General features: G+C 70.6%; 47 protein-coding genes, 3 tRNA genes and 4 pseudogenes (2 of these 54 cut by a window edge). 26 read left to right on the top strand and 28 right to left on the bottom strand.

Translation table 11 applies throughout. The features are described 5' to 3' along the window. Positions 1-1,276: the 3' portion of a tetratricopeptide repeat protein gene (locus OHA19_RS25815; protein ID WP_405712920.1), read on the top strand. It extends 83 nt beyond the left edge of the window; only the last 1,276 of its 1,359 coding nucleotides appear in the window; its start codon lies off the left edge, out of view; it ends in the stop codon at positions 1,274-1,276. 12 nt (positions 1,277-1,288) lie between these two features. Here OHA19_RS25815 and OHA19_RS25810 read toward each other — a convergent pair whose 3' ends face one another. Next, entirely contained in the window at positions 1,289-1,885 is a 597-nt protein-coding gene (locus OHA19_RS25810) for a histidine phosphatase family protein (RefSeq protein WP_405712922.1), read from the bottom strand. A gap of 267 nt (positions 1,886-2,152) precedes the next feature. On the opposite strand from OHA19_RS25810, the gene OHA19_RS25805 reads away from it, so the two are divergent. From OHA19_RS25805 to OHA19_RS25775, 7 genes are all read left to right on the top strand, one after another. After that, a complete protein-coding gene (locus tag OHA19_RS25805) occupies positions 2,153-3,133 on the top strand; it encodes a phosphatase PAP2 family protein (RefSeq protein WP_405712923.1) in 981 nt (326 codons plus the stop codon). Then, positions 3,018-4,205 (top strand): hypothetical protein, encoded by a 1,188-nt coding sequence (locus tag OHA19_RS25800; protein WP_405712925.1) that lies wholly within the window; start codon positions 3,018-3,020, stop codon positions 4,203-4,205. Before OHA19_RS25805 ends, OHA19_RS25800 begins: the two co-directional genes overlap by 116 nt. Then, positions 4,196-5,803 carry a hypothetical protein gene (locus tag OHA19_RS25795; RefSeq protein WP_405712927.1) on the top strand — a complete coding sequence of 536 codons (1,608 nt, stop codon included), beginning with the start codon at positions 4,196-4,198 and terminating at the stop codon, positions 5,801-5,803. Before OHA19_RS25800 ends, OHA19_RS25795 begins: the two co-directional genes overlap by 10 nt. After that, complete coding sequence (locus OHA19_RS25790; RefSeq protein ID WP_405712928.1) at positions 5,800-7,137, top strand: AAA domain-containing protein; 1,338 nt, start codon at positions 5,800-5,802, stop codon at positions 7,135-7,137. Before OHA19_RS25795 ends, OHA19_RS25790 begins: the two co-directional genes overlap by 4 nt. 119 nt (positions 7,138-7,256) lie before the next feature. Beyond that, positions 7,257-7,598, top strand: coding sequence for a hypothetical protein (locus tag OHA19_RS25785; protein ID WP_405712930.1), 342 nt, complete (start codon positions 7,257-7,259; stop codon positions 7,596-7,598). A 257-nt stretch (positions 7,599-7,855) separates the two neighbouring features. Then, positions 7,856-8,566 carry a hypothetical protein gene (locus OHA19_RS25780; protein ID WP_405712932.1) on the top strand — a complete coding sequence of 237 codons (711 nt, stop codon included), beginning with the start codon at positions 7,856-7,858 and terminating at the stop codon, positions 8,564-8,566. Next, a tRNA-Lys gene (locus OHA19_RS25775) sits at positions 8,557-8,630 on the top strand. Before OHA19_RS25780 ends, OHA19_RS25775 begins: the two co-directional genes overlap by 10 nt. A 76-nt stretch (positions 8,631-8,706) precedes the next feature. On the opposite strand, the gene OHA19_RS25770 is transcribed toward OHA19_RS25775, so the two are convergent. Then, the gene (locus OHA19_RS25770; RefSeq protein ID WP_405751786.1) at positions 8,707-9,921 is read right to left on the bottom strand and encodes a M6 family metalloprotease domain-containing protein; all 1,215 of its coding nucleotides are present in this window, start codon (positions 9,919-9,921) and stop codon (positions 8,707-8,709) included. 409 nt (positions 9,922-10,330) lie between these two features. On the opposite strand from OHA19_RS25770, the gene OHA19_RS25765 reads away from it, so the two are divergent. Next, positions 10,331-12,223: a putative bifunctional diguanylate cyclase/phosphodiesterase gene (locus tag OHA19_RS25765; protein ID WP_405712935.1), complete on the top strand. Its 1,893-nt coding sequence runs from the start codon at positions 10,331-10,333 to the stop codon at positions 12,221-12,223. 95 nt (positions 12,224-12,318) lie between these two features. Here the strand turns inward: OHA19_RS25765 and OHA19_RS25760 are convergent, their stop codons facing one another. Continuing rightward, a complete protein-coding gene (locus tag OHA19_RS25760; protein ID WP_405751783.1) occupies positions 12,319-13,416 on the bottom strand; it encodes an LLM class flavin-dependent oxidoreductase in 1,098 nt (365 codons plus the stop codon). Positions 13,417-13,537: 121 nt separating this feature from the next. Further along, positions 13,538-14,341, bottom strand: a complete 804-nt coding sequence (locus tag OHA19_RS25755) for a decarboxylase (protein ID WP_405712939.1) — start codon at positions 14,339-14,341, stop codon at positions 13,538-13,540. 234 nt (positions 14,342-14,575) lie between these two features. On the opposite strand from OHA19_RS25755, the gene OHA19_RS25750 reads away from it, so the two are divergent. The 8 genes from OHA19_RS25750 (at position 14,576) to OHA19_RS25715 (ending at position 21,655) form a co-directional block, all read left to right on the top strand. After that, entirely contained in the window at positions 14,576-15,535 is a 960-nt protein-coding gene (locus tag OHA19_RS25750; RefSeq protein WP_405712941.1) for a D-2-hydroxyacid dehydrogenase, read from the top strand. 167 nt (positions 15,536-15,702) lie between these two features. Next, positions 15,703-16,605, top strand: coding sequence for an ectoine/hydroxyectoine ABC transporter substrate-binding protein EhuB (gene ehuB / locus OHA19_RS25745; RefSeq protein WP_405751780.1), 903 nt, complete (start codon positions 15,703-15,705; stop codon positions 16,603-16,605). A gap of 19 nt (positions 16,606-16,624) precedes the next feature. Then, positions 16,625-17,365 carry an ectoine/hydroxyectoine ABC transporter permease subunit EhuC gene (gene ehuC, locus OHA19_RS25740; protein WP_405712945.1) on the top strand — a complete coding sequence of 247 codons (741 nt, stop codon included), beginning with the start codon at positions 16,625-16,627 and terminating at the stop codon, positions 17,363-17,365. Further along, the gene (gene ehuD, locus OHA19_RS25735; RefSeq protein WP_405712947.1) at positions 17,362-18,003 is read left to right on the top strand and encodes an ectoine/hydroxyectoine ABC transporter permease subunit EhuD; all 642 of its coding nucleotides are present in this window, start codon (positions 17,362-17,364) and stop codon (positions 18,001-18,003) included. The genes ehuC and ehuD overlap by 4 nt, the downstream gene beginning before the upstream one ends. Next, entirely contained in the window at positions 17,993-18,841 is an 849-nt protein-coding gene (gene ehuA / locus OHA19_RS25730) for an ectoine/hydroxyectoine ABC transporter ATP-binding protein EhuA (RefSeq protein WP_405751777.1), read from the top strand. The genes ehuD and ehuA overlap by 11 nt, the downstream gene beginning before the upstream one ends. 166 nt (positions 18,842-19,007) lie before the next feature. After that, positions 19,008-19,766 carry an IclR family transcriptional regulator gene (locus tag OHA19_RS25725; RefSeq protein WP_405712951.1) on the top strand — a complete coding sequence of 253 codons (759 nt, stop codon included), beginning with the start codon at positions 19,008-19,010 and terminating at the stop codon, positions 19,764-19,766. A gap of 151 nt (positions 19,767-19,917) precedes the next feature. Beyond that, positions 19,918-19,991: transfer RNA gene (locus OHA19_RS25720), tRNA-Lys, on the top strand. Positions 19,992-20,122: 131 nt separating this feature from the next. After that, on the top strand, positions 20,123-21,655 hold the full coding sequence (locus tag OHA19_RS25715) for an MFS transporter (RefSeq protein ID WP_405712953.1): 1,533 nt from the start codon (positions 20,123-20,125) through the stop codon (positions 21,653-21,655). A gap of 24 nt (positions 21,656-21,679) precedes the next feature. Here the strand turns inward: OHA19_RS25715 and OHA19_RS25710 are convergent, their stop codons facing one another. The 4 genes from OHA19_RS25710 to OHA19_RS25695 all read right to left on the bottom strand — a co-directional run bounded on the left by OHA19_RS25710 (position 21,680) and on the right by OHA19_RS25695 (position 27,047). Then, positions 21,680-23,350 carry an AMP-binding protein gene (locus OHA19_RS25710; protein WP_405751774.1) on the bottom strand — a complete coding sequence of 557 codons (1,671 nt, stop codon included), beginning with the start codon at positions 23,348-23,350 and terminating at the stop codon, positions 21,680-21,682. 26 nt (positions 23,351-23,376) lie between these two features. Then, complete coding sequence (locus OHA19_RS25705; RefSeq protein ID WP_405712957.1) at positions 23,377-23,967, bottom strand: lytic polysaccharide monooxygenase; 591 nt, start codon at positions 23,965-23,967, stop codon at positions 23,377-23,379. Positions 23,968-24,124: 157 nt separating this feature from the next. Continuing rightward, positions 24,125-25,666 (bottom strand): SPFH domain-containing protein, encoded by a 1,542-nt coding sequence (locus OHA19_RS25700; RefSeq protein ID WP_405751771.1) that lies wholly within the window; start codon positions 25,664-25,666, stop codon positions 24,125-24,127. Positions 25,667-25,691: 25 nt separating this feature from the next. Continuing rightward, the gene (locus OHA19_RS25695; protein WP_405712961.1) at positions 25,692-27,047 is read right to left on the bottom strand and encodes a peptidoglycan-binding protein; all 1,356 of its coding nucleotides are present in this window, start codon (positions 27,045-27,047) and stop codon (positions 25,692-25,694) included. Between the two features lie 184 nt (positions 27,048-27,231). Here OHA19_RS25695 and OHA19_RS25690 point away from each other — a divergent pair. Together OHA19_RS25690 and OHA19_RS25685 are read left to right on the top strand one after the other, a co-directional pair. Beyond that, positions 27,232-27,305: transfer RNA gene (locus OHA19_RS25690), tRNA-Lys, on the top strand. A gap of 550 nt (positions 27,306-27,855) precedes the next feature. Then, positions 27,856-28,192 (top strand): annotated as a pseudogene (locus tag OHA19_RS25685) (galactose oxidase); the annotation flags it as partial. A gap of 143 nt (positions 28,193-28,335) precedes the next feature. Here the strand turns inward: OHA19_RS25685 and OHA19_RS25680 are convergent. The 9 genes and pseudogenes from OHA19_RS25680 to OHA19_RS25640 form a co-directional block, all read right to left on the bottom strand. Then, positions 28,336-28,790, bottom strand: a pseudogene (locus tag OHA19_RS25680) (glycoside hydrolase family 6 protein); the annotation flags it as partial. A gap of 52 nt (positions 28,791-28,842) precedes the next feature. Beyond that, on the bottom strand, positions 28,843-29,523 hold the full coding sequence (locus OHA19_RS25675) for a class F sortase (RefSeq protein WP_405712963.1): 681 nt from the start codon (positions 29,521-29,523) through the stop codon (positions 28,843-28,845). Between the two features lies 1 nt (position 29,524). Then, complete coding sequence (locus tag OHA19_RS25670; protein WP_405712965.1) at positions 29,525-30,085, bottom strand: hypothetical protein; 561 nt, start codon at positions 30,083-30,085, stop codon at positions 29,525-29,527. A gap of 128 nt (positions 30,086-30,213) precedes the next feature. Beyond that, on the bottom strand, positions 30,214-31,002 hold the full coding sequence (locus tag OHA19_RS25665) for an HAD-IIA family hydrolase (protein ID WP_404180953.1): 789 nt from the start codon (positions 31,000-31,002) through the stop codon (positions 30,214-30,216). A gap of 284 nt (positions 31,003-31,286) precedes the next feature. Beyond that, positions 31,287-31,652 (bottom strand): annotated as a pseudogene (locus OHA19_RS25660) (2-aminoethylphosphonate ABC transporter substrate-binding protein); the annotation flags it as partial. A 68-nt stretch (positions 31,653-31,720) separates the two neighbouring features. Next, positions 31,721-32,847 (bottom strand): annotated as a pseudogene (locus tag OHA19_RS25655) (TIGR03364 family FAD-dependent oxidoreductase). Positions 32,848-33,006: 159 nt separating this feature from the next. Then, positions 33,007-33,777 (bottom strand): GntR family transcriptional regulator, encoded by a 771-nt coding sequence (locus OHA19_RS25650; protein ID WP_405712967.1) that lies wholly within the window; start codon positions 33,775-33,777, stop codon positions 33,007-33,009. A 305-nt stretch (positions 33,778-34,082) separates the two neighbouring features. Then, positions 34,083-35,390, bottom strand: a complete 1,308-nt coding sequence (locus OHA19_RS25645; RefSeq protein WP_405751768.1) for a hypothetical protein — start codon at positions 35,388-35,390, stop codon at positions 34,083-34,085. Between the two features lie 348 nt (positions 35,391-35,738). Further along, positions 35,739-36,839, bottom strand: coding sequence for an ROK family protein (locus OHA19_RS25640; protein ID WP_405712971.1), 1,101 nt, complete (start codon positions 36,837-36,839; stop codon positions 35,739-35,741). 140 nt (positions 36,840-36,979) lie between these two features. Here OHA19_RS25640 and OHA19_RS25635 point away from each other — a divergent pair, with 140 nt between their 5' ends. Both OHA19_RS25635 and OHA19_RS25630 read left to right on the top strand, forming a co-directional pair. Then, positions 36,980-38,128 (top strand): Gfo/Idh/MocA family oxidoreductase, encoded by a 1,149-nt coding sequence (locus tag OHA19_RS25635; protein ID WP_405721497.1) that lies wholly within the window; start codon positions 36,980-36,982, stop codon positions 38,126-38,128. Beyond that, positions 38,125-38,604 carry a heme-degrading domain-containing protein gene (locus OHA19_RS25630; RefSeq protein WP_405712973.1) on the top strand — a complete coding sequence of 160 codons (480 nt, stop codon included), beginning with the start codon at positions 38,125-38,127 and terminating at the stop codon, positions 38,602-38,604. Before OHA19_RS25635 ends, OHA19_RS25630 begins: the two co-directional genes overlap by 4 nt. Before the next feature lie 129 nt (positions 38,605-38,733). Here OHA19_RS25630 and OHA19_RS25625 read toward each other — a convergent pair whose 3' ends face one another. The 6 genes from OHA19_RS25625 to OHA19_RS25600 all read right to left on the bottom strand — a co-directional run bounded on the left by OHA19_RS25625 (position 38,734) and on the right by OHA19_RS25600 (position 43,648). Beyond that, a complete protein-coding gene (locus OHA19_RS25625) occupies positions 38,734-39,594 on the bottom strand; it encodes a fumarylacetoacetate hydrolase family protein (RefSeq protein WP_405712975.1) in 861 nt (286 codons plus the stop codon). 135 nt (positions 39,595-39,729) lie between these two features. Beyond that, a complete protein-coding gene (locus OHA19_RS25620; protein WP_405712977.1) occupies positions 39,730-40,500 on the bottom strand; it encodes a YidC/Oxa1 family membrane protein insertase in 771 nt (256 codons plus the stop codon). Positions 40,501-40,632: 132 nt separating this feature from the next. Beyond that, the gene (locus tag OHA19_RS25615; protein ID WP_405751765.1) at positions 40,633-40,965 is read right to left on the bottom strand and encodes a DUF6412 domain-containing protein; all 333 of its coding nucleotides are present in this window, start codon (positions 40,963-40,965) and stop codon (positions 40,633-40,635) included. A gap of 130 nt (positions 40,966-41,095) precedes the next feature. Beyond that, a complete protein-coding gene (locus OHA19_RS25610) occupies positions 41,096-42,667 on the bottom strand; it encodes a sodium:solute symporter (protein ID WP_405712980.1) in 1,572 nt (523 codons plus the stop codon). Next, the gene (locus OHA19_RS25605) at positions 42,664-42,822 is read right to left on the bottom strand and encodes a DUF3311 domain-containing protein (protein ID WP_124723383.1); all 159 of its coding nucleotides are present in this window, start codon (positions 42,820-42,822) and stop codon (positions 42,664-42,666) included. The genes OHA19_RS25610 and OHA19_RS25605 overlap by 4 nt, the downstream gene beginning before the upstream one ends. 55 nt (positions 42,823-42,877) lie before the next feature. Continuing rightward, positions 42,878-43,648, bottom strand: a complete 771-nt coding sequence (locus tag OHA19_RS25600) for a class E sortase (RefSeq protein ID WP_405712982.1) — start codon at positions 43,646-43,648, stop codon at positions 42,878-42,880. Positions 43,649-43,734: 86 nt separating this feature from the next. Here OHA19_RS25600 and OHA19_RS25595 point away from each other — a divergent pair, with 86 nt between their 5' ends. Then, positions 43,735-44,742 carry an SEC-C metal-binding domain-containing protein gene (locus OHA19_RS25595; RefSeq protein ID WP_405751762.1) on the top strand — a complete coding sequence of 336 codons (1,008 nt, stop codon included), beginning with the start codon at positions 43,735-43,737 and terminating at the stop codon, positions 44,740-44,742. Positions 44,743-44,888: 146 nt separating this feature from the next. Here the strand turns inward: OHA19_RS25595 and OHA19_RS25590 are convergent, their stop codons facing one another. Together OHA19_RS25590 and OHA19_RS25585 are read right to left on the bottom strand one after the other, a co-directional pair. Then, positions 44,889-45,266 (bottom strand): hypothetical protein, encoded by a 378-nt coding sequence (locus OHA19_RS25590; protein ID WP_405712985.1) that lies wholly within the window; start codon positions 45,264-45,266, stop codon positions 44,889-44,891. A gap of 11 nt (positions 45,267-45,277) precedes the next feature. Beyond that, complete coding sequence (locus OHA19_RS25585) at positions 45,278-48,676, bottom strand: hypothetical protein (protein WP_405751760.1); 3,399 nt, start codon at positions 48,674-48,676, stop codon at positions 45,278-45,280. Between the two features lie 412 nt (positions 48,677-49,088). Between OHA19_RS25585 and OHA19_RS25580 the strand changes: the two genes are divergently transcribed. Continuing rightward, entirely contained in the window at positions 49,089-49,601 is a 513-nt protein-coding gene (locus OHA19_RS25580) for a GNAT family N-acetyltransferase (RefSeq protein ID WP_405751757.1), read from the top strand. An 88-nt stretch (positions 49,602-49,689) separates the two neighbouring features. After that, positions 49,690-52,830 (top strand): DUF3427 domain-containing protein, encoded by a 3,141-nt coding sequence (locus OHA19_RS25575; protein WP_405751754.1) that lies wholly within the window; start codon positions 49,690-49,692, stop codon positions 52,828-52,830. Here the strand turns inward: OHA19_RS25575 and OHA19_RS25570 are convergent. Both OHA19_RS25570 and OHA19_RS25565 read right to left on the bottom strand, forming a co-directional pair. Then, a complete protein-coding gene (locus OHA19_RS25570; RefSeq protein ID WP_405751751.1) occupies positions 52,827-53,816 on the bottom strand; it encodes a YDG/SRA domain-containing protein in 990 nt (329 codons plus the stop codon). The two genes, OHA19_RS25575 and OHA19_RS25570, sit on opposite strands and share 4 nt — an antisense overlap. A 181-nt stretch (positions 53,817-53,997) precedes the next feature. Continuing rightward, entirely contained in the window at positions 53,998-54,627 is a 630-nt protein-coding gene (locus tag OHA19_RS25565) for an ATP-binding protein (RefSeq protein ID WP_405751749.1), read from the bottom strand. 222 nt (positions 54,628-54,849) lie between these two features. On the opposite strand from OHA19_RS25565, the gene OHA19_RS25560 reads away from it, so the two are divergent. Continuing rightward, complete coding sequence (locus OHA19_RS25560; RefSeq protein ID WP_405751747.1) at positions 54,850-55,695, top strand: helix-turn-helix domain-containing protein; 846 nt, start codon at positions 54,850-54,852, stop codon at positions 55,693-55,695. Beyond that, positions 55,695-55,907, top strand: coding sequence for a DUF397 domain-containing protein (locus tag OHA19_RS25555; protein WP_405751744.1), 213 nt, complete (start codon positions 55,695-55,697; stop codon positions 55,905-55,907). Before OHA19_RS25560 ends, OHA19_RS25555 begins: the two co-directional genes overlap by 1 nt. A gap of 132 nt (positions 55,908-56,039) precedes the next feature. Here OHA19_RS25555 and OHA19_RS25550 read toward each other — a convergent pair whose 3' ends face one another. Then, positions 56,040-56,711 carry the 3' portion of a JmjC domain-containing protein gene (locus OHA19_RS25550; protein ID WP_405751742.1) on the bottom strand. It continues 234 nt past the right edge of the window, so the window shows 672 of its 906 coding nt (coding positions 235-906); the start codon falls outside the window, past its right edge — the gene reads right to left on this strand; its stop codon occupies positions 56,040-56,042.

Here is a 56,711-nt window from a genome sequence, read left to right as displayed (position 1 = left end):
ACGCAGGTCCGCCCGCGAGATCGGCGAGCAGGTCGCGTGCGACGCCCGGTACATCGGACGCGTGGAGTCCGGGGAGATCCGCTGCCCGAACTACGCGTACGAACGGGTCTTCCTGCACATGTTCCCCGGGACGACCCTGGCGGACCTGGGCTTCTCGCCGCGCGAAACCGTGCGCGGCCGGGCGGCGCGGACCACTGCCGAAACCCCACCGCCCCCTACGCTCCACAGCGACACCGACGAGGAGAGCGACGTGCTGCGTCGCGTATTCATGACGAGTGGCACCACCACGATGGCGGCCGCGACCCTGGGCCTGGGCCCGGGCGGCGGATCCGCCGCTGCCGCCCCCCTGCCCGGCCCGCGCCGGGTCGGCGAGACCGAGGTCGGCGCCGTCGAGAAGGCGGTGCGCCAGATCCGGCTGCTCGACGACCGGCATGGCGGCGACGGCCTGTACCGCAGGGCGTCCCAGCCGCTGCGGGCGGCGTACGCGCTGCTCGACTCCGGGACGGCCACCAGACGCTCCACCGCCGACCGGCTGCACGCCGGAGCGGGCGAACTGGCCATCTCGGTGGGCTGGCTGGCCCATGACTCGGGCCGGTACGAGGACGCCCGCTCGCACTACGCGGAGGCGCTGGCCACGGCGCGGGTGGCCGGTGACGCGTCGCTGGAGGCGCACGCGTTCTGCAACGCGTCGTTCCTGGCCCGGGACACCGGGCGGCCCCGCGAGTCCGTGCGCGCGGCGGAGGCCGCGCAGCGGGCGGCGCAGCCGCTGGGCTCGCCCCGGCTGCTGGCGCTGCTCGCGCTGCGGGAGGCGGGGGGCCGGGCGGGGCTCGGGGACCGTACCGGCTGCGAGCGGGCGATCGGCCGGGCACACACCGCGTTCGGGCGCGGGCCCCGCGACGCCGATCCGGAATGGATGACGTTCTTCCGGGAGGCGGAGCTGGAGATGCTTCAGGCGCAGTGCTGGTCGGCGCTGGGCGACTGGTCACGGGCGGCCCGGCACGCGCGGCGGGCCACCCGGCTCCAGGACCCGCACTTCACCCGGAACCTGGCGCTGTACCGGGCCGAGCTGACCTGGGACCTCGCGCGGGCGGGTCTGGCCGCGGAGGCGGCGACGGCGGGCCACCGGGTGCTGGACCTGCTGGACCGCGTCCGGTCGACCCGCATCCGGGCAATGCTGGCCCAGGCGGCGGGGGTGCTGGCGCCGCAGCGGCGCGTGGCGGAGGTCCGGGAGTTCCTGGAGCGGTACGCGGAGCTGGCGGAGGCCGGCACCGCGTAGCGCGGACGGGCCTTACCGTTCCAGGTGGCCGGTGTCGTTCCAGCGCTCGATCGCGGGCGCCCCGTACGCCCATCCCAGCACCGACAACGACGTCGGATCGAGCCGGACGCGCGCCGCGAACGACACGTCCTCGCCGAGCCACCGCGCCCCCAGCGCCCGCAGGATGTGGCCGTGGGCGAAGACCAGCACGTCGCGGTCGGCCGAGCGGGCCCACCGGACGATCTCGTCGGCGCGGGCGGACAGCTCGGCCAGGGTCTCCCCCTCCGGCACCCCGTCACGCCAGATGAACCAGTCCGGACGGATCGCCTTGATCTCGGCCGGGGTCATTCCCTCGTACGCCCCGTAGTCCCACTCCATGAGCGCGTCCCACGGCTCGGCCCGGTCCGCGAATCCCGCGATCTCGCAGGTCTCCCTGGCCCGCAGCAGCGGGCTGGTGCGCACTTCCAGGCCCGGCAGGTCCGCCCACGGTCCCCGCCGCAGCCGCTCGCCGAGGAGCCCCGCGCCCACACGGCCGGTGTCGAGCAGCGGGATGTCCGTCCTGCCGGTGTGATTGCCCTTGACGGACCATTCCGTCTGGCCGTGCCGGGCGAGCAGGATACGCGGTGCCATGACGGCTCTCCCTGAACTGAGATCTGAGGCCGGAGATCGGGACGAGGCGGATCATCCGGTTTTCCCATCATCTCGCACGTGATCGCGAGGCAACCTCAGGGGCCCGGGCGACGTCACACTCTGCGCGGAGAAATCTCTGGACCGATCGCCGGTCGGTCCTACGCGCACGGGGCTCCGAAAAAGACCCCCGGAAAACCCCGACCGACCCACGCCGTACGGTTGAACGCCCGCCGTCGGTCGCATGAACACATGATGGAGAGCTTCCGGATGCAGCATGCCAGCACCGCACCCGTGCCGCGCCCGAGGCCCCGTTGGTGGACCGAGCTGCCACTTCTCGCTCTGGTGTACGGAGCCTACTCGGCGGGCCGGCTGGTGGCGCGCGGCGATGTTTCCACCGCGGTCGACCACGGCCTGAGCATCCTGCGCCTGGAGAAGACGCTCCACATCAACCTCGAACATCCGCTCAACCGGCTGCTCACCGCGCACCCTTCGATAGGCATACCCTCCGACTTCGCGTACGCGTCGCTGCACTACCTCGTCACCCCGGCCGTCCTGATCTGGCTCTTCCGCCGCCGCCAGGAGGTGTACCGCCGGGCCCGCACCTGGCTGATGACCTCCACGCTGCTCGGGCTGATCGGCTTCACGCTGCTGCCGACCTGCCCGCCCCGGCTGCTGGAGGCCAAGTACGGCTTCGTCGACACGATGGCCCAGTACAGCTCGTACGGCTGGTGGGGCACGGAGGCCAGCGCCCCGCGCGGCATGGGCGGGATGACCAACCAGTACGCGGCGATGCCGAGCCTGCATGTCGGCTGGGCGATCTGGTGCGGAATCCTGCTGTGGCGCCACAGCAGGAACCCGTACATCCGGGCCGCGGGCGTCGCCTACCCCCTGATCACCACGTTCGTGGTGATGGGCACGGCCAACCACTACCTCCTCGACGCGGTCGCGGGCGCCGCCGTGATGGGCGTCGGAGCCCTGCTGGCCCGGCCCGTGATGCGGCTGGCGGACCGGGTCGGAGCCCGCTTCCCGAAGGTCGCCCCGGTCGCGGAGTCCCCGATTGTCAGTGCCGGATGCAAGACTTCCGCGGGTGAGCGAATCCCTGGCCAGCGGACCACCTCCGCAGACTCCACCGATGCCGCGGCATCGGCCGACGCAGATGCCTCGGCCGGTCGGCCAACCCGGGCCGACACCACCGCCCCCGCAGGAGCGCGAGCCACGGGAGACGACACTCCGGCAGCGGCTCGCTGAGCTGCGCGGACCGGCCGTCCCGCCCCGTCCGCTGGACGCCCGCGCGCTGGCCGCCCTCGCGGCCAACCCCGGCTGCCGGCGCCGCGCCCTGCTGGACGGCGCCGGGGTGGACAAGGCCGCGCTGGCCACGGCGCTCGGTTCGCCGGCCCCCTTCGGGCAGTCGCAGTTCGCCTTCGTCCGGGGCAACGCCTTCGAGGCCAAGGTCAAGGCCGACGGCGGCACGGAGCTGATGCGGCTGCTGCACGAGCGGCTCGGCGGCGGTGGCGAGGCACCCGGCGAGGTCTCGGTGCCCGATCTGACCGCGGCGGGCCCTCAGGGCCGCGCCGCGCGTACGGCGCTGGCACTGCGGGAGGCGACGGAGGCGGGCGGCTGGGCGCTGCTGGACCACCCGATGCTGGCCCTGGAGGTGGCGGGCTCCCCCGCCTATCTGGAGCCGGACGCGGTGGCGGTGCACCCCGACGGCACGTGGACGGTCGTCGAGATCAAGTCCTTCCCCATGATCGACGGCTCGGCCGACGCGGCGAAGGTCGGCGCGGCGGCCCGGCAGTCCGCCGTCTACGTGCTGGCGCTGGAGCGGATCGCGGAGCTGACCGAGGGCGCCGAGGTGGGCCACCGGGTGCTGCTGGTCTGCCCGAAGGACTTCTCCAACCTGCCCACCGCCTCGGTCGTCGACGTACGCAAGCAGCGCGCGGTCACCCGCCGCCAGCTCACCCGGCTGACCCGCATCGAGGACATCGCGGCGGCCCTGCCCGAGGGCACCACCTTCGACCCGCAGTGCCCCCGGCAGCAGCTCGACGCCGCGGTCGAGGCGGTCGGTGCGGCGTACGCCCCGGAGTGCCTGGCCGCCTGCGAGCTGGCCTTCCACTGCCGGGCGAAGGCCCGCGCGGCCGGCGCGGTGGAGGCGCTGGGGCGGAGTGTGCGCGGTGAGCTCGGCGCGCTGACCACGGTGGGCGAGGTGCTGGCGGCGGCCGCGGGCAAGGAGGGCGACCCGGCGGACCCGACGGTCGCGGCCCTGCGGCGCGCGGCGGCCCTGCGCGCCGAGGCGCTGGCGGGCGGTCCGGCATGTCGCTGATCAGCACCCTGGCCCGGCTGGACGCCGTGGAGAGCGGCCGGGCGCAGCCGATGGCCACGGTCCTGCACCGCCATCTCACCGACCGGCCGCTGGTCCTGGTCCCGCTGACCACGGCCGGTGAGGCGGGTGCCCCGCTGGGCGCGCTCGTCGGGACGGACCGGGAGGCGCCCCGGCTGCTGTCGGTCTCGCAGCCGCGCGACCGGGATCTGCGGTTCGCGTTCCTCGCCGAGCTGGCCGAGGCGGTGCTGCCGCACATCGAGGCGTACGAGGACGTCGTCGAGCCGGCCGAGCGCAACGAGACAGACCCGGAGACCGGGAAGAAGGTCAAGGTCGAGGTCGAGCTGTGCGCGGACGCGCCGCAGCTGGTCGTGCCGAGCCGGGCGGGCATCGAGTTCGTACGGCTGCTGGGCCGCTCGATGCGGTTCCGCCGCACGGCCGAGGACGATCCCGACACCCCGTACCCCGCCCCGGCCCGGGTCCCGCTGCTGGGCCGCTGGCTGACGCACTACGGGGAGCGGGCCAGGGTGCCCGGCTCCTCGCTGCTGCTCGCCGCGACCGATCTGCTCAACCGGCACTGGGCGACCGGGCAGAGCAGCCTGGAGGATCAGCACCTGGGTGCGCTGCTGGCCTGGATCGACGCCCCGGCCGGCGAGTCGGGCGCCTCGGCGGCGCTCCGCGCGGAGCTGGAGCGGGACGGCGGCGGGCAGCTGCTGTGCCCGCCGGCCGGCCCGGCCACGGACCCGGCGTTCGACAACCGGCTGCTGGCGCCCGCCATCGAGAAGTACGACCGGGCGCGCACCTCGCTCGCGGCCGCCGAGGACGGCCTGGCGGCCGATGCCCGGCTCGGCGAGCTGACCGCCGCCGAGCGGGAGATCAGGGCGCTGCTGGCCGGTGTGATGCGGCCGACCTGGGACGCGGTGTGGCGCGGGCTCGACCTGCTGCGGGAGCTCCCCGAGGGGGCCCGGTCCGAGGACCGCTGGACCAGGGACCGCTGGTCGTTCACCGGTCACCGGGACCGGGTGCGCTCGGGTGAGCCGCCGCAGCCGCGCCGGGACGACGCGGTGACGGCGGCGCAGAAGCTGGCCTCGCGCGAGACGGCGCAGGCCCAGCTGGAGGCCCAGGAGGCGCTGGACGATCCGCTGGTGCTGGCCGGGCGGCGACTGTCCGGTGAGGCGTTCGTCGGCGAGGTGACGGAGGTGGTGATGGCGTACAGCGAGTCGAAGCGCCCGTCGCCGCGCCCGCTGGTCACGGTCCGCACGGACGAATACCCACATCTCGGCGAGCGCACCAAGGTGTACCGCTCGCTGGACGGCAAGCCGCAGACCGCCGAGTTCGTGGGGTACGCCGAGCCGGCGGACGGGGTCGCACCCCCGCTGGTGTTGCGCATCCTCGACCGGATGGGCCGGAGCAAGGAGCCCGCCCCGGGTTCGGTGCCCGAGCCGGGTGACCGGATCGCCTGGACGCTCTTCGAGCACGATCAGCGCGGCGGCCCGAAGCTGCCGGACCCGGAGGAGACGCCCTGGACGCACGGCGGCCCGCCGGGCTCCGCCGGGCATGCCGAGAGCCCCGATCCCGTGACCGCGGAGGACCTTCTGTGACGGCCGTATTCGACCCGGGCGCCCAGGCCGCGCGGGCGACCGACGCGATCCTCGCCGACACCCTGCGCGGTACGTCGCGCGGCATCGTGGTGGACTCCCCGCCGGGCGCCGGGAAGTCGACGCTCGTGGTGCGCGCCGCGCTCGAACTCGCGTCGGCCGGGCATCCGTTGATGGTGGTCGCGCAGACCAACGCCCAGGTCGACGACCTCGTGGTGCGGCTGGCCGAGAAGGATCCGGGGCTGCCGGTCGGCCGGCTGCACAGCAACGACACGGACCCGTACGACAAGGTGCTGGACGGCCTGGCCAACGTACGGAAGTCGGCGAAGGCATCCGACCTCGCCGGGCTCGACGTGGTCATCTCGACGGCCGCGAAGTGGGCGCACGTGAAGAACGTCGAGCCGTGGGGCCACGCGATCGTCGACGAGGCGTACCAAATGCGTTCGGACGCGCTGCTGGCCGTCGCGGGGCTCTTCGAGCGGGCGCTGTTCGTCGGCGATCCGGGCCAGTTGGACCCGTTCTCGATCGTCGGCGCGGACCAGTGGGCGGGGCTCTCGTACGACCCGTCGGCGAGTGCGGTCTCCACGCTGCTCGCGCACAATCCCCATCTGCCGCAGCACCGGCTTCCGGTGTCGTGGCGGCTGCCCGCGTCCGCCGCGCCGCTGGTCTCGGACGCGTTCTACCCGTACACCCCGTTCCGCAGCGGTACGGACCAGGGCGACCGGCGGCTGTCGTTCGGCGTGGGCTCCGACGGTTCGGCCCCGGACCGGGTGCTGGACGAGGCCGCGGAGTCCGGCTGGGGCCTGCTCGAACTGCCGGCCAGGCACACCCCGCGCACCGACCCGGAGGCGGTACGCGCGGTGGCCCTGGTGGTCCGCCGGCTGCTGGACCGCGGCGGCGCGGCGACGAGCGAGCGCTCCCCCGACCCGGTTCCGGTGACGGCGGACCGGGTCGCGGTCGGCACCGCCCACCGCGACCAGGCCGCGGCGGTGCGGGCGGCGCTCGCGGAGCTGGGCGTGAGCGGCGTCGCGGTGGACACGGCGAACCGGCTCCAGGGCCGCGAGTTCGATGTGACGGTGGTGCTTCACCCGCTCTCCGGCCGCCCGGACGCCACCGCCTTCCACCTGGAGACGGGCCGGCTCTGCGTGCTGGCCTCGCGCCACCGGCACGCCTGCATCGTGGTGTGCCGGGCCGGCGTCACCGAGCTGCTGGACGAGCACCCGTCGACGGAGCCGGTCCAGCTGGGCGTCACGGTGAAGTTCCCGGACGGCTGGGAGGCGAACCACTCGGTGCTGGCGCATCTGGCGGAGCACCGGGTGCGGTGGCCGTCGGGGTGACGGCGGCCGGGGGGACTGCGGCCGGGCGCCGGGGTGACTGCGGGCGGGCGCCGGGCCCTCTTGCGGGACGTTGGACAATGGAGGGTGGCCATCGGGCCGACCCGAGGAGGAAACACCACATGCCACAACCCGAGCGGAACGGGAAGCAGCGGATGCGCCCCGCGCCCCTGCTCTTCGAGCCGTCGGCGGCCGTCGCCGATCCCGAGCACTTCTTCGATCTGGAGTCGATGGACGATCCGGGGGAGCTGCTGTCCCGCGCCACCGAGCTGTCCCTGGCGTTCCGTGCCGCGACCGACCGCGCGGTCGAGTTCCAGGCGATCGCCGCCGCCCAGCTCGCCGATCCGCGCCGGTTCGACCGGCTCACGGCCGCGGACATCGCGCAGCGCGCGCAGTGGACCGAGGACTACGCCAAGAAGATGGTCGAGTTCGGCCGGAGCCTGCTGGGCGGCACCGCGCCCTGACGGCCGTGCGGAACCGGCACCGAACCGGCCGTCGCACGCGGCCGGACCCCGGCCGCCGCACCGGCGACGTCGCTCCCGCGGGGCAGGTGACCGGCCCCGGCCGGCACCCCCGCCGGGCCGCCCGTCCCGCCCGGTCCTGACTCCGGGCAGAACCACTGGCATATGCCCGAGCGCAAGATACTCCCCCTCCCCCCGACCTGTCCCGGTTTCCGGCAACTCTCGGAATCCGCTCGATCACTCCCGGTAGACATGCCCGTATGACCGCATGGCTGCCCGACAACTCGCCCCTGCACCACGGCGACGCCTCCCACCACGGCGCCGACGTATTCGCCGTTCTGCGGAACCAGGCCGCGAACCAGACGGCGCACGTCACGGCGGCCGGTGCCGCCTGGCTGGCCGGCGCCGCCGCGTATCCCCGCTCCACACTCGCCCAGTGGGAGTCCCGTCCCTCCTCGCCCGGGGTACTGCCGTGCGGGTCGGCCTTCGACGTGGTGAACGTGCCCACCCTCTTCGGGCGCCGGATGCTGGAGCACCTGTGGTCGGACGGCCCCGGCTCCGGGCCGGTGGCCACGCACCGCGGACGGATGCTGCTGTTCGCCTCGCCCGGCACCGCCCAGCGGCTCCCCTCGCTGCTCGACTGGGAGGAGTGGGGCGGCGGGCCCGGGCCGCGGGCCGCCATGGGCCCGCGGGGGCACGACGGCGACGGCGACAGCAAGGTGCCGCCACTGCTCTGCCACGGCACCGGGGACGCGGTGACCGTTCCGCCCCTGACCTGCACCTCCACCACGCCCGGCCCCCGCTGGCTGGTCGCCCCCGACACCCGCAACCCCTGGCTGCCGGGCCCCGATGTACTGCTCTGGGCCTGTGTGCGGGTGACCAGGTCGGCGGCCCCGTCGGCGGCCGGGAATTCGATTTTTCCTCCCGCCGATCCGGATGCTAATGTCTACGACGTCAGCAGGCGCCGCTAGCTCAGTTGGTTAGAGCAGCTGACTCTTAATCAGCGGGTCCGGGGTTCGAGTCCCTGGCGGCGCACAGACGGAAGAAGCCCCTCGCGGAAGCGGGGGGCTTCTTCGTGTTCGCTTCTTCGTGTTCGCCGGATGTCGGACGCTTACGTTCCGGTGGTGATCCGGACCGTCCAGGCGCCCGACGGCGTCCGGTCGGCGACCTCGACCTTCGCGTGCGCGTCGGGAATGCTGTACGTCTCGCCGACCCGCAGCGGGGCGTCCGCGAGCGGCGCGTAGACCGAGCGGTCCCAGCAGGCGTCGGTGCGGGGGTGGGTGTCGATGACCTCGACCGGACCGCCGCCGGACGGGGTTCCGTTGCGCACCCGGTAGAGCAGGACACCCTCGGTGCAGGTCGTGCTGTCGTTGCCGGTGGCGCTGCGGGCCTCGATGGCCACGGCGCTGCCCTCACCGGTCCTGATCACCGCGAGCCGGGTGCCGATGGAGGCGCCGGGTACGGGCACGGCGGCCATCGGCTCCAGGGTGATGTCCCGGCTGCTCTGGACGCAGATCACCTGCCGGCGGTCCAGCCAGCCCAGTTTCCACTTGTGCCAGCCGAAGAAGTCCGGCGCGAGTCCGAACTGGCTGCCCATCACGTCCCAGTCGCCGACATAGGTGTCCCAGTCGCCCTTGCCGTCGGACGGCCGGTGGTAGAGGTCCGGCAGGTCGAAGACGTGCCCGGTCTCGTGGGCCAGCACGTTGTGGTCCGGCGGGTGCTGTTCGAAGACGGTGACGACGCGGCGGATGTCCGTGCCGTCGGCGTGCAGCGGCTGGTCGAAGTTGACGACCTTGGTGGCGTCGGAGTCGACGCCCGGGGCGTCCGGGTCGGCGATCAGATAGACGATGTCGTACCGGGAGAAGTCGACCTTCCGATCGGCCGCGGCGACGGCGTCGCGCAGATAGGCGCCGCGCCGCTCGTTGTCCCAGTCCCGCCGTATGCCGTACTGGTCGGACGTTCTGGGCATCTGGATCCACTGCCGCATCGGGTGCGGGCGCAGGGCGAACTTCCCGTACGAGGCGCGCTGGAAGAACTGGCTGGTGGCGGGGAAGTAGTCGGCGGTGAGCTCGGCGGGGCCGGCGGCGGGGTGGTGGTCCGGGAACGAGAGGAAGACCAGGACCGCGTCGAGGGGGTGGTCGGGCCGGGGGTAGGCGCCGTTCCAGTCGCTGACGCCGAGCGAGTGGTGCGCCTCGGTCCGGGGCAGGGCACAGGGCCCCGCCTCTCCGGTGGCGGCCACGGCGGGCCCGGCCACGAGGGAGGTGGCGACGAGCGCCAGGAGGGAGACCGCGGCGGCGGCCAGACCGCGCAGGCTCGGTCTCTCCACTCCCCCGGTCCTGCGCTCACGCGGCACTTCTACCTCCGGGTGCGAACTTCGGTCACCCACTCACCCTGTGATGGTTCGAGGCTTTCGTCCTGTTGAGCTGCCCCAGTCGAGTCAGCTGCCGACCAAGGCCCCCACCCTCACGGACAGTCACAATCGATCACCAAGGCATCGCGAGAGGACACAACCTCTCGGAAACGATCAGTTACGGGCAAATCGGAACCGCGCGCGAATGGCCCATGCGGGGCGTACGCGGGGCATGGAAGGGTCGGGCGCTGGAACGTCCGACGTACCAGCCTCTATGCTTCACCAGGCTTTCCCGCGTGGTTTCCGCCTCCGACCCGGGGGTTCCGCGCGGCGGGCCAGTCCGGCCACACCTGTTCAGGACAGAACTGCACGGCGGGAGCGAACGGTGAGCGGAACCTCCGAAGGGCCCGGGCCCGCGGCGGGCACACCCCGGCATTCCGCAGGCCCGCCGACCACGGAACGTCACACTCCGTGGCCTTCCGCCGGGGGCGACGGGTCCGAGCCGCACGGCTCCGACGGGTCCGAGCCGCACGGCTACCGGGCCGCCTTCCTGGCCGCCACGCTGCCGATGGCGGTGGTCGATCACGAGGGCCTGGTCGTCACCGCCAACGCGGCCCTCGGCGGCCTCCTCGGCCGCTCCGCCGCGGCGCTGACCAACCAGTCCGCCGCCGATCTGCTCGACCTCGCGGCGGACGGCCGCACCTGGCACGCGTACCGCGAGGTGCTGCACGGGCGGCGCTCACGGTTCCGCTGCACCCACCGGCTCAAGCACCCCGACGGGCGCGCCCTGTGGGCCGAGGTCGCCGTCGTGCCGATGCCTGAGCAGGATGCCGGTGCGGGTGACGGCGCCGGGCCCGGCCGGGTGCTGCTCTCCGTCTCGGACGTCAGCGACCGGCGCGAGCTGCAGAAACGACTGCGCCATCTCCAGATGCACGACCCGGTGACCCGGCTGCCCAACCGGACACTGTTCTTCGAGCGGCTCTCGGCCCTCCTGGAGACCCCGCAGTACGACGACGGCTCCTCCGGCCACGGCCGGGTCGGGCTCTGCTACCTGGATCTGGACGGCTTCAAGGCCGTCAACGACACGATGGGCCACCGGATCGGCGACCGGCTGCTCGCCGCGGTGGCCGCGCGGCTCACCGACTGCGCGGCCCAGGACGGCCCGCACCGTGGCGGCGCCCATCTCGTGGCGCGCCTGGGCGGCGACGAGTTCGCGATCCTGGTCGAGGACTCGGCCGGCACGCAGCAGCTCACCGATCTGGCCCGCTCGGTCCTCGCCGCGCTCCAGCAGCCCTTCGACCTGGCCGGGCACCGGCTCTCCGTCTCCGCCTCGATCGGGGTGGTGGAACGGGCCGTGACCGGCACCTCCGCCACCGGTCTGATGCAGGCCGCCGACACCACGCTGTACTGGGCGAAGGCGGACGGCAAGGCCCGCTGGACGGTCTTCGACCCGGAGCGCAACGCCCACCGGATGACCCGTCAGACGCTCTCGTCGACCCTGCGCCCCGCCGTGGAGCGCGGTGAGTTCACCATCGAGTACCAGCCGCTGGTCGGCATGGCCGATGGAGTCGTGCGCGGGGTGGAGGCCCTGGTCCGCTGGAACCATCCCCAGTTCGGCATGCTGTCGCCGAATCGGTTCGTCGCGATCGCCGAGGAGGACGGCTCGATCGTCCAGCTCGGCCGGTGGGTACTGCAGTCCGCCTGCCGCCAGGCGCGGCGCTGGCAGCTGGAGCACCCCGCCGACCCGCCGCTGTTCATCAGCGTCAACGTCGCCGTGCGCCAGGTCTGGGACTCCGACCTGGTCACCGATGTCGCGGAGATCCTCGCCGAGACCGGCCTCGATCCCTCGCTGCTCCAGCTGGAACTGACCGAGTCCGCGGTGATGGGCTCGGCGGGCCAGCCGATCCAGGCCCTCCAGTCGCTCAGCGAAATGGGCGTGCGGATCGCCATCGACGACTTCGGCACCGGCTACTCCAACCTCGCCTATCTGAGCCGACTGCCGGTCTCGGTGCTGAAGCTGGACGGCTCCTTCGTACGCGGTTTCCGCTACGACGACGGCGCCCACCCGTCCCCGGCCGACGAGACGATCGTCGAGGCGATGGTGCAGCTGGCGCACCGGCTGGGCCTGACCGTCACCGCGGAGTGCGTGGAGACGGCCGGCCAGGCGGAACGGCTGCGCAGGATCGGCTGCGACACCGGGCAGGGCTGGCTGTACTCCCGCGCGGTGGCCCCGGAACGGATCGCCGAGCTGATCGGCACCCGCCCGATGCAGGTCTGACCCGGCCCGGCCACCCTCTGCGACGAGGCCGGGGTCAGGCCGCGGGCAGGCCGTACGGCATCCGGTCAGACCGGGGGCAGACCGTACGCGTCCGGTCAGGCCGCGGGCAGGCCGTACGCGTCCGCGATCAGCTCATAGCTGCGCAGCCTCGCCTCGCCGCCGTGGGCGTTGGCGGTGATCATGAGTTCGTCGGCGCCGGTGCGCTTGGCCAGGCCGTCGAGGCCGCTGCGGACCTCGTCCGGAGTGCCGTGGACGATGTTGGTGAGCCAGTTGTCGACGAACTCGCGCTCCATCGGGCTGAAGGCGTACGCCTCCGCCTCCTCGGGCGTCGGGACCAGGCCGGGGCGGCCGGTGCGCAGCCGGACCATGGACAGGGCGCCCGAGAGCACCTGGCGGCGGGCCTCGCGTTCGTCGTCGGCGGCCAGGGCCGACACGCCGATCAGGGCGTACGGGGCGTCGAGCACCGCGGACGGCCGGAACGACTCCCGGTACAGGTCGAGCGCCGGGATCGTGTTCTGGGCCGAGAAGTGGTGGGCGAAGGCGAAGGGCAGTCCGAGCACCCCGGCCAGCCGGGCGCTGAAGCCGGAGGAGCCGAGCAGCCAGACCGGCGGGCGGGCCGGCGACTGGACGCCGCCCTCGGCCGTGGCCTGCACGGGGCCGGGGACCGCGTGGATACGGGCGTAGGGGTGGCCGTCGGGGAAGTCGTCGTCCAGGAACCGGGTCAGCTCGGCGAGCTGTTGCGGGAAATCGTCCGCGCCCTCGTTCAGCTGGTCGGCGCGGCGCAGGGCGGCCGCCGTCGCACCGTCGGTGCCGGGGGCGCGGCCGAGGCCGAGGTCGATGCGGCCGGGGGCCATGGCCTCCAGGGTGCCGAACTGTTCGGCGATGACGAGCGGTGCGTGGTTGGGCAGCATCACGCCGCCGGAGCCGAGCCTGATGCGCTCGGTGTGCGCGGCGAGGTGGGCCAGGATCACGGCGGGCGAGGAGGAGGCGACACCGGGCATGGAGTGGTGTTCGGCGACCCAGTAGCGGTGGAATCCGCGGCGCTCGGCGAGCCGTGCGATCTCCACCGAGGTGCGCAGCGCCTGGGTGGCGGTGCGGCCCTGCCCCACGGTCACCAGGTCCAGTACGGAGAGCGGAACGGTGGCCGCCCCCTCCGCCTTGCCACGGATCTCGTCGCCTCGAATCTCGTCCACGTCCTGGCCTCTCCGGTGATGCGCCTACGTCCGGCTCGTACGTCCGGAAGCACATAACAGGAGGTTGTCTCCGGTTATTCCCGTGCGTCTCCGGGGAGCCGTACCCGTACCTCTCCCGGGGCTACTCCCGTACGTCTCCGGGTCCCGCCCGCCGCCCGCTGTGCGCCCGTTCCCGGCCCTCGCCCCAGGCGGCCACCTGGGCCGGGGGCGCCTCCCGGGCCGCGAAGATCCGGCCCAGTCCCGGGGACCACGCGCGGCGGCCGGCCAGGCGGAGCCCTTCGCGGACCGTGACCTGGTTCCCGGTGAGGACCGGCTTGCCGAGGAGCTCCTCCAGCTCCGACTCGTGCCCGGCGGTGTGCAGCGCGGTGTCGGGCAGCAGCACCGCGTCGGCCTCCGGCCGGTCGGCGGCGACGGCGAGTTCCTTCACCCGGTCCAGGTCCCAGGCGGCGGCCTCGGTGGCCGATCCGAGCGGGACGGCACGGGTGACGGCCACATCGATGCCCGCGGCGTGCAGGAAGTCGGCGAACAGGGCGGTGATGCGCTCGGGATAGGTGGAGGCGACGGCGACCCGGCCGGCGCCCAGCTCCCGTACCGCGTGGGCGAAGCCGAACGAGGTGCTGGAGGCGGGCACGCCGGCCGCCCGGGCCAGGGCGGCGGTCTGTTCGTGGGCACCCTCCCAGCCGTACAGGAAGCTGCCGGCGCCGCTCGCCCAGACGACGGCCTCGACCCCGGCGCGTTGCAGCTCCTCCACCCCGCCGGCCAGGCGCTCGGGCGAGCCGGTCCGGATCAGCGCGTCGATCCGGTAGGCGTCCTCGTCGACCTCGGTGCGGTTCACCACCAGCCGGACGGCGTCGAGCAGAATCTCCATCCGCGGGAAGTCGTCCTCCGCGAAGTGGCCCGGGTAGAGAAATCCGACGGTCGTCATGTCCGGCCTTCCTGCCTGTTCCTGTCCGGTCTTACTGTTCCTGTCCGGCCTTCCTGCCCGTTCCCACCCTGCGGCCGCCCACGACCTTTCACCCCACTCCCTCCAAGTATTCCCCCATATGTCGCGACCTCCGCTCCGACCTGTTGACGGGGGCGGAGGCGGGTGCGAGCGTGGTCGCACCCGCTCCCCCGGCGGGGGCGAAACTCCCCAGACGCAGCGGAGCGACCGTCTCTCATGTCAGAGCCAACCCTGCTCGTCCTGGACACCGACCCGTCGCCACGTCTCGGCCGGCTGACCGGCCGGGCCCGGATCCGGTACACCGACGAGGCCGGACTCGCCGCCCGGCTCCCCTCGGCCGATGTGCTGCTGGTGTGGGACTTCACCTCCGACGCGGTACGGGCCGCCTGGCCCGGCGAGGGGCCGCGCCCGGCCTGGGTGCACACCGCGAGCGCGGGCGTGGACCGGCTGCTCTGCCCCGAACTGACGGCCTCCGACACGGTGGTGACCAACGCCCGGGGCATCTTCGAGCGGCCCATCGCCGAGTACGTGACCGGTCTGGTGCTGGCGTTCGCCAAGGACCTTCCCGGCACGCTGGAGCTCCAGCGACGGCGGCAGTGGCGCCATCGCGAGAGCACCCGGCTCGCGGGCAGCCGGGCGGTGGTCGTCGGCGCGGGCCCGATCGGGCGGGAGATCACCCGGCTGCTGATCGCGCTGGGGGTCCAGGTGGCGCTCGTGGGGCGCACGGCCCGGCGCACCATCCACGGCGCCGAGGACCTGGACCGGCTGACCGCCCTGGCCGACTGGGTGATCTGCGCGGCACCGCTGACCGAGTCGACGCGTGCCATGTTCGACGCCCGGTTCTTCGGGCTGATGCAGCCGTCGGCCCGCTTCATCAATGTGGGGCGCGGACCACTGGTCGTCGAGGACGACCTGGCCGAAGCGCTGCGCAGGCGCTGGATCGCGGGCGCGGCGCTCGACGTGTTCGAGCGGGAGCCCCTGGAGCCGGGGAGCCCGCTGTGGGACGTACCGGATCTGATCGTGTCACCGCACATGAGCGGCGACACGGCGGGCTGGCGGGACCGGCTGGGCGAGCAGTTCGTGGCGATGTACGAACTCTGGGCGGCCGGGCAGCCCCTGCCGAACGTGGTGGACAAGCGGCGCGGTTACGTCCCCGTACGGGAGCCGGGCGGGTGAGCCGTCGCCATCGACGGGCCCGATCCGGTACCGATCACCCGGAACACGGGAAGGTCACACTCCGGCCACTTTTCGGTTGCATACCCTCGCTTCCTGCATAGACGTCCGGGATCGGGCAGGCGCCATCCCTGTCCGGACTGTTCGATCCCTTCAGGAGATTGCGAACCATGGCTGACTTCCCGAACCTGTCCCGCCGGGGCTTTCTGAACCGATCGGCGGCCGTGGGCGGCCTGCTCGTCGTCCCCGGTCTGCTCTCCGCGTGCAGCAAGACCGACGCCGGTTCCGCGGACGGTGCGGGAGCGCTCGAAAAGCTCCGCAAGCAGGGCTTCGTCCGGGTGGCGTACGCCAACGAGGCCCCGTACGGCTATCTGGAGGGCAAGGAGCTCAAGGGCGAGGCGCCCACCCTGCACCGGGAGATCTTCAAGGCGCTCGGAGTCGACGAGCTCAAGCCCACGCTCTCCGAGTGGGACGGGCTGATCCCCGGGCTCCAGGCGGGCAAGTACGACGTGGTCAGCGCCGGAATGGCGATCACGCCGGAGCGCTGCGCCAACGCCCTGTTCTCCGAACCCGAGTTCATCTCGCCGACCGCGCTGATGGTGAAGAAGGGCAACCCGAAGAAGCTCACCGACCTGGCGTCCGCGAAGGCCGCCGGGATCACCGTCGGTGTGATGTCGGGCGCCGTCGAGGGCAAGTACGCCGAGGGCGCCGGCATCACCGGCGACAGGGTCAAGACGCTGCAGAAGCCGCAGGACGGCGCCGACGCGGTCAAGGGCGGCCGGATCGACGCGTTCCTGCTCACCGGCATCTCGCTGCGCTGGCTGGCGAAGACCAACCCGGAGACCGAGGTCACCGAGCCGTTCGTGCCGGAGCTCGACGGCACCAAGCAGTACAGCCCCGGCGGCGCCGTCTTCCGCAAGGGCAACGAGGACCTGCGGGACGCCTTCAACCGCGAGCTGAAGAAGATCGTCTCGGACAAGTCGCGCTATGTCTCGCTGCTCCAGGAGTACGGCTTCTCCGACACCGAGCTCCCGCCGGCCACGCTGAAGACGGCCGATCTGTGCAAGGGCTGACAGGGACGGACCGCACCGCATGAGTGATTTCTTCTCCGCGTTCTTCGACGAACTCCCTCAGGTGCGCTCGGGGTTGTGGGTGACCCTCGAAGCCACCGTGCTGGGCGCGCTGGCCGCGCTCCTGCTGTCGTTCGTCCTCGGTCTGATGTCGATCAGCCGGCTGCTGGTGCTGCGCGGCACCTCGCGCGTGGTCGTGGAGTTCTTCCGCGGCACCTCGCTCTACATCCAGCTGTTCTGGCTCTACTACGCGATGCCGACGCTGACGGGGTACGAACTGGACCCGCTGCTCTGCGGCGTCGTCGCGTTCGGCCTCAACTACGGCGCGTACGGCGCCGAGGTGGTGCGCGGGGCGATCGGTTCCGTGCCGCGCGGCCAGTACGAGGCCGCCGTCGCGCTGAACATGTCGCCGCTGCACCGGATGCGGAAGGTGATCCTTCCGCAGGCCTGGGTGCAGATGATCCCGTCCTTCACCAATCTGCTGATCCAGCTGCTGAAGTGCACCCCGCTGCTGTGGCTGATCTCCGCGGCCGACCTGATGACCGTGGTCCAGCAGCTGCGCGACCGTACCGGTGAGACGCTCACCGCGTACGTGACCCTGCTGGCCGTCTACTTCGTGCTGGCGTACGCGCTGACCCTGCTGATGAACCTGCTGGAACGGGGCGCCAAGCGGCGGCTCGGACTGCCCACCGGCGCGGGTTCGCTGCTGCGCACCCGCAGCGCCACCGAGGCCGTCGCCTCCGTCCAGGGAGGTGCCCGGTGAACGGTTTCGACTGGAACGCGGCCGGGGACGCCCTGCCCCTGCTGCTCGAAGGTTTCCGGGTCACGCTGCTCGCGACGGTGCTCGGCACGCTCGTCGCCGCGGTCCTGGGGCTGGCCGTCGCGGTCGCCGGCCGGGCCCCGACCAGGTTCGTGACGGTGCCCGTGCGGGCCGTGACGGAGTTCGTCCGGTCCACCCCGCTGCTCGTCCAACTGGTCGGCGCGGCGGCCCTGTTCACCTCGGTGGAGCCGCTGACGATCGGCATCGTGGTGCTGGGCGTCCACTACGCCGCCTACACCTCCGAGGTGTACCGCGCGGGGATCGACGGTGTGCCGAAGGGCCAGTGGGAGGCATGCCGGGCGCTCTCGCTCGGCCCCCGGCGGACCTGGCAGGCCGTGATCCTGCCGCAGGCGGTGCGCAATGTGCTGCCCGCCCTCGGCAACTACGCGATCTCGATGTTCAAGGAGACCCCGTTCCTCGCCGTGATCACAGTGCAGGAAATGGTCTTCGAGGCCCGTAAGTACGGCGCCGACCACTTCGCCTACACCGAGGCGTTCACGCTCGCCGGCCTGGTCTTCCTGGTCGCGAGCTACCCCACCTCGCTGCTGATGAGAAAGCTGGAGAAGCGTCTTGGCCACTGAACCCCTCCCCCTGCGCAAGACGACGGGTGCGGCCTCCGCGGCCGCCGCACCGGCCGCCGCGCCGGAGACCGGCCATCCGCTGGTCCGCTTCGACGACGTCGTGAAGCGGTACGGCGACCACGTCGTCCTGGACCGGCTGAACTTCTCGGTGCGGCGCGGCGAGCACGTCACCCTGATCGGGCCCAGCGGCTCGGGCAAGACCACCATCCTGCGGCTGCTGATGACGCTGGAGAAGGTCAGCGACGGCGTCATCTGGGTGGACGGCAGCCCGCTGTCCCACATCAGGACGCCGGGCGGAGCGCTGAAGCCGGCGCCCGAGAAGCATCTGCGCGAGGCCCGGAAGAAGATCGGCATGGTCTTCCAGCAGTTCAACCTCTTCCCCAACATGAAGGTGCTCCAGAACATCACCGAGGCACCGGTCAATGTGCTGGGCAAGGACCGCGAGGAGGCGGAGACCCGGGCCCGGGAGCTGCTGGACCTGGTCGGGCTCTCCGCCAAGATCGACGCCCACCCCTCCCAGCTCTCCGGGGGTCAGCAGCAGCGGGTCGCCATCGCCCGCGCCCTGGCCATGGAGCCGGAGATCCTCTTGCTGGACGAGGTGACGTCGGCTCTCGACCCGGAGCTGGTGGCCGGGGTGCTGGAGCTGCTGGGCGACATCGCCAGGAACACCGACATCACCATGCTCTGCGTGACCCATGAGATGAACTTCGCCCGGGACGTCTCAAAGAAGGTACTGATGTTCGACTCCGGGCGGGTGATCGAATCCGGCCCGCCGGAAAAAATCTTCACCGACCCGGAGCACGAACGTACGCGCGAGTTCCTCGACGCGGTGCTGTGACCTCACCCTTTACCCGACGCCAATGACCCTGGCACATGCCGGACGGATGCGCCCCAGCTCACCGGGGGTGGGGCGCCCCCCGAGTCGCCAACAGCCGCCCCGGAACGGGGCCTTGGCGGCTACCGTGAGGTCAGAGCTTGCGGTCACAACCTGGTAGGGGGAAACCGTGACGTTGAAGCCCGAACCGACCGCACCGTTCCATTCGGTGCAGTACGCCCTTCGTGTTCTCGAAACGGTCTCCAAGCACGGCAACGGCGTGACGGACACCCAGATCTCCCGCGAGACGGGACTGCCCCTCGGTCACCTCACCTCACTGCTGCTGACACTGCGCCGCGAGGGTTACGTGGAACAGGTCACCGACGGCGCGTACGTCATCGGCGCCTCGCTCCTGCTCCTCGGCTCCGGACCGGCCCGCAGACAGGCCCTGGAGTCCAGGCTCCAGCAGATCCTGGCACAGCTGCGCGACTCGGTCGGCGCGGCGGTCTACATCAGCCGGTACGTCGACGGCGAGATCCGGGTCACGCAGTACGCCGACGGCCCGCTCACCCCTGCGGTCAACGAGTGGGTGGACTTCCGGTCGGCGGCGCACGCCTCGGCGGTCGGCAAATGCCTGCTGGCGCAGCTCGACCAGAACGGCCGCCGCGATCACATCTCGCGCCACAAGACGCCGCGGCTCACCTCGCGGACGATCACCAACGAGAAGGTGCTCTTCTCCAAGCTGGACAGCCAGCCGGCGACGGTCCCGGTGCTCGACCTCCAGGAGTACGCGGTCGGCACGGTGTGCGCGGCCGTGCCGCTCACGGCCGGGTCGTCGGCGGGCTGCCTGGCACTGTCGCTGCCGATCGAGGACGCGCACCGGCTGCGCTCGGCGGCGGACACACTGAACCGGCGGGCGGCTCCGGTGCTCCTGTCGCTGGCGCTCTAGGGTCTTTCGTTTGGATCAGGCCGGACCCCGCGAGCCCGGCATGATCCAAACGAGAGGCTCCAGGTCCGTCCGCAGAGGCACCCGACGAGGGCTCCCGGCAGGGGGTGTCATCAGCACCCTTCAGGAGCAGGTATTATTTTCGAGTCAGCAAGCGCCGCTAGCTCAGTTGGTTAGAGCAGCTGACTCTTAATCAGCGGGTCCGGGGTTCGAGTCCCTGGCGGCGCACAGACAACGCACTGGGCGGTTCACGTACACACGTGAACCGCCCAGTGCGTTTTTTGCTGCCCGCAGAGATGTACGAACGTTTTACACGCTCGTACTAGACAACCGTTTTAAACGCTCGTACATTTCCTGGCATGACGAACGCTACGAGCACCACCGCCGAGCGCGGCCACCTCGCCGGCCGCCGGGAATGGACCGCCTTCGTGGTTCTCCTGTTGCCCCTCCTCCTCGTCTCGATGGACATCTCCGTCCTCTTCTTCGCGATCCCGTCCATCGACCGGGACCTCGCCCCCAGCGCCACCCAGCAGCTCTGGATCTTCGATGTGTACGCCTTCGCCCTGGCCGGACTGCTCATCACGATGGGCTCGCTCGGCGACCGGATCGGCCGCCGCAAGCTGCTGCTCATGGGTGCGTTCGCGTTCAGTGCCGCATCCGTCGCCGCCGCGTACGCCGACAGCCCCGAGATGCTGATCGCGGCCCGCGCCCTGCTCGGGGTCGGCGGCGCGACGCTGATGCCGTCGACCATGGGGCTCGTACGGAACATGTTCCGCGACGAGCGGCAGCGCGGCCGGGCCGTGGGGATCTGGTCGGGGGCCATGGCGGGCGGCATCGCGCTGGGCTCGGTGCTCAGCGGGGTCATGCTGGAGCACTTCTGGTGGGGTTCGGTCTTTCTGATCAATGTGCCGGCCATGGTGCTGCTGCTGGTTCTGGTGCCGGTGCTGGTCCCGGAGTTCAAGGACCCGAACCCTGGACGGTTCGACTTCCTGAGCGTGCCGCTGTCGATGGGATCCGTGCTGCCGGTCGTCTACGGCGTCAAGGAGAGCGCCGCCCATGGTCTCGATGTCCGGAACGCGCTGATCATCGCCGCGGGGCTGGTCGTCGGCCTGTTCTTCGTCCGCCGCCAGCGCGGCCGCGGTGACGCGATGATCAGCCGGGAACTCTTCCGCCGCCACGGCTTCGCCGCCGGGATCGGGCTGAACGCGCTGGCCGCGTTCGCCATGATGGGCTCCTCGTTCTTCACCACGCAGTACCTCCAGTCGGTGCTCGGGATGAGCACGATGGAGGCCGCGCTGTGGAGCCTGGCGCCGTCCCTGGCGGTGGGCGCCGCGGCCCCGGCGGCCACCGCGATCGCCCAGCGGACCGACCGCGCCCGGGTCATCTGCGCCGGATTCGTCATCGCCGCCGCCGGCTTCGCCGTCCTCGCCCTGACCGGTACGGACTCCCTGTGGCTGCTGCTCGGCGGCTGCGCCGTGATGAGCTGCGGCATCGTCACCGTGATGGCGCTCGTGTCGGACCTGGCGCTGTCCACGGCCCCGCCGGAGAAGGCGAGTTCGGCGGCCTCGCTGCTGGAGACCGGCCAGGAGTTCGGCGGTGCGATGGGGATGGCCCTGCTGGGCGCGGTGGCCACCGCGATCTACACCGCGGACATGCCGGACTCCGCCCCGGAGGCCGCCCGCAAGACGCTCGCCGGTGCGGTGGCCACGGGTGACGGTTCGCTGATCCGGGTCGGGCGGGAGGCCTTCGTGCACAGCATGCAGTACGCCTCGGTCGCGGGAGCGGTGCTGCTGCTGGCCGGAGCGGTGCTGGCGGCGGTACTGCTGCGGAAGGCCAGGGGAGCCGAGGCCGCGGAGACCGCGGCGCAGGAGCAGCCGGCCCTGGCGAACTGAGACCGCTTCCGATTGCCGGTCGGTCTAAGGGATGTCCGCCGGGCCGGGTACGTCGCGACCGTGCGCCTCGTACTCGGCCAGCAGGGCCGTCAGCCGCTCACCGTCGAGCGGGGCGTACATGGCGTCCGGCCCCCGGCGCCACACGGATCCGTCGCACCGGAACCCCTCCCGGCGCAGTCCCACCCGGTGCACCTTGTTCGTCGCCGTCACCGGCATCGCCGGGACGATCCGTACGAAACCGGGAGCCATCTTCGTACCCAGGTCCGACTGCGCGGCGAGGAACGCGGTGAAGGCGGACGGGTCGAAGGCGACCCCCTCCCGCATGGCGAGGGCCGCCATCACCTGGTCCCCGGCGACCGGGTCGGGCACCGCGTACACCGCCACGGCCGCCGCGTCCTGCCAGCGGGCCAGGATGTTCTCGATCATCGCGGCGGCCAGGTTCTCGCTGTCCACCCGCAGCCGGTCGTCCGTACGGCCCGCGAAGTAGAGGAAGCCGTCGGTGTCCCGGAAGAAGAGGTCCCCGGTCCAGTACCAGCCGCCGTGCACCCGTTGGGCGTCCGCCTCCTCGTTGCGCCAGTAGCCCTCGAAGGGGGTGCGCCCCCGGTTGACCAGTTCCCCGATCGCCTCGGCCCCGTTGATCAGCCGGCCCGCCCCGTCGAAGACGGCGGTGGGCCGCTCCTCGCCGGTCTCCGGGTCCACGACCGCGAGATCGTCACGGGCCGACGCCCTCCCGATCGCCCGCTCCGGGGTGTCCGGGGTCCGCTGGATCGCCGCGCCGCCCTCGGACGAGCCGTAGCCCTCGACCAGCCGTACCCCGAACCGCTCCCGGAACCGGGCCGCGTCCACCGCACCGGCCTCGGTGCCGAAGCCGAGCCGCAGCGGATGCTCCCGGTCGTCCGAGCGCTCGGGGGTGGCCAGCAGGTACTGCACGGCGCGGCCGACATAGGTGAAGTACGTCGCCCCGTGCGCCCGTACGTCGTCGAGGAATCCGGAGGCCGAGAAGCGGCTGCGCAGCGCGACGGCGGCCCCGGCGGCCAGTGCGGGCGCCCAGTCGGCGATCACCGCGTTGCCGTGGAACATCGGCATGCAGATGTAGTGGACGTCCTCGCGCCGGACGCCGAAGTGGTCGACGAGCGACCGTCCGGCCGCCGCAAGCCGTCCCTGGGTGCAGATCGCGGCCTTGGGCGCGCCGGTCGATCCGGAGGTGAAGTAGAGCAGCATCCGGGTTCCGGGCCCGATGTCACTGCGGGCCGTGTCGCCCGGTTCGACTCCGGCGTACGGGGCCAGGAGTTCGGCGTACGCGTCGGTGTCGGTCACCAGCATCCGTACGCCCGGGAGGTCCAGGCCGTCGAGCAGCGGCAGATGGGCGCGTTCGGTGACCAGGACCCGGCAGTCGGTGTGCAGGATGTCGCGGGCCAGTTCGGCGCCGCGCCGGGTCGGGTTGATCCCGGCCACGGCGGCCCCGGCCAGGGCCGCCGCGCTCAACCAGAGTGGGAATTCGGGGGTGTTGTCCAGCAGCACCCCGATGTGCGGTTCGCCGCCCGCCGACAGCAGATCCGCCAGGAGCGCGGCCCGTGCGGCAGCGCCCGAGGCGACCTGGTGGTGACTGAGAACGGTGTCCCGATGTCTCAGTCCGGGCCGGTGGTCGCCCCATTGGCGCTGTACGAGCTCCGCAACGGTGCCTGCGCTCCTCATGGCGCCGCACGGTAACCGACTACACGTCAGAACTGAACATCGGAGCAGGCGTAGAACGCGTTCGCCGTGTCGGCGACGTTCCAGACACTCAGGATGATGTGCTTCCCGCTCTTCTGGGTGGGGATGGTGCCCTGCTGGGTCAGGGTCGCCGGGGGCTGCTTGCCGCCGTACGGCACCGTCATGAAGGGCTGGGATTCCAGATCGGCCCTGGTGAGCGGCTTGGTGGGGTCCCAGCCGTCCCTGGTGATGTAGTACCGGAAGTCCGACGTGGCGTGGCGTGCGGTGAACTGCCAGCGGAAGCTGAAGCCCTGGCCCGCGGTGACATTCGTGGCGGGCCAGTTGCCGCCGCGCGGATCGTCCAGCTGCGCGAACTCGCCATGACCCGCGGAGCAGATCTTGCCGTCGGCCGGACCCGCCGCCGGGAAGCCCTTCGGGCCCTCGACGCTCTGCGGCTCCCACTGGATGTTGCCGCAGCCCGTCACCGTGCCGTTGGCACAGAGCTTCTGGCGGCTGATGGGGTTGTCGGTGTAGCCGTGGCTGCCGGCACTGCTCGTCGCGAACATCGAGACGCCCGCGATGGCCAGGCCGACCACGGCCGCGCTTGCCCTTTTACGCATGTCTGTCGCTCCTCAAGAACGTGGGGGAGGTTCCATGAGCCGTGCTGCGCGCGCGTTCTGCGGTCTAGACCAAGACTTAGATTATTGACGGGATATGAACATGTCCAGACCAATGAGAGTCGGATTCCGCTTGGCCGCACGGCCTCCCCCGAAACCCTCAGGGACCCTCCCCGCCGTTGCGTCCGGTGTAGAAGGCCACCGTCAAGTCCTTGACCAGGGACTTCCGTTCGTAGTCGTCCAGCTCCACGATGCCCCGCGCGGTCAGCCGGTTGACCGTGTCGTCGACCGCGTCGACCACCGAAGTCAGGACGCTGTCCCGGTGCTTGGCGTCGATCGCCGCGATCCGGCGGCGCTGCATCGCCGCGGCGACCTCCGGCGCGTACTCGATCCCGGTCGGCTGCGCCGAGTACACCTCGATGCCGACCGGCTCGCAGTCCGCCTTCAGCATCCGGGTCAGCTCGTCGCCGACCGCCTCGGCGTCGCGCAGGGTGTGCGCGTCCTCGTGGAAGGCGTCGGCGGGCAGCTGCGAGAGGACCCGGGCCATCGCCGCCTCGACCTGCTCGCGCAGGTACTCCTCGTGGTCGGCGACCCCGAGCGCCGCCCGCACGGTGTCCTTGATCCGCCACACCACGAGGACCACGACGCGCAGCGCCGTGCCGTCGGCGTCCACGGCGGGGAGCGGTTCGCTGCGCCAGTGCCGCAGGCGTACGTCGACCCGGCGGCGCAGCAGCAGGGGGCTGATCCACATCAGCCCGGTCCGCCGCACGCTCCCCCGGTACTCGCCGAACAGCGTCAACACCCAGGCGTACCCCACGCGTCCGCGGCTCAGGCCGCCGAGCGCGAAGAGCACCATCGACACCAGCGCGGCGAGCGCCGCCCAGGCACCGAGGCCGATCCCGTCGTACGGGTGCGAGCCAATCCCGAACCGGGCGAGCGCGGCGGCGGGCAGCGCGCCGGCCCGCCAGAGCACCGCGCCACCGGCGGCGACCCCGGCCAGTGCGGCGAGCAGCGCGAGCCGGCCGGGGAGGGCGGGGCCCGGCCGCTCCGCGAGCCGTGGATCACCGACCGGCGCCGGCCGGGTCGAGGGCCATACCTGGGCCTCCCCCGGCACCGGCGGCCGCCGCACCCCCGTCTGCGCCCGTCCACCACCGGCTCCCCGCCGCAGCACACCGGTGGGGAGCGCGGCCGCGTCGGCGCGGTCGGCGTCCTCGCGGAAGAGCAGATGCACGGGGATGGTCGCGGTCCGCTCGTTGGCGATGACCGCGTGGTGCCGCGCGGTTCCCCACCGCGCGTCGCCGGGCTGTTCGGCCCCGTCGCCCCCGGAGACGGGGAGCGAGTCGAAGACGGTGTCGGGGGCCGTGCGGCGCCGGGGAGGTACGTCGGTGCCCGCCCCGTTCCCTCCGGGCACCGGCGCGGGTACGACACCCGTCACCGGGACCGACACCGAGGCCGACGTCGCGCCGAGCACCGGATCCCGGTCCTCGCCCGGCACCAGGTCCAGCACGAGGTCGACCGCGGAGTCCGGCCCGGAGTCCTGCCCTGTACCGGAGTCCGGTCCCGTACCGGCCCCCGGGCCCGGAGCCGGAACCGTCGCCCCCGCGGGCTCCTGCGGGCCGGCCTTCCGGACCGGCTCCCGCCCCTTCTCCCGCCGCCTGCCGTTCTCCGGGGTTCCGGAGCTGTCCGACACCGTGGATCGCATACCCGCCTCCGTCATGTCCGTCGTGTCACCCGAAGAGTCGCCGCCAGGTCTCCGGACCGAGGTAGCCGTCGGCCGCTCCGCCCCGCCAGCCCTGAGCCCGTTGGAAGGCCTCGACGTTCCGCCGGTCCGCCTCGGTCCACCGGGGCCCGGGCCCCGAGGTGTAGTGCTTGCCGAAGCCCCTCTTCACCAACTGCTTGCCGAGTCTGTCGACATGGCTGTTGGACTGACCGGGCCGGAAATAGCCCCGCCCGGGGAACTTCGAATCCGGGTTCGAGTCGCCGTGGCCGGCTCCCGTTCCGCTTCCGCCCCCGCTCCCGTTTCCAGCGCCGGGGATGTCCTGGCCGGTTCCATTCGCCAGGAGCCGCCAGGTGTCGGGGCCGGGAATGCCGTCCGCCTCCTTGCCCTTCCAGCCCTGGGCCTTCTGGAACGCCCGGGTCGCCAGCCGGTCGGCGTCGCCCCAGCCGGGCCCGGGGCCGACCTTGTAGAAGCGCTTGCCGCCCCGCTCCACGAGCATCCGGCCAAGCTGGGTGACGTACGCGTTACTGGCGCCGGGGCCGAACTTCGCGGCGCCCGGGAACCTCGTCACCGACGAACCGCTGCCGGCACTTCCGCCGCTGAGGCCCTTGTAGCGGTAGGCGACGTAGTTGCCGGAGTGGGTCCAGTACGCCATGGGCGTCGTCTTCTTGCGGGTGTGCGGCTTCGTCTGCTCGTACGCCGTGTAGTGGGTGTGCGTGTAGTCGGTCCAGCCGCCGAAGATCGTGACGTGCGAGCCCTTCGAGGGATCGGCCGGGTTGTGGAAGAGCAGGATGTCGCCGGGCTGGAGCTCCTCCCGTGCGATCCGCTTGCCGAACGCGGCGAGGCTGCCGGTCCACTCGTTGCCGGGCAGGTTCCAGGCCATCGAGACGAAGCCGGAGCAGTCCTGCCGGTAACCGTCCGGCCAGTACTTGGTCATGCTGTACGGGACCTTCGCGGACACCCACTTCTTCGCACGGTTGATGATGTCGGCCCGGGTGCTCTTGCGCAGCTTGGGCGTGGTGGTCGTGGACGAGGGCGGTCCCGAGGCGCCACCGCCGCGCAGCGGTCCGGGTCCGCCCTGCGGGCTGTCCCCGTCCGTGTCGACGGGGACTGCGCCGACCGCCCCCGCCGCCCGGTCGCCCGGCGCGCCCGTCGTGCTCGTCGGGCCCGCCGCCTCGGCGACGCCGCTGCCCAGCACCACTCCGGCCGCGGTGACCAGCACCAGGGCGCGGCGGGCGCCGTGCGCGGCCGGATGACCTCCGTCCCGCATGGGCGGTGCACTGGCGGCGGTCCGCCGCTGTGCGGCGCACCCCGCACAGGTGCAGTCGATGGCGGGCACGTACTCCTCGAAAGCCGGCACAGTCATGCGATTCCCCTCCGCACTCGTCAAGATCTTTGGGCGCATCTGCACGGGCGCCAGTGTCTCAACTCTCCTGACATATCGCATTTTGACGGATAGAAGAGAAAAAACGACCATCCGACAGGCCGTGCTGGACGGTAAATGGTCAGGAGCACCCTCCGCCTTCGGGTAGAGTTCTCCAGGTCAGCAGGCGCCGCTAGCTCAGTTGGTTAGAGCAGCTGACTCTTAATCAGCGGGTCCGGGGTTCGAGTCCCTGGCGGCGCACGCAGAGTCAAAACCCCCTCACCACGCGTGAGGGGGTTTTGCTCGTTCGCGAACCTCTCACGCCGAAGCCTCGCGCCGAACCTCCACCCCGTGACGCCGCCCACAGCGCCACCTCCAACCACCACCCGCGCAGGCGCCGCACAGCCTTCGCACAGCTGTCACAGCGTCACCGTCCAGTCACTCAGCGGCGCGAAGTCCGTTCTTATGCACCTCCGCACACCCCCTCTACAAGGGGGCCGCAAATCGTACGTATGACTAGTAACCCACTCGTTTCACCCTTCGGACGGGACCGAGGTCGGACAACCTGTCTATTGGTCATCGGCCCCAACCAGGCCGATGGGCCCTGCAGTTGGGGGCTACAGAGGGCAAAGTTCCGGTTGTCCGCAACGCGGAGTGGGGGCCCCGCTCGGGGGCTGGTGCCGAGGGGGCATCAGAGACGAACCGGAAGGGCGGCATTCCGTGTCCGAGCGGACGGTCGCCCGCCAATCATGTCGTCCGCGGCGACCGACGGGGAATCGCCGCGGCCGAGACGACCGACCGGTCACGCACCGACCATGCGCTGGTCGAGAAGGCCACCAAGGTCTTCGACCGGAGAACGGGGGCTTTCCTGCGCAACGACGCCGGTCTGGGCCGGATCTACGTCGAGGCCGAGAAGTCCGGTGCCCGGTACGCGACGGGCGCCGAGGACAACTACCGGATCGCGGGCCTGACCGGCTCCGACAGCCGCAACGTCCACGGCATCGAAACTCGCCCTCGACAAGAAGGACTTCCAGGGCATCCGGGAGGCCTTCGAGTTCGACCCGGTGGCCGAGAAGCACATCTCCGTCGACCCGATGAACGAGGCGCGCCGGCACCCGACGCTGACCACCCTCGGGGACGGCCGGGTTCCCGTAGTGCGGCCGGGTGCGGGACGGCCGGCGAGCGGGGTGGGGTGCGTTCGGCGATCGGGGGCGGGGTGCCCAATGGCCGGGGTGCGGGCGCGGGCGCGGGGTGCTCGGTGGCCGGGGCGCCCCCGCACCCGCTGCGGCTGCTTCGCCGCCCGTGCCAGGCCCAGCGCGTACTCGGGCCACCAGGCGCCCGTCTTCGGGCCGCCCCTGCAGTCGCCGTCGGACTCGCCGGGCCGCTTAATCCAGAAGTAGGCGTCGACCAGTTCGTCACCCGTGTCGGTCGTCGCCGCGCCCAGCGCCCGGCCGGGCGGGTTGCGCCAGTTCTCCCCGGGGGCGCCGCCCCGGTAGGGGCCGTTGCCGTTGCGGCTGGTGTCGATGACGAACGGCTTGGCGCCGACCTTCGCCGAGAGCCGCTGCCGAACTCCGTACTGGCCTGCCTGGTCTCGAAGTTGGAGACGTTGACGGGGAATCCGTCGGCCGCCCCGATGCCCGCGCGGCGCAGCGGCCGGAAGAGCGCGTCGGGGGTGCGCGAGCCGGCGTTGCCGGCGTCCACGTAGACGCGGACGCCGGGCTGCCGCCCGAGCCGCTCCACCACGCCTCCGATAGCCGACGCCACGTCAGAAATGGTCCACGCCAAGGGCGTTCGCGTCTCAGGCGTGGTCGCCTGCGGGCTTCTCGCCGGTCAAGTAGGCGGAGACGACGACATTCGCGTCGTACGAGTGCGTCGCCCGGTCGAAGGTGCCGCCGCAGGTGATCAGGCGGAGCTCCGCCCGGCCGGCCTTGCGCGGGCCGTACGCCTTGTCGGCGTCGAAGCGCGCCCGGGTGAAGACCTGGACGTCGTCGACGGTGAATTCGGCGACGGTTCCGTCGGCGCGCGTGACCTCGACCTCGGCGCCGGGGCGGGCCGCGCTCAGCCCGTAGAAGACGGCCGGCCTGGTCTCGGTGTCGACGTGGCCGACCAGGAGGGCCGGCCCCTTCGCGCCGGGTTCGGCGCCGCCGTCGTACCAGCCGACGGTCTGGGGCGTGTCGAACGAGGGCGGTTCGATCGCCCCGTCCTTGTCCAGGCCACGGGCGATCACGGGTGCCTCGACGCCGATCGACGGGATCTCGACCCGCTCCGGCACCGCGCCCTCGATCGGGTCGTGCGGCGGGGGCAGCGGAACGCCCAGGGGGCGCCCCACCGCGGCGATGTCGCCGGTGGTCGGGGCGGAGCCGACGCCGGAGCCGTCGGTGATACCGCGGCCCCAGAGCCACAGGCCGAGCAGCAGGACGGCCCAGGCCACTCCTGCGAGCAGCCTGCCGTGACCCGCGGCGCCGTCCGGGGCGGACATGTCAGTCCGAGACCGGACGGCGGCGGCGCGCGCTGCGGAACGCGACGGCGACGGCCGCGACGGCGGCCAGGACCAGTCCGATCACCGTATGGACGGTGCCGGGGCCATCCTGCTCGGCCTCCCGGTCGGTGAACAGGGCGGTGCCGCCGCCGCCCGCGGCGACCGGGGCGAGCGGGGTGGCCCGGCCCCGGTCGATGACGGTGACCGTGCCGGCGGCCTCGGCGCCCTTGTCGTCCTTGCAGTCGATCCGGATCCCGTATTCGCCGGGTGAGGCGTCCGAGCTGATCCGGGCCTCGGCGAAGAGGCCCCCGTCGGCGGCGGGCGAGAAACGCGCCTCGGAGACGAAGACCTCGGACTCGCCCGTGGCCTCGCGGCCCTCGCAGCCCTCCAGCCGCAGATCCGCCTCGCCACCCGGCCCGACGGATGGCGGGGTCACCGTCAGGGTGGTGCGGCCCTTCTCCTGGGCCGGCCCGGAGCCGGATTCGGCCAGTGCGGCGGAGGCCGGCACCAGGGTCGCCGCGACGACCGCGGCGGCACAGAACGTGAGGGTTGTGGAACGCATCGTGAACCTCCTCAGTGCAGGTTCCCGCCTGCGGAGGGATTCCGCATCCGCAGGGGCGCGGGGGACGGGTCCGCGCGCACCGCCCGGAGACCTCCCCCGCCCACCCCGGGGGCCGTGCCCCGCCGGGCTCAGCCCGCGTCGACGAGACCGACCAGGTCGGCGATCGAGTCGACGACCGTGGACGGCCGGAAGGGGTACTTGTCGATGTCGGCCACCGTGGTGAGACCGGTGAGGACCAGGAAGGTCTGCATCCCCGCCTCCAGCCCGGCCAGCACATCGGTGTCCATCCGGTCGCCGATCATGGCACTGGACTCGGAGTGGGCGCCGATCGCGTTGAGCCCGGTGCGCATCATCAGCGGGTTGGGCTTGCCCGCGAAGTAAGGGGCCTTGCCGGTGGCCTTGGTGATGAGGGCGGCGACGGACCCGGTGGCGGGCAGCGGGCCCTCGGCGGACGGGCCGGTCTCGTCGGGGTTGGTGCAGATGAAGCGGGCGCCGCCGTTGATCAGCCGGATCGCCTTGGTGAGCGCCTCGAAGCTGTAGGTGCGGGTCTCGCCGAGGACCACGTAGTCGGGTTCGTGGTCGGTGAGGACGTAGCCGATGTCGTGCAGGGCGGTGGTGAGGCCGGCCTCACCGATGACGTACGCCGTGCCGCCGGGCCGCTGGTCGTCCAGGAACTGGGCGGTGGCCAGGGCGGAGGTCCAGATGTTCTCCACCGGCACGTCCAGGCCCATGCGGCTCAGCCGGGCGTGCAGATCGCGGGCTGTGTAGATGGAGTTGTTGGTGAGGACCAGGAAGGGCAGCCCCGAGTCACGCAGCCGCTTGATGAAGGCATCCGCTCCGGGGATCGGCGTCCCCTCGTGGATCAGGACTCCGTCCATGTCGGTGAGCCAGGACGAGATCGGCTTGCGCTCTGCCATGTGTGGGACTCCTGCCGTACGCCGTGTGCGGGGACGCCGGCGGCACCGCGTTGTGCAGCGCCGACGCCCCCGATTTTAGGCCGTCCGGGAATCGGGGGGTGGCCGCGCCCATGAGAAGGGTGCGGCGGGGCGTGCGGGTGGTCACGGGGTCCTCCGTCGAGGCGTGCGGGCACTCGTTCAACTCCCCGCCCGCCGACGGGGAGTTGAACGAGGGACCAGACCCGTTACCCTTTCGCGATGATCTGCCGGAGGCCCATGCCCCTGCCGTGATTCCTCGGCAACGCTCAGCTGCCGGTGGCCGACTTCCAGGCTTCGACGTAGCTGTCCAGGTTGGTGCCGATGTCGGACCAGTCGGGCTCGAAGACCTCCACCCCGTCCATCAGCTCGGCGAGCTCGATGGCGTTGCCGTCGGTGGCCTCGACGTCCTTGCGGGCGGAGAAGCCGCCGCCGACCGCGCTGACGTCCTTCTGGGCCTGCTCGGAGAGCATGAAGTCGAGCGGCTTCTTGCCGTTGGCGGTGTGCGGGGCCTTGTTCACGAGGCCGGCCGCGTACGGCAGGGCGAAGGTGGTGGACTTGCCGCCCTGCTTCGCGGGGAACCAGATGCCGAGGTTCGGCATGTCCTTGGACTGCGCGAAGTTCATCTGGACGTCGGGGGTCTCGGAGGTCTCGGAGGTCTCAGGGTTCTCGGGGCTCTCGGGGTTCTGCGTGTTCAACTTCTTCACCAGCCCAGTTCGTCGGCGGTCGTTTCGGCGATGGCGGGCGAGCAGGTCATGCCCCGCCCACCCGGCCCGGTGACCAGCCAGACGCCGTCCCGCACCTGCTGGCGGTGGACGACCCGGCTGGTGTCGGTGCACTGGGCGTAGACCCCGGCCCAGCGGTGGCGGATCCTCGGCAGCGGGCGGCCGAGGAAGGACTCGACGACCCCGGTGAGGTGCTCGTACGGCTCCTCGACGGTGTCGAAGGAGAAGGGGTGCTCGTACTCGTCGTGGGTGTCGCCGATGGTCAGTCCGCCGTCCCGGCGCTGCACCATCAGCAGCTGCATCCGGTGCGCCGCCGCGGTGGGCGCCGGCGCCTGCTCGGCGTTGAGGGTGTCCAGCGCCCCGCCCCGGTACGCCGGGTAGTAGCGGAAACTGTCCGCGTCGGCGACGGAGGTGGTGAGCGGCTCGCCGAGCGGGTCGGTCTGCATCATCTGGAGGCGGACGCGGCGGACCGGCAGGTCGGGGCCGGCCAGCTCGCGGACGAGACCGCCGAGCCAGGCACCGGTGGCCAGGATCACCGCGTCGCCGGTGTGCACGTCGCCGTGGTCGTCGCGGACGGAGGCGGTGCCCACCACCTCGCGGACCTCACGGCCGCCGAGGAAGGTGTACCGGCCGGACTTCAACAGCTCCCGCTTCAGCGCGAGTTGTGCGGTGCGCGGCTCGGCCGCGGCGTCCCGCTCGCACCACAGGGCGGCGGTGAAGTCACCGCGCAGCGCGGGGTTGACCGCGCGGGCCTCGTCGGCCGTGAGCAGCTTGTAGCCGCGGGCCGCCGCGTCGGGCCGGGCGACGGCCGCCTCGGCGACGGCGGTCTCCAGCTCGGCCCGGAGCGGGGTGAGTGAGCCGCAGGCCCGGAAGCCGAGGTCCGGGACCCGCGCCCCGATGCCCTCCCACAGCTCACGGCGCGCAGCGCGGTCTCGAGCTCCTCGCCGCCTGCCCGGCCGCTGACCCATATCTGTCCGAAATTGCGGAGCGATGCCCCGCGCGCCTCGCTCTCGCGCTCGATCTGTACGACCTCGTGGCCGCGGTTCACTGCGTGCCAGGCGTGCATGGTTCCCACCACGCCGGCTCCTACGACGATGACTCTCACGACGGCTACGCTCCTCGGGGCGGGTGGCCCGGACGGATCCGTACGGCAACGGGAGGGTGAACCGGGCCCCAAGCTTGGCCTAGACCCGTTACCTTTCCGTTATCTTGATGGGCCGATTCGCGGGGCTGCCGCAGCCGTACGCACGCGCGGGGCGGTTGTTCAGCGGCCGTCCTGCGGGCCCAGATGCGCGGTGAAGGAGAACCTGTCGCCGCGGTAGAGGGTCCGCACGCGCTCCAGCGGCTTCCCGGCGGTGTCGCGCGAGATCCGGTGGATCAGCAGCATGGGCAGTGCGGGCGGCGTGCCGATGAGCAACGCCTCGCGCGGTGTCGCGAGCACCGTCTCGATCCGCTCGTCGGCATCGCCGAAGGGGATCCCGAGCCGGTCGCGGAGGTAGGCGTAGAAGGACGAGTCGGGGTCGAAGTCCGTGTCCAGGTGCGGCAGCCGGGCGACGGAGACGTACGTGCTCTCGAGACCGACCCGGTCGTCGTCGGCGAGCAGCACCCGCTCCAGGTGCCAGACCGGTTCGCCGCGCGCCGCCCCGATCTCGGCGGCGAGTGCCTCGGGGCAGGGGAACCGCTCCAGCCCGATGAGGTGACGGCCCGGCCTGCGGCCCTGACGGCGTACGCCTTCGGTGTAACTCGCCAGCGAGAGCGGCTGTTCCAGCTTGGGGCCCGCGACGACGGTGCCGCGCCCCTGGCGGGCGAGCCGCCCCTCCAGCAGGAGTTCCCGCAGCGCCTGGCGCACCGTCTCGCGCGAGACCTCGTAGCGTTCGGCCAGATCGCGCTCGGTCGGCAGCATGCCGCCCTCGCCCAACTCCTCTATGAGAGCGGAGACATGGGCCTTGACCGCGTAGTACTTGGGAATACGGCCGTGCTCCGGGATGCCGGAACGGATCGGTGCGCCAGGTGCCTGGTCGTGCGGGTAGTCCACGGCCCGATGGTGGCAGACGGACATGAACAGTGGTGAACGTCCGGGCGCGGAAGGGTCTGTTCGGAGGTGGACCGGGAGGGTGGGCCAGGGGCATCGGGCGGCGTGGACGGGGCGGGCCGGGCTAGGGCCTCTCGTTTGGATCATGCCGGGCTCGCGTGCCCCTGTGCCGCACCTCGCCGCGCTGTCGTCGGTCACCGACGCTCCGCGTCGCTTCCCTCCTCCGCCTTGCGACGCACGGCACCGGACCCCGCTCCCTGATCCGGCCTGATCCAAACGAAAGACCCTAGGCGGATCGGGGACGTGGTTCAGGGATGCGTGCGGCGCAGGCGCCGGGCCCGGACCACCATCGCGCCGCCGCCGATCAGGAGCCCGGCGACGGTGAGGCCGGGCGACGGGATGCCACCGGTACCGGTCTCGGCGAGCTCCGGGCGGCCGCTGTCCCGCGGGGTCCGGCCGGGCCCGACGGGCGGCCGGGGGCCGGTGGTGGTGGCGTTGCCGGGCCGGGTCTCGTCCGGCCGGGCTTCGCGTGGGGTTTCACCGGTGCCGCCGATCTCGCTCGTCTCGCCGATCTCGCCTGTCCCGCCGATCTCGCTCGTCTCGCCGATCTCGCCTGTCCCGCCGATCTCGCTCGTCTCGCCGATCTCGCCTGCCCCGCCGATCTCGCCGGTGCCGCCGATCTCGCTCGTCTCGCCTGTCTCGGTCGTCTCGGTCGTCTCGCTCACCTCCTCGCCGTCGTGGTCCTCGACGACGGTGAAGGGGTAGTCCTCGGACTCGCCGACCCAGGCCCCGTCGTCCTTGCCCGGCTTGCCGGCCGTGCCGCTCGCCGCGCGCTGGCGCTGGACAACTGCGGCGTTGGCGGTCATCCGGCCGGGGCGGGTGTCGGAGGTGAACGCCATCCGGACCTGGATGGTGACGGTGCGGCCCGCGGGGACGGTGAAGCCGTCGAAGGAGTCGCCGCCCGCGCCGCCGAAGACGCCGATGTGCTCGTCCCGGTCGGTGGTCTCCCAGGTGACGCGGTGCTCCGTGCCGGGGCGGGCCTGCTCGGAGAACTTCAGCTGGATCTGGTCGGCGGTGAGCTTGCGGTCCTCGTCGGTGAGGACCAGCACGGGGTGGATGGCCCGGCACGACTCGGTCGTGGTGTTGGTCAGGTCCAGGAACCAGGTTCCGTAGCCGCCGCCGGACGCGTACGTGTCCGGGCCGCCGTGGATGCGGGTGCTGATCGGGAACTCCTTCGCCGCCGGATCACCGCAGGCGGGCTGCTGGTCGGCGGTGGTGGAGCCGGGCGACGAGACCGGAGTGGCCGAGGACGCGGCGGTGGCGGGCGCGGCGGATGTGCCGCCGAGGACGACGCTCGCCGCGGCCAGCCCGAGCACGAATCCGTGGCGGGTCCGCCCGGGGGACGGCGGGGGTGAGGGAGGACGCGCGGGGGCGGTGAACACCGGGATGGACGCGACCGTGGTCAGGGGGATGGACGTGGGACTGGAGGTGGGGATGGAGTCGGCGCTGCGGCCGGGCGTCGAACCCGGTACGCGGCCGGGTGCGGCGACGCGGTCCGGGCCGGCCGGCGCGGCGGCCCTGGAAGGCGGCCCGGCCGGGGGCGGTGTGGGGGACATCTGGGGGATCATCCTTCGCTGCTCGCGAAACGGTCGGCTCACCCCGTGCGCCGGAGTTCACCGGTTCTGGGCCGCGACGCTGCCACGCACGCGCGAGGCGGCCCGTTCCGACATGCCGAGGGGCCGCCCGGTCGGCCCCCGGAATCCGCCCGGTCGGCCCAACCGCCCCACCCCGGGCCCACGCCCGCGCACCCCCCGGCCCCACACCCCCACGCCCCCCACACCCACTGACGCCCCACGCCCGCGCGCCCCGGCCCCACGCCTCACGCCCGCTGACGCCCCGCATGCGCCGCCGACCCACCCGCTGACTCCCCGTACGCGCCGCCGGCCCACCCGCTCACGCCCCTGCTACGCGCCGCCGGCCCGCCCGAAGAGCGGGGCCAGGATCAGCTGGGCGGCCCCTTCCGCGACCGGCCGGTCCCCTCCTCCGGCGGCGGTGACCGGCACCGGGGCGTCGAGGCCGCCCAGCCCGGCGCGCTCGTCGATCACGGCCCGCACGCCCCGTATGTAGACGTCGGGATCGGCGGCCACCGTACGGCCGCCGAGCACCACCCGGTCGATGTCGAGCAGCCCGACCAGGTTGGCGGCGCCGGTCCCCAGCACCCGGGCGGCCTCCGCGGCATCCCCCCTGGCGACCGCGGCGAGACAGAGCGCCTCGATGCAGCCCCGCCCCCCGCAGCCGCAGACCGGCCCGTCCAGCTGGACGGTCTGGTGCCCGAACTCACCGGCCGCGGTCCGGGCCCCGCGATGCACCGCCCCGCCGAGCACCAGCCCGGCGCCGAGCCCGGTCCCGAGGTGCAGATACGCGAAGTCGCCGCCGCCCGGCGTCCGCAGGGCGAGCCCGAGGGCGGCGGCGTTGGTGTCCTTGTCGACGACGACGGGCAGCCCGGTCCGTACCGCGAGCGCGTCCCGCAGCGGATAGCCGTCCCACTGCGGAAACCCGGTGACGCGGTGCAGTACCCCACGCCGGTGGTCGAGCGGGCCCGGCACCGCGACGCCGGCCCCGAGCACCTGCCGCTCCCCCGGGCCCCCGCCCCGTACCGCCGCCACCGCGTCCGTCGCCGCCGCGAGCACCTCGTCCGCAGGGGCGCCGAGGTCCAGCGGGGCGGTGCGGCTCGCGGCGACCGTGCCGGACAGGTCGACGAGCACCACCGTCAGCTCGTCGCGGTCCAGGTGCAGGCCGACCGCGTACCCGGCGTCCGGCACCAGCCGCAGCACGGTGCGCGGCTTGCCGCCGGTGGAGGCCCGGTGGCCCGCCTCGGCCGCCAGGCCCTCGGCCCGCAGCCGGGCGGTGATCTTGCTGACGGCCTGTGGCGTGAGCCCCGTGCGCTCGGCGAGTTCGAGCCTGCTGATGCCGCGCTCGCCCGCCACCCGCAGCAGATCCAGCACCAGCGCCGCGTTGTGGCTGCGCAGCGTCGGCAGGTTCGCGCCGCTATTACTCCTGTTCACCGGACCATTGTCGCTGCCGCTTGCACTATGGCAACAGCGTTGCTTAAGTGGCAGACATGACTGGCAACGCGAATCACGAGACGCCCGGACCGTCCGGGGCACCCGGACGGTCCGCAGGCCGCGGGGCGTCCGGGACCCCGCTGCGTGTCGGGCTCGTCGGCTACGGCCTGGCGGGCTCCGTCTTCCACGCCCCGCTGATCGCCGCGACCGACGGTCTCGTCCTCGACACGATCGTCACCTCGAACGAGGAGCGGCGGGCGCAGGCGCGCGCCGAGTTCCCCGGCGTACGGTTCGCCGCGTCGCCGCAGGAGCTGTGGGAGCGTGCGGACGGCCCCGGCGCGCTCGATCTGATCGTGATCGCCTCGCCGAACAGGACCCATGTCCCGATCGCGACCGCCGCGCTGGAGGCCGGTCTGCCGGTCGTCGTGGACAAGCCGGTCGCCGGTACGGCGGCCGAGGCGCGGGGGCTCGCGGCCCTGGCCGAGGAGCGCGGGCTGCTGCTCTCGGTCTTCCAGAACCGCCGCTGGGACAACGACTTCCGCACTCTCGCCCGACTGGTCGCGGACGGCGCGCTGGGCGACGTACAGCGCTTCGAATCCCGCTTCGAGCGGTGGCGCCCGCAGCCGAAGGGCGGCTGGCGCGAGTCGGGCGATCCGCAGGAGATCGGCGGGTTGCTGTACGACCTTGGCAGCCACGTCGTCGACCAGGCGCTCACCCTGTTCGGACCGGCGGCGCTGGTGTACGCGGAGTCCGACGTACGCCGCCCGGGCGCCGCCGCGGACGACGACACGTTCATCGCGATCACCCATGTGAACGGGGTGCGCTCGCATCTGTACGTCAGTGCCACGACGGCCCAGCTCGGCCCGCGCTTCCGGGTGCTCGGCCGGAGTGCCGGCTATGTGAAGTACGGCCTCGACCCGCAGGAGGCGGACCTGCGCGCGGGGCTGCGCCCGGCGGCGGACCGGCCCTGGGGCGAGGAGCCCAAGGAGCTGTGGGGCCGGATCGGATCGGGTGAGTCCCCACTGACGGGAGGCGGCACCCCGGTCCGCACGCTGCCCGGCGACTATCCCGCGTACTACGCGGCGGTCACCGAAGCGCTGCGCCGAACGGGTGAAAATCCGGTGACCGCCCTCCAGGCGGCGGCGGCCCTGGATGTCCTGGAGGCGGCCCGCCGCTCGGCCCGCGAGGGTGTCACCGTGAATCTGCGCGCGACCACGGCCCCGTCCGCCACCGACCCCGCCGGTACGTCCGCCGCCGACCCCGCCGGTACAGAGGAGCAGCCCGCATGAGCCACACCGCTCCGACCGTCTCCGAGCTCATCGCCCAGGAGCGCCGACTGACGCTGCCGCATTTCGGCTACGACGACGCGTACGCGCTCGGCGCCCTGCTCGTCGCGATGGCCCGGGAGAGGCATGCCCCGGTCGCGATCGACATCCGGCGCGGCGCGCAGCAGGTGTTCCACGCCGCGCTGCCGGGTTCGAGCGCGGACAACGACGCCTGGATCGACCGCAAGCGCAGGGTCGTGGAGCGGTACGGCGAGAGTTCGTACCTGGTCGGAACCCGGTTCCGGGCGAAGGGGACGACGTTCGACGAATCCTCGCGCCTGGACCCGGACGTCTATGCCGCGCACGGCGGCTCGTTCCCCATCGCGGTCGAGGGCGCGGGCGTCATCGGCTCGGTCACGGTCTCGGGGCTGCCCCAGGCGGAGGACCACGCCATGGTCGTCGCGGCGCTGGAGCGGTTCACGACAACGCTCGACGCGTGACGGAAGACGTTCGGCGTTCGGCGTTCGGCGCGTGACGCGTGACGGAAGGCGCCCGACGTTCGACGCCTGACGGAAGACGCAGGGGCGGGGCGGCCACCGGACACATCCGGCGACCGCCCCGCGCACCCGCTACGCGTCCTTGAGCTCCTGCCGCTGCCGTCCCAGCCCGGCGATCTCCAGCTCCACGACGTCCCCCGCCCGCAGATACGGCTTGGGCTCGGGCTGACCGAGGGCGACCCCGGCCGGCGTCCCGGTGTTGATCACATCGCCCGGGTACAGCGTCATGAAGTGGCTCAGGTACCGGACCACCTCGCCCACCGGGAAGATCTGGTCGGCCGTGGTGCCGTCCTGCTTCGGCTCGCCGTTGACCCAGAGCTTCAGCGACAGCGCCTGCGGGTCGGCGACCTCGTCGGCCGTCACCAGCCAGGGCCCCAGCGGGTTGAACGTCTCGCAGTTCTTGCCCTTGTCCCAGGTGCCCCCGCGCTCGATCTGGAACTCGCGCTCGGAGACGTCGTGCGAGGTCGCGTACCCGGCGACGTGCGCGAGCCCCTCCTCGGCGGATTCCAGGTAGCGGGCGGTGCGCCCGATGACGACCGCGAGCTCTACCTCCCAGTCGGTCTTCACGCTGCCGCGCGGCACCAGCACCGTGTCGTCGGGCCCGACGACGGTGTCCGGCGCCTTGAAGAACAGGATCGGCTCGGCGGGTATCGCCGCACCGGTCTCGGCGGCATGGCCGTGGTAGTTCAGCCCGATGCACACGATCTTGCCGATCCGGGCGAGCGGCGGCCCGACCCGCAGCCCCTCGGCATCGAGCTCGGGCAGCTCGCCGGGCTCGGCCGCCGCGGCCCGTACCCGGGCGAGCGCCGACTCGTCGGCGAGCAGGGCACTGTCGATGTCGGTGACGATCCCCGACAGGTCGCGCAGGGTGCCGTTCCCATCCAGCAGCGCCGGTCGTTCCGCGCCTGCCGTACCCACACGAAGCAGCTTCAACGGTCTGTCTCCCCTTGTTCGAGATCGGGCCCGTCGGATGGGTGGCGGCCATCGCAGGCTGTCCGATCGTCCAAGACGTCCGATCACTCCGCAAGACCCTGTTCACACACTGGACCGGCGCACCGGCCGCTCCGATCACGCCGCGGTGGCCATGGCGGCCCCGGCGGCCGGCATGTCGCGGTACAGGAAGGCCCGCTCGACCGCGGTCCAGGTGGTGCTGGTGACGACGTACAGCGCGGCGGCGAGCGGCACGACGGACACGGTGAAAAGGGTGGCGAAGGACATCAGCGGCATCAGCTTCGTCATCGCCCCCATGCCGGGCACCGGCTGCCCGTCGGGGCCGGTGGCCGGGGTGACCGGGTTGGCGGCCATCTGCCGCTTCGTCCGCCGGTAGTTGAACGTGGCCACGGCGGCGACGATCGCGAACAGGCCGAGGTAGACGAGGCCCTGCGCGCCGAACAGCCCGCCGTCGGAGAGTGCGTCGTGCCAGCGCTCGCCGAGCGGGGCGTCGAAGAGCTGGTGGCCGAGGAGCTCGTTGGGGTCGCCGCCGATTCGCTGGCTGGAGAAGAGGTGGTAAAGCAGGAAGAAGGCGGGCATCTGCAACAAGCTGGGCAGGCAGCCGGACAGCGGCGAGACCTTCTCCTCCTTGTGCAGTTGCATGAGCGCTTTCTGCATGCGCTCGGGGTTCTTGCCGTGCTTCTTGCGCAGCTCGGCGATCTGCGGCTGGAGCCTGGTGCGGGCCTTCTGCCCCCGCGCCGCGGCCCGCGACAGGGGGTGCACCGCGAGCCGTACGAGTGCGGTGAACAGCACGATGGCGGCGGCGGTGGACGCGGTCTGGAAGAGCGGGTGCAGCGCGTCGGCCAGCGCGCCGACCAGACCGGCGAATGCGGACATGAAGACGGACATGGGTGAGCCCTCCGGGGGTCTCGTCGTGCCGGGAGGAAGAACGGACTCGGCATGACGGACCGCGCGGGCGCCCATGGCGCACCTGCTGGGGGTGGCTGTTGCTGCTCTGCCTGCTACTGCTGCTGCAAGCCCCTACGCGGCCGTCAGAAGGGCACGGCCGGGGGCTCGGGGGCGCCTGCGCCCCTTGGCGTCCGGGTCCCGCTGGGGCAGGAACGCAGTGCGTTTCTCCCGGTCGCGGATGGCGGTACGGACCCGGGTGCGGGGCACCGGAGCGGCACAGCGGGCGCTGATGACGGAGGCGACCGCGAGCGCGGAGCCGGCGGCGGCGGTCGCGGCGAGCGCGACCGCGGCGGAGAGGCTGCCGCCCTCGGCGAGGAGGACTTCGGTGATGAGGAAGAGCAGCAGCCCGGCGGGACGGAGCAGCCGGGCGAGGCCACCGCGCAGACGGTTCGTGTCGCCGGTCATCGGCCCCTCCCCTCTTCCCCTTCGCGGCCGGTCGGCCGGTCCCGCGCCCGTGTCGTTCGCACACGTGCGCGTCCGATGCTCTCAAGCCGTTATACACGATGGGCCGGGCGGACCGGCCCGCCCGGCGGAGTCAGTGGCCTGTTCCCGCGGGCTCGCCGTCCGACTCCGCCTCGCGTTCCGGGTCCGCCTCGCGTTCCGGCTCCGCCTCGCGTTCCGGGTCCCCGATCTCGTCCCGCGCGAGCACCTCGTCGTCCGGCCGCTCGTCGTGCTCACGCGGCCCCGCGTACGTCACGGCGAGCGCGACGCCGAGGTTGGCGCCGAGCGCGACGATGCCCGCGTTCACCCCCCACACCGGATCGTTCTCCGTGAACACGAACCCGCACACCACACCCACACCGACGACCAGCCCGCTCATCGCCCCGAGCAGGGTCAGCCGCCGCCACATCAGCCCCAGCAGCACCATCGGGAGCAGCTGTGCCATTCCCTCGTACGAAATGAGGGAGAGCCGCACCAGGGTGTTCGGGGCGGTGTACGTGAGCAGCAGCGCGAGGCTCCCCGCGACCACGACGACCACCTGCGCCGCTCCCTTCTGCCGCTGCTCCCAGCGCGGTACGAGCGAGAGCACGCTGCGGCCCCACATCGTGCCGATGACCAGCATGAAGACGGCCATCGGCACGATCGAGGACAGCGCCGCCGCCACCCCGATGACGCCGACCGCCCAGGCCGGCAGCGAGTCCACGACGAGCTGGAAGAGCGCCAGGTTGGACTCGGCGCCGACGAGCCCCGGCACGACGAACAGGGCCGCCATGCCGAGCAGCATCGGCACGAAGAGCAGCACGTTGTAGGCGGGCAACAGCATCGCGTTGCGGCGCAGCACGTCGGCGTTCTTCGCGCCGAGGTAGCCGGCGACGGTCGTCGGGAAGATCACCACGGTGAGCGAGTTGAGGAACGAGGTGGTGATGAACCAGGCCTGTCCGAGCCCGCTGTCCCCGTGCCCGGGGAAGGTCAGCCACTCGCTCTTCTCGGTGACGAGCCGGTCGAGGAAGGGCCCGTACCCGTCGAAGTAGTGCGCCGGTACGTAGAAGGCGAGGAACCCGAGCGTGGCGATCACCAGCACGTCCTTCAGCACCGACACCCACGCACTGCCGCGCAGCCCGCTCACCACGACGAATCCGGTGGTGACGGCGAAGGCGATGAAGTAGGCCCAGTTCAGGCCGATGGCGCCGTAGGAGATGGTCGAGACGACCACGCCCATGCCGGTGATCTGGAGCTGGATGTACGGCAGCAGGAACACGGTCGCGAGGACGGCGACGAGCGCGCCGAGCCAGGGCCGGCCGAAGCGGTGCGCCACCATGTCGGTGATCCCGACGAGCCCGTGCTTGCGCGCGTACGCCCAGAGCATCGGTCCGACGACGTAGCCGATGGCGTACCCGCAGGACATGTACGCCACCACGTAGAGCACCGGGGCCCCGTAGTTGTAGCCCCAGCCCGCGGCGCCCAGGTAGCTGAAGCTGGTGTAGCCCTCGCCGGCCATCAGCACCCAGATGAAGACGGTCCCCAGGCTGCGCCCGCCCACGGACCACTCGGCGAGCCCGCCGCCCTCGCCATTCCCCTTCCGTCGCCCGCGCGTCGCGAGCAGCCCGAGGGCGACGGTGGCGACCATGAAGGCCGCGAAGACGGAGGTCGCGACGGTGGCGTTCACCGGCGGTCCCCCCGTCGGGTCAGCCATACGGCGACGGGGGTCAGCAGGGTCGCCCCGAGCAGCCACACGAAGAGGAACGGCAGCCCGAGAATCACCGGGTGGACCCGGTTCACGAGCGGCAGCACCCCCAGGTACAGCACGTAGGGGACCAGCAACCACAACAACTGCGGACGTCGTCTGAGCACGTCAGGGAACCTTAGTGCGAGGCCACTACCGCGACCGGACATCCACGAGTTTTCCCCATACGACAAGCCGGTACCGGGAGGTGAATTCGGGCGTGCAGGTAGTGAGCGTCACATAGGAACCGGCCTCGGTGTACCCGGCGTACGGCTTCACGTTGCTGCGCGGGATCGCGGCGATGACCCCGCCGTCGCGTGGGCTCGTCCGCGCGAGCGTCCGGTCGACGGTGTACGTGTACACGGCGTCCCGGGTCTCGACGGCGATCCGGTCCCCGCGCCGCAGCCGGTTGATGTACCTGAAGGGTTCGCCGTGCGTGTTCCGGTGCCCGGCGAGCGCGAGGTTCCCGGGCCGGCCGGGCTGCGCGGTGCGCGGGTAGTGCCCGACGTACCCCTTGTCGAGGACGCCGCTCTTGCTGATGCCCTGGGCGACGGGCGCGACGAGCCCGAGCCGGGGGATGCGGATGACGGCGTACGCCTGGTCCCACCGGGGCGCGGAGCGGGCGTTGCCGCCCGGGGCCGACCGGCCACCGGGCTCGCGGGAACCGCCCGTGGGGTCACCGTCGTCCCCGGGCACCGCTCCGGCACCCCCGCGCTCCTGCCCCCACTCCCGCTGAAGTGCCCGCACCTGGTGCTCGGCTCCGGAACGGGCCTGCCGGTTGGTCCACCACAGCTGATGAACAACGAGCAACAACAGGACGACGCCGAGGGTCACCACCAACTCGGCAACCGTCCAGAGCCCGCGCGCGGCGACCCTGCGCCCGCGCGAGTTGCGCTGCACCACCACCGGTATCCGCTCCCGCACGGCCGCACGATAGGCCCCCGGCCCGTAACTCTCCAGGCCTGGAACAACCCTCCGCCCCGGAGCCGTACAGCAGTACGGTGTGGTCCATGCGCCCCGACACGCCTGCCGACCACACCACCGAAGCCGAGCGCCTGCTGCGCGCCGCGGCACGGTACCCCGAGGACCGTGAGCCGCTGCTCCTCCAGGCCGCGGCCCATCTGGAACTCGCCGGCGACCGCGCCCGCGCCACCACCCTCTACGACGAGCTCCTCGGCGCCACCGACCTCGATCTCGACCACCCGCACCTGGTCAAGGCCCTCAACGCGGCCAACCTGTGGGAGTACGGCCACGAGGCGGAGGCCCGCGCGATCATCGAAGGCATCCGCGCCGCTGGCCCGCTCGACCCGGGCCCCTGGGAGATCGCGGCCGAGACCCTGGAAGCCCACGACGAGCTCGAAGCGGCCCACGACTACTTCTCGACCGCGCTGACGCTGCTCCTGACGCCGGGCGAGGAGGTCCCGTACGCCACCCAGTCGCTGCTCTTCGGTCGCCACCGGGTGCGCAGGCTGATGGGTGTCGACCACGACGCCTGGGACGAGCTGGCCGACACCCTGCACACCGCCGCCGTCCCGCTGGACGAGCTCCACGACCCGAAGCGCCTGTGGTCGCTGGGCTCCTCGGACCCGGGCGAGCTCCGGGCCGAGATCACCCGCCTCCGCGCCGAGTTGGGCACGTACCGCACCGCGCTGTCCCGCCCGTTCCCGGTCGCGGTGCTGCACTGGCCGGCCACCGAACTCGCCGAACTCCTCACCGCCTACCCGGACCTGTGCGAGGAGTACCCCTCCCACCCCGAGCACCTGGCCCGCCTGGAGGCCGCCCTGCGCGACCTCCACCAGGCCGGTACCCCGAACCTCGGCATCGTGACCGGCACGGTCCCCTCGTACGAGGCGTTCGCCGCCTCGGAGGCCGCGTCCCCGTCCGACCCGGGCCTCCTCCCCCAGTACGCCACCACCCTCGCCGCCCGCGGCCGGGCAGTCCCCTGGCCCCCGGCCCGCAGCGCGGCCTGCTGGTGCGGGTCGGGGCGGGCTTATCGGGAGTGCCACGGGGCGAACTGAACGACGGCGCCACGGGGGTCCGTTCCGGCCTGGACGAGCGGGCCCCCGTACCGCGGCGGGAGACGCGGGACCAACGGGGACTTCGGCGCAGAACCGGGGACGGCCACCTGATGGGCAACCCTCAGGCACGGGACCCGGGAGAGGTGTCACGCAGGTCCTCTGCGCACCTCGTCGAGCGCGCTGCGCAGTTCGACCGCTCGTTCGGCCAACCAGTCGAGGTAGAGCTCCGGCGTCTCCTCCGCCGGGCTACCGAACCAGAGGTCGGCGGAGTGCTCCAGCGTGCGGGCGGCCCAGTCGGGCCGGTCGGCCACGACCCTCTCCACACAGTCGACGACATCGGAAGCCCACCAACCGGCGTTCCTGACCCGGATCTTGAACACGTCCAGGGCTTCGTCGTCGGGCGTCGTGCGCCAGAGGTCGTCGCAGAGCTCCGCGAAGAAGAGAGCGGGATTCTGCTCGCGCCACTCATGGTCCTGCTCGATCTCTCGGAGAATTCGCCAGCCCAGTTCATTGTCGTCGGTCATCGGTCCCCTGCTCAGATCGTCGGCCAAGCGCTATGGACGAACCACCCCTGAGGTGCCGACTTGTCCAGCAGGATGCGGACTTCGGTGCCGCCCGGAGATCCTCTGTCGGCGAGGGGCGGAGATGTGGACGCATTGGCGTCCTGAGGATGGAGCTTTCGATTGGTTGAACCTCCCAGCCATGCGGGAAGCTGGCTCGCGGTAGCAGCATGACTGTCCAAGCGCAGAAAACAGACTCCGGCACCTGCCACAGGAACAACGGTCTGAATTTTACCCTTTTTGAGAATTTCAACCCTGAACGCCATCCAATCCTGCATGACGTCCGAAACTGCGTTCTCTATGCAGGTGCTCGCATCACCGCTTCCGGCGAACGCCCCCGCCATCCCGCCGCTGCACTTGGGAATGTTGGTGGCTGCGCGGTACGCGACCCAGTCCTCACTGACGGTGGAACCGAGTACCGCAGGAGCGACGGCGCTCAAGTCGCGCGGCTGGCCCAGAACATGCCGCCCCGCGATGTGGCCGCGCTGGTGACCTGCGGAATCCTCCCCGGAGGCGCCCCTGGTCCTTCGTGGACCCTTCTTGGCGAGATGGCCGACGAGATCCTTGTCCGCCAGGCCGCCAATGCGCCGGGCCAACTCCGCCCTGGCCGCCTCGCGATTTGCGCGGCCTTCTGTCCCTTTCTGCCCCTTGAGCCGTATCCCCTTCTGCGCGTGTTCCCACAACTCGACGTCCGAGTACGCACCGGGGTCGTAAACAGGTTCGGGCGGCAGGGTGTGCGTATTGGTCTTGATGGCCTGCACATGGACGTGAGTGCCGTCGGCATTCGTGGATTCTTTGATCAGCCGGAGCGGAACTCCATGGCTCCCCGATATGGGGGCGAGGCGGGCCGGAACCGATCCGAGGGACGGCTTCGACGACAGGAGGCGGTCGGCGGCTGCTATGGCCTGCCGTTTCTTGTCGTCCGCCGACTTCCCTGAGCCCCCCTCACCCCCATTGCCCTTATTGTTCTTATTATTCGACTTTCCGGGGAATTTGTTCTGGAGCTTACGCCACAGCGCCTTTCCCTTCCTGGCGATGAAGCCCACGATTTTGTCGATGGCGCGGTTGACGGGCCGGGCGACGGCGTGGAAGACGGATTTGACCTTGTTGGCGAGGGATCCGATGCCGAGGAGTGAGGCGAGGAAGCCGATCAGCAACGGGACGCTGGCGGCGAGGGCGGCCTCGACCATCTTCGGGACGCCCGCCGAACCCCCGTTGGCGATGGCGATGACCGCGTCGAGGACGGCGTTGACGAACTCCACGATCTGGGCGCCCTGGTTCACGATGAACGTGACGATGTCGATGATTCCCTTGACCGCGCGGACGAAGGCGGAGGCGGGGTTGAGGAGGGAGATGATCCAGGTGATCCCGGCGATGATGACGGTGGGGATCAGGTAGCTGGTGAGTTTTTCGAGGATGGTGGCCTTGAGGTCGCCGACTTCCTCGGTGATCTCCTTGACGGCGCCCGCCGGGCCCTCGGTGGCGAGTTTCTTCGCGACGGGGACGGAGGACTCGACGGCGGTCATGGCCTCGTCGGGGATGCCCTTGCGGGTGATGCGGGCGCGGATGTTGTCCCAGGTCAGGCCGAGCAGGGAGCCGATGAGCTGGATGATGCCCTTGAGGTCGAACTTCTGCGGGAGTTCGAGGCCGGCCTTGACCGCCGTTCCCAGCAGCCAGGACACGACGCCGGTCTTGAGGTGGGTGGCGATGTTGGTGACGAAGAGGTTGAGGCCGGCGCCGACCGCCTTGACCAGGTTGCCGAGGAACCCGATGGGGTCCTTGATGATCTTCATGATGGCGGAGGCGGCCTTGGCGAGGATGCCCAGGAGGAGGTTCTTCAGCTCGTTGATCGTCTTGATGACGCCGACGACCGCGTCCTTCGCCTTGTCGATCAGCCCCTTGTTGGCTTCCTGGAGCTTCTTGATCTCCTCGTCGACCTTGTTCAAGGCGGCGGTGTACTTCGTCGCCAGGTCCTGGACCAGTTGTTCGGACTTCTCGTTGACCGTGGCTTCGAGATCGTCGAACTTCCCCGTGAAGTCCTTCGCCGCGTCCTCACCGAACTGCTTGAGGTCTGCCGGGAGCTTGTCGACCTCGGCCTTCAGCTCCGTCCGCCCCTTCGCGATACGGGCCTTCGCCCTGCCGAGCTCGGCGCCGATGATGTCGGCCACGGACGAGATGACGCCCCGCATGCGGGAGACGTAGAGCTTGCGGGCCTCCTGGTACAGGTTGTTGGCTTCCTTGGGCAGGCCCGCGAACTTGTCCTTGACCCAGCGGGCCTTGCCCGTCCACCCCGAGTACCGCTTGTCCTTGTATGCCTTCATCCGACGCTTGTGATCGGCGGTGAACGCGTCCCGGGCCGCCTTCTCGCCCGTGGTGAACTTGTCGTCGACCTTCTTGTCCAGGCCGGACAGGGTCTCCTCGACGTCCTTCTTCGTCCCGTCGTAGACCTTCTGAAGCTTCGCCGTCACCTCGGCGCGCTTCTTCTCGTCCTTCGACTTCGTCTCACCTTTTCCACCGTCGACCTGCTTGCCCGCGGAAGCCCGCGTCGCGGTCAACGCGTTCATGGCCTGCGCCCCGGAGGCCGCCGCTCCGGCCTTCGCCGTACTCAGCTGCTGGGCCTCGGCCGCCCTGCCCTTCGCCGGGGCCTTCGCGGAATCGGTCTCGGCGGTCTTCTTCGCCGAGAGCGCCTGGTCGAACTCGGGCTCGTTGCCCTTGGCGAGCTGGTCCTCGGTGACCTCCGCGTCCGCCATCGCCTGGTCGTTGGCGGCCGGCCCCTCGGAGAAGTCCGTCACGGACGCGGGTTGCGGGGCGGGCACGGCATCCGCTGCGGACGGAGCGCCGGGGTTGCCCGGCGCCTGGTCCGGGGTCATCGGGGTGACCGGCTTGTCCTTCGCCGCAGCCGTGTCCGGCGGAGCCTTCGTCGCCGTGTCGATGTCCTTGGCCGAGGACTCCTTCCCGTCCTTGACCTTCCCGTCGACCTCGCCCTTGATCTTGTCGGCCTTGCCGGACTTGGAGAACTTGTCGGCGTCGTCGAGGTTCTTCGGCGCCTGTGCGTCGATCGCCTTGTTCACCGCGTCGACGAACGCCTGCTTGTCGAACTCGCCCGGCTTCGCGGCGTTCATCTTCTCCGCGTTCGCCGCCTTGCCCTGCGCCTCCTTGTCGTCGGGCGGTGCGACCGCCGCGTCCTGCGCCGACTTCGACTCGCCGGCGGCGGGGGCGTGGTGGGCCAGGCGGACCTTCTTCGCCGCCACATCCGCCTTCACCTTGCGGAAGCCGGGCGCCTGCGCCGGGGACGGCTTCACCGGAGCCGTGTACCGCTGCGCGACCAGGCGGGAGACAGCCGCATTGCCCGCCGCGCGTTGCAGGCGCTGCACGCTGCGGCGGTCGGGGGCGGGGCGGTCGCCCGGGGGGCGCTGGGGTGGGGGTGCTTGCGAACGTGACACTTCGGGCTTGAGCGTCACGTTCTCCCGAAGGGGGGTACCCCCACGGCCGGACGCGGAGGCGGGGTCCTTCTCCGGAACCGCCTTCATCCGCCCTCCCGGCCCGTCGCTGCCGCGTACCCCGCCGTGTCGGCCAACACTCCGAGGAGGAACATACGAAGCCAGGAAGGACTTACGGAAGGGCAACTCCGTTACGAGGCACGGGACTTGCCCCAACGGGCACCATCACTGCGCGAACGGGCACACAGCGGCGCGCACCCCCGAAAGCCATGCAGCCACCACTTCCTCCCGGATCCCCACGAACAAAGAAACCCAACGAGCAACCCGAAATGCATATGGTTCTGCCATGCCCGAGCTCCAGCGCCTCCGCCTCGACCACGTACCCGCCCTGCTCACGTTCGAGCAGGAGAACCGCACGTACTTCGCCGCATCCATACCGGACCGGGGCGACGCCTACTTCGCCGACTTCACCGCCCGCCTCTCCGCCCTGCTCGCCGAACAGGCCGCCGGAATCTGCCACTTCCACCTCCTGGTCGCCCCGGACGGCGAGGTGCTGGGCCGCTTCAACCTGGTCGACGTCGCGGACGGCTCCGCCGAGCTGGGCTTCCGCATGGCCGAGAAGGCAACCCGCCGAGGGCTGGCCACGGCCACCGTCCTCCACCTCTGCACCCTGGCGGCCACGGAGTACGGCCTGACCACCCTCCGCGCATCAGTCGCCCTCGACAACACGGCCTCCCGCACGGTCCTGACCCGCACGGGCTTCGTCCCGACGGGAGAAGAGGTCCAGCTGAACGGGCGGCCGGGGCTCGGTTACGTACGAAACTTGCGGCACGGAGGGCCCGAGGACGGGGCCCTGTAGCAATCGCCCCAACGCAAGGGCGCGGGCGGCTTCTCAGGCCAGCTTGATACAACTGCACGTGTAGCTGGTGAGATGAGGGGATTTCGTCATGCCCAACGAGGTAGCAGGCAGCGCGGCGCCAGTCGCTGGGCTGTACGAGACGCTGATCACCCAACGACTCGAAGATCGCATGAAGCAGTTCTCCTCCGCGGGCTGGCGCTCCATCGACGAAGTGGTTGGCGCTGAATCTGCACCAACCGTGCTCACTCGCCACATCGCGAACGTCGTACGAAGAGTCCTCCAGGGCCTCTCACCTGCGGAGCAGGTAGTTGCCGCGAACCACATTCTGGATTCGCTCAGCACCATCGAAGGCGCAACCGAGTGGGTCGACCTCGTCCTCGAAGGGCCGCGACAGTTGCTCGCAGTCGCAGAGCAAAAAGCGCCCGGCGTCCACGCAATTCGCCCGGCTACGCCCCTGTCCGAGACAGCTCTGATTACCAATTCGCCCGAAGACCCGAGCCTGGGATTCGAGCTGCGAGCCGAGCTGGCTACAGCAGACCGCGTTGATCTCCTCTGCGCCTTTGTGAAGTGGCACGGATTCCGAGTCCTTGAGCAGTCGCTCGCCTCCGCACGCGATCGGGGCGCCCCCATCCGCGTGCTGACCACCACCTACATCGGAGCAACCGAGCGCCGTGCGCTGGACCGCCTGGTCCGTGAATTCGGCGCCGAGGTGAAGGTCAACTACGAGCTTCGCTCGACACGTCTGCACGCCAAGGCGTGGCTCTTCCGTCGCAGTAGTGGCTTCGACACGGCGTACGTGGGCAGCTCGAACCTGTCCAAGGCTGCGTTGCTCGACGGGCTCGAATGGAACGTGCGGCTGTCGTCGGTTGCCACCCCCGCGGTGCTCCGTAAGTTCGAGGCAACATTCGATGCGTACTGGAGCGAGCGCTCCTTCGAGCCGTACGACCCCGACGCTGATGCGGCGCAACTCGACGAAGCCCTCTCTAAGGCGGGCGGATCAAGCCGAAGCGAGGGCCCCACCATCACGCTCTCTGGACTCGAAGTCCGCCCCTACCCCCACCAGCGCGACATGCTAGAACGCCTGGAAGTGGAACGCATCGTCCACAACAGGCACCAAAATCTCCTCGTTGCGGCTACAGGCACCGGCAAGACCGTGATGGCAGCGCTGGACTTCAAGCGCCTGCGGCGGACCCTGGGTCGTGATCCGCGGCTGCTCTTCGTCGCTCATCGCAAGGAGATCCTGGAACAGTCTCTGCGCGTCTACCAGAACGTTTTGATGGACGCGAACTTCGGCGAACTCTTGGTTGGTGGGGAAATCCCAGACAACTGGACGCATGTGTTCGGCAGCGTCCAGTCACTCCACTCGCGTGCGCTGGAAGACCTTGCCCCAGATCACTTCGATGTCATCGTGATCGACGAGTTCCATCACGGCACCTCCCCGACGTACCGCAGGATCCTGGATCACTTCAAGCCCCGGGAGCTCCTTGGTCTCACTGCAACCCCGGAGCGCATGGACGGCCTGAACATCCAGGACGAGTTCTTTGACGGCCGGATCGCAGCAGAGATGCGCCTCTGGGAAGCCTTGGAGAACGACCTCCTCAGCCCCTTCCACTACTTCGGCGTCACCGACAACACCGACATGAGCACCATCGCCTGGAAACGGGGATCGTACGACGCTACGGACCTCAGCAATCTCTTCACTGGCAATGACGCACGAGCCAGGCTCGTCGTGCAGGCCGTAAAGGACAAGGTTGCTGACCCGGGCTCGATGCGCGCCTTGGGCTTCTGCGTGTCAGTCGCACACGCCGTCTTCATGGCCGACTTCTTCCGACGAGCCGGCCTCAACGCGGTGGCCCTGTCGGGCGAGACCCCGCGCCATGAGCGCAAGGATGCCCTGGATCGACTCAAGGCCGGAGCACTCCAAGTCATCTTCTCTGTCGACCTGTTCAACGAGGGGCTCGACATTCCTGACGTCGACACCCTGCTTCTCCTGCGTCCTACTTCCAGCGCCACGGTGTTCCTCCAGCAGATAGGACGAGGCCTGCGGCGGACTGAGGACAAGGCTGTCCTCACCGTCTTGGACTTCATCGGCCAGCACCGCAAGGAGTTCCGCTTCGAAGAGCAGTTCCGCGCTCTGACTAACCTCACCCGCAATCGCCTGCTGGCCAACATCGAGCACGACTTCCCGCAGCTGCCCTCTGGCTGCCAGATCATCCTTGAGTCGAAGGCCAAGGACCTGATCATTGACAACATCCGCAGTCAGATCAGCGTCAACGTCACGCAGCTCGCTCGCGAGGTCGCCGAATACGCCGAGCCGCGGCTCGCCAGCTACCTCCAGGAGAGCCGCCGAGAGCTCAAGGAGCTGTACCGGGGCAACGGAAACTCATGGACAGGCCTACTCCGCCGGGCAAAGCTTCTCCCCGAGCCCGGACCGGAGGGCGAAGCCCCACTGCTGAAGCGCGTCTCAGCTTTCCTCCACGTTGATGACCCGCTCCGAGTCGCCGCGTACAGCAAGCTGCTCATCGACGATGCCCCCTCGTACAGCGAGCTCGACGAGCAGGAGCAGGCTTTCGCTCGGATGTTCTTCTTCTCGCTGTGGCCACTGGGCAGCGGCTTCAGCAGCTACCAGGAGGGCTTCGATACCCTTCGCCCTCAGCACGCCTTCCGCGACGAACTCCGCCAGGTCCTCGCTCACGTCCTAGACCAGGCTGACCACGTACCAGTCCCGCTGCTCGGTGAGCATGCGAGCCTGCCTCTGTCCGTCCACGCCTCGTATAGCCGTGAAGAGATCCTCCCCGCCCTCGGGCAGTCTTACCTAGGTGGTTTCATGCCCGGGCACTTCCGCGAAGGCGTGAAGTGGTGCGAGAACATTCAGACCGACGCGCTACTCATCACCCTCGAAAAGGACGAGAAGGACTTCTCTCCAGAGACTCGCTACAAGGACTACGCCCGAAACGAGCACCTGTTCCACTGGGAGTCCCAAAACCAGACCTCAGAGACCTCCCCTACCGGCATCCGCTACCGGACGCACAAGGAAGTAGGAACCCACGTCCTCTTCTTCGTCCGCCGCTACAAGAAGACGGACATCAGCGGACCCCAGCCCTGGATGCTCCTTGGCCCCGCCGAGTACGTCGAGCACAAGGGAAGCAAACCTATGGGCATCGTCTGGAACCTCCGTCACGAGATGCCAGCCGACGTGTGGACCTACTCAGCAATCGCTGCGGGTTAGCCGTCCAGGTCACCTATGCGCCAGAAGCGGCGGTGTGCTCGCAGGAATCGCCTCCTGACACGATGCTGTTCCACCATCCTCAACGGAACCGACCGCGAGGTCAGACCCGCTGCATAGCGATCCACAACGTAAAAATCATCGGTCAGATAGAGTGCGCCACGATCAAGTCGCACATGACAGTTAGGGCATAGACACAGCACGTTTCCTTCGACATCGGGCCCCCGGCCGAGCCCCCCAAGCGCCTGTATGTGCGCGCCCTCGGCATAGCTCTTGCCGTCCGCCCCAACTGTCAGCGCTAGGCCACAAATCTGGCACGTGTACTCATGCCACCGCTTGACCCGGCGGACAACAGCCGTGTCTCGAACGATACGTTCAACCGTAGTCGTCCGTCGCTGCGTGGCCACCTCAGACACGTCAGCACCGCTCTGATCGGACGCCCCCTGCCCCTGCCCCTGTTGGCCGAGGATTTCTCGGACCTGCTGCTCAACGGGCGTCAGTTCCTGTGTTTCAGCTGGGAGGCGACGCATCCTAAACCGACAGATCCGAAAACCTGCCTTACCGACTTCGGTCCACTCCTCGACAATCTCATAGAGACCGTCATACCGGTACCCGCTGACAGGCGAATAGTCTCGCTCCCCGTCACTTCCTCGTATGACACGTATGGGGTTGGCCGATATTCGGCTTCTCCGCAGACCCGCATTCCCGCGGTTCTCCCAAGTCTGATCCTCTATCTGCCGACCAGTATTTCGGTCCCGGCCGCCAGCACCTGTATAAACGACCTCATCCCACTGATCGAGATCGTCTTCATAGCCCTGATTCAGCACGATCGCATCGGCGGCTCTTTCCCCGTCAGCATCAAGGCCCCACGAGATTCCCGCCTCACGCTCCTTGTGCAGCTTGGCATCCTTGACGGCCTGCCGAGAATCAAAGTGTGCGCCCGGAAGAAACCCATCTACATGTCCGAAGAAAGCTCTGTACGCAGCCATGCGAACATACTTCCGGCCATTCGATCATTTTCAATCACTCTCGCCACCCCTCTGCGGCAAGTGACCTGATTCCGACGCTACTTGACCTAAAAGCGATCACCAATCAAACCCGATCCGGCACTTCACCGAGGCCACAGGCGCGCACAGCCGGAGGGAGAGGCCAGCGACCGGCCTTAATTGCTCACTCAGCCACCGCGGCTTCGAAGTGCGTTTGCGCGCAGTCGAGGGCGTCGTCCGGATCGCAGCCGTGAGCACGGAGCCAATGGAGGAGATCCACGATCAGATCGATTGCCAACTCCCTCCCCAGCGCCAGACCCAGCCGTTCACGACGGTCTCCCACCCGGATGCTGCCGAGCCCACAAAGGCTCAACAAGGCCTCCGCTTTGGCGACGTGTGGGCTATCGACGTGGTCGCTTGGCGATCGAAGGCCGGTAGACAACTCACACCAGGTGACCTTGGAGTCTCCTCGAAGGATGACACCCCAGCGATCCGCCACGCCGTCCACAAGGACCATCCCCCTCCCCGTCTCGCTCCCATCCGCTGCCGCGACAAGCTTTGGGATTCCCCGCAGATCGGGATCGCTCACTTCGACTCGGAGGCGATCACCATTCATAGAGACGGCCAAACAACACGGCGTCCCGGGGCCCACGTGCGTAACCACGTTTGTGACTAGTTCCGTGACGCAGATCTGCGCCGCGTAGACAACCCCCGGCAAGCCCCAGAGCTCTAGGTGTAAGCGCATCGCTCGCCGCAAGCCGGCGAGCTCTTCAGCCTCCGCCAGGAACGCCAGGTCCCATGCCTTCCTGTCCATCCCAAAACGACACTCACCCAAGCCGATCACTCCTGCATCGCGAGATGGTCACCCTGTGTGCCCAACACATCCCATACAGTGGCAGTGAAACTCTCAAAATGGAACTCTCACGACGCGCCTGTGGGAGCACGCCAATCAGCGCACGCCCCCGGAGTGCGCTGCCTTGCTCAATGTGCTCAACGCGATGCACGCTCTTGAGGATCAACGTGGAGGATCTCAGCCATGCCAGTCGGACCAACCACCCGCAGACGCCAACTCGGTGCAGACCTGCGCCGCCTCCGCGTAAACAAAGGCCTCACTCTGGAAGAGGCTGGAGCTCGGGTTGGTATCTCCAAAGCAACCTTGAGTCGCTACGAGAAGAAAGAGGGCGCGGTCAAGTGGCCGGCCGTCGACGCCCTGTGCCGTGAGTACGGCGCCTCGGACCAGGAGCGGGCATCGCTGGTTGAGCTGGCCAAGGGCGCCAAAATTCAGGGTTGGTGGCGCTCATTGGCCGACCCGATTCCCGAGTCAATGAACCTCATGCTGACCCTCGAAGATGAGGTGATCAGCGAGGATCACTACGCCTGCATGTACGTGCCCGGCCTACTCCAGACGCGCGAGTATGCAGAAGCGGTGCACCGCGCCTCGGAGCGGCGCTGCACTGACCAGGAGATCCACCACATGGTGGACATCCGCATGAAGCGGCAGGAACTCCTCAATCGGGCCGAGCCACCGCACATCTGGGCAGTGATTGATGAAGCAGTCATCCGACGCATCGTGGGTGGCCGCGAGGTCATGCGCGATCAGCTGAAGCATCTGTGCGACCTGGCCACTCGGCCGCACATCACGTTGCAAATCCTGCCGTTCGAAACAGGCGCCCACGCGGCAGCAGTGGGCAGCTTCGTCGTCCTTGGCGGCCCTTCACCCGAACTTGACGTCGTGTACGTGGACATCCTTGGCGGTGGTCTCTTCATGGAGAAGACGCAGGAACTTGCGCGCTATAAATTGGCGTTCGAGTACCTGCGTGCGCAGGCGTTGGATATCGAGCTGTCTGCCACGCTCCTGAATCGAGTCTGCGGAGAGCTCTGATGGATCGCGAACAAGCACACTGGTTCAAGTCGTCGTACAGCGGCGGGAGTGGCACGGAGTGCGTCGAAGTCTCCGACCTGACCGCGGTCATCGGTGTGCGCGACTCGACGCGGCCCCGCGGGGCTCAACTGACAGTACAACGAAGCGCGTGGAACGAGTTCGTACGAAGTCTGCGAAGTTCTGCTCACCAAGAGATCTCGGAGCATTTGTAGCCACCAGGCGCGTCAGCGACTGTCAGCGGCAGTCAGCGCGCCGACCACGGTGCGCGGGGTGGCTGAGCAGGCTCCTCCGGGTTTGAGAAAGCCAAAGCGCCTGCTCCCCGCGCCCGCCCGAAGCCTATTCACTCATGTCGTGTACTCGAGCTCCGTCATGGCTGCGTGTCCGGCCGCCGATGCGACCTCGGACAGATCGAGCTCTGCCACGTACTCAAGCAACGCTGAACGAGCTACGGCAAGTTGGCGACTCAGCGCCATTCCGCGCATCTCGCCGGGCAGGACGACGCGCCGGAACTCCTCCCGCTCGATGGCGCCGGCGAGCAACTGCTCGGCCAACCACAACCGGGTGCGCTCCCTGATCGCAAAGGTCAGGTGAAGGCTGCGCTTGTCGAACTCGGCCACGCTTGGGTTGTGGACCCAGCCCCGCGGCAGGACGAGGGACTGGCCGGCCTTCAGATCGAACTCAAGGTCAGGTCCGGCTGCCTCCCATCTCGGGATGTAATCGTCACGCCACACCCGCCAGCTCTCGTTGTACTCCCGCATGGGCGCGACCACCGGAGGTCGCCACAACTGCCACCGCTTCACCCCGGCCACCTGCACGATTACTGCCATCTGTTGGTCCCAGTGGTGGCGTAATCCCTGGTTGCCAGGAGGGGTGAGAAAGGCATGGACGTAGTTCGAGTAGCCAGCCGTCTCCTCCTGGATGCAACGGGATACGCGTGCCAGGAACGGCACGACGCGCTGAAGGTTCCCCAAGCGGATGGTGAAGCCCTGGTCGTGGAGCTGCCGCAGCTTGGCGGC

The sequence above is a fragment of the Streptomyces sp. NBC_00012 genome (genome assembly GCF_045040875.1).
GTDB lineage: Bacteria > Actinomycetota > Actinomycetes > Streptomycetales > Streptomycetaceae > Streptomyces.
The sequence above is the reverse complement of the archived record's forward strand: the minus strand, read 5'-3'. Positions and strand labels throughout refer to the sequence as shown.

Excerpts from the sequence above, each read along its gene's own strand:
- OHA19_RS25565 (WP_405751749.1), bottom strand. The coding sequence starts at position 54,627 with ATGGACAGGAAGGCATGGGACCTGGCGTTCCTGGCGGAGGCTGAAGAG.
- ehuC (WP_405712945.1), top strand. The coding sequence starts at position 16,625 with ATGAGTGATTTCTTCTCCGCGTTCTTCGACGAACTCCCTCAGGTGCGC.
- OHA19_RS25810 (WP_405712922.1), bottom strand. The coding sequence starts at position 1,885 with ATGGCACCGCGTATCCTGCTCGCCCGGCACGGCCAGACGGAATGGTCC.
- OHA19_RS25700 (WP_405751771.1), bottom strand. The coding sequence starts at position 25,666 with ATGCGATCCACGGTGTCGGACAGCTCCGGAACCCCGGAGAACGGCAGG.
- OHA19_RS25750 (WP_405712941.1), top strand. The coding sequence starts at position 14,576 with ATGTCAGAGCCAACCCTGCTCGTCCTGGACACCGACCCGTCGCCACGT.
- OHA19_RS25645 (WP_405751768.1), bottom strand. The coding sequence starts at position 35,390 with ATGTCCCCCACACCGCCCCCGGCCGGGCCGCCTTCCAGGGCCGCCGCG.
- OHA19_RS25615 (WP_405751765.1), bottom strand. The coding sequence starts at position 40,965 with ATGACCGGCGACACGAACCGTCTGCGCGGTGGCCTCGCCCGGCTGCTC.
- OHA19_RS25630 (WP_405712973.1), top strand. The coding sequence starts at position 38,125 with ATGAGCCACACCGCTCCGACCGTCTCCGAGCTCATCGCCCAGGAGCGC.
- OHA19_RS25780 (WP_405712932.1), top strand. The coding sequence starts at position 7,856 with ATGACCGCATGGCTGCCCGACAACTCGCCCCTGCACCACGGCGACGCC.
- OHA19_RS25705 (WP_405712957.1), bottom strand. The coding sequence starts at position 23,967 with ATGCGTAAAAGGGCAAGCGCGGCCGTGGTCGGCCTGGCCATCGCGGGC.
- OHA19_RS25620 (WP_405712977.1), bottom strand. The coding sequence starts at position 40,500 with ATGTCCGTCTTCATGTCCGCATTCGCCGGTCTGGTCGGCGCGCTGGCC.
- ehuB (WP_405751780.1), top strand. The coding sequence starts at position 15,703 with ATGGCTGACTTCCCGAACCTGTCCCGCCGGGGCTTTCTGAACCGATCG.
- OHA19_RS25670 (WP_405712965.1), bottom strand. The coding sequence starts at position 30,085 with ATGCGTTCCACAACCCTCACGTTCTGTGCCGCCGCGGTCGTCGCGGCG.
- OHA19_RS25595 (WP_405751762.1), top strand. The coding sequence starts at position 43,735 with ATGCGCCCCGACACGCCTGCCGACCACACCACCGAAGCCGAGCGCCTG.
- OHA19_RS25695 (WP_405712961.1), bottom strand. The coding sequence starts at position 27,047 with ATGACTGTGCCGGCTTTCGAGGAGTACGTGCCCGCCATCGACTGCACC.
- OHA19_RS25580 (WP_405751757.1), top strand. The coding sequence starts at position 49,089 with ATGCCCGAGCTCCAGCGCCTCCGCCTCGACCACGTACCCGCCCTGCTC.
- OHA19_RS25560 (WP_405751747.1), top strand. The coding sequence starts at position 54,850 with ATGCCAGTCGGACCAACCACCCGCAGACGCCAACTCGGTGCAGACCTG.
- OHA19_RS25675 (WP_405712963.1), bottom strand. The coding sequence starts at position 29,523 with ATGTCCGCCCCGGACGGCGCCGCGGGTCACGGCAGGCTGCTCGCAGGA.
- OHA19_RS25785 (WP_405712930.1), top strand. The coding sequence starts at position 7,257 with ATGCCACAACCCGAGCGGAACGGGAAGCAGCGGATGCGCCCCGCGCCC.
- OHA19_RS25710 (WP_405751774.1), bottom strand. The coding sequence starts at position 23,350 with ATGAGGAGCGCAGGCACCGTTGCGGAGCTCGTACAGCGCCAATGGGGC.
- OHA19_RS25800 (WP_405712925.1), top strand. The coding sequence starts at position 3,018 with ATGCCGCGGCATCGGCCGACGCAGATGCCTCGGCCGGTCGGCCAACCC.
- OHA19_RS25570 (WP_405751751.1), bottom strand. The coding sequence starts at position 53,816 with ATGGCTGCGTACAGAGCTTTCTTCGGACATGTAGATGGGTTTCTTCCG.
- OHA19_RS25805 (WP_405712923.1), top strand. The coding sequence starts at position 2,153 with ATGCAGCATGCCAGCACCGCACCCGTGCCGCGCCCGAGGCCCCGTTGG.
- OHA19_RS25555 (WP_405751744.1), top strand. The coding sequence starts at position 55,695 with ATGGATCGCGAACAAGCACACTGGTTCAAGTCGTCGTACAGCGGCGGG.
- OHA19_RS25795 (WP_405712927.1), top strand. The coding sequence starts at position 4,196 with ATGTCGCTGATCAGCACCCTGGCCCGGCTGGACGCCGTGGAGAGCGGC.
- OHA19_RS25665 (WP_404180953.1), bottom strand. The coding sequence starts at position 31,002 with ATGGCAGAGCGCAAGCCGATCTCGTCCTGGCTCACCGACATGGACGGA.
- OHA19_RS25715 (WP_405712953.1), top strand. The coding sequence starts at position 20,123 with ATGACGAACGCTACGAGCACCACCGCCGAGCGCGGCCACCTCGCCGGC.
- OHA19_RS25575 (WP_405751754.1), top strand. The coding sequence starts at position 49,690 with ATGCCCAACGAGGTAGCAGGCAGCGCGGCGCCAGTCGCTGGGCTGTAC.
- OHA19_RS25755 (WP_405712939.1), bottom strand. The coding sequence starts at position 14,341 with ATGACGACCGTCGGATTTCTCTACCCGGGCCACTTCGCGGAGGACGAC.
- OHA19_RS25590 (WP_405712985.1), bottom strand. The coding sequence starts at position 45,266 with ATGACCGACGACAATGAACTGGGCTGGCGAATTCTCCGAGAGATCGAG.